Source organism: Streptomyces palmae (assembly GCF_004684805.1).
Lineage (GTDB): Bacteria > Actinomycetota > Actinomycetes > Streptomycetales > Streptomycetaceae > Streptomyces > Streptomyces palmae.
The window spans coordinates 1-45,692 of sequence record NZ_SRID01000010.1 but is presented as its reverse complement, the minus strand read 5'-3'; the positions used below and the strand labels follow the sequence as shown (position 1 = coordinate 45,692).

At 72.1% G+C, this 45,692-nt stretch carries 34 protein-coding genes, 1 tRNA gene and 2 pseudogenes; 26 read left to right on the top strand and 11 right to left on the bottom strand.

The annotated features are described in order from the left end of the window. Positions 1-167: 167 nt before the first annotated feature. Complete coding sequence (locus E4099_RS02495; RefSeq protein ID WP_135337228.1) at positions 168-842, bottom strand: Crp/Fnr family transcriptional regulator; 675 nt, start codon at positions 840-842, stop codon at positions 168-170. A gap of 223 nt (positions 843-1,065) precedes the next feature. Between E4099_RS02495 and nth the strand changes: the two genes are divergently transcribed. Genes nth through E4099_RS02480 form a run of 3 tightly spaced genes read left to right on the top strand, consistent with a single transcriptional unit; the run spans position 1,066 to position 3,928 of the window. Beyond that, complete coding sequence (gene nth, locus E4099_RS02490) at positions 1,066-1,989, top strand: endonuclease III (protein ID WP_135337227.1); 924 nt, start codon at positions 1,066-1,068, stop codon at positions 1,987-1,989. 56 nt (positions 1,990-2,045) lie between these two features. After that, on the top strand, positions 2,046-2,669 hold the full coding sequence (locus E4099_RS02485; RefSeq protein ID WP_135337231.1) for an NUDIX hydrolase: 624 nt from the start codon (positions 2,046-2,048) through the stop codon (positions 2,667-2,669). 53 nt (positions 2,670-2,722) lie between these two features. Next, positions 2,723-3,928 (top strand): MarP family serine protease, encoded by a 1,206-nt coding sequence (locus E4099_RS02480; RefSeq protein ID WP_135337226.1) that lies wholly within the window; start codon positions 2,723-2,725, stop codon positions 3,926-3,928. Positions 3,929-4,013: 85 nt separating this feature from the next. On the opposite strand, the gene E4099_RS02475 is transcribed toward E4099_RS02480, so the two are convergent. The 6 genes and pseudogenes from E4099_RS02475 to E4099_RS02450 form a co-directional block, all read right to left on the bottom strand. Beyond that, positions 4,014-4,214: a hypothetical protein gene (locus tag E4099_RS02475; RefSeq protein ID WP_135337225.1), complete on the bottom strand. Its 201-nt coding sequence runs from the start codon at positions 4,212-4,214 to the stop codon at positions 4,014-4,016. A gap of 132 nt (positions 4,215-4,346) precedes the next feature. Beyond that, positions 4,347-5,273, bottom strand: a complete 927-nt coding sequence (locus E4099_RS02470; RefSeq protein ID WP_135337224.1) for an alpha/beta fold hydrolase — start codon at positions 5,271-5,273, stop codon at positions 4,347-4,349. Beyond that, positions 5,270-5,731 (bottom strand): phage holin family protein, encoded by a 462-nt coding sequence (locus E4099_RS02465; RefSeq protein WP_135337223.1) that lies wholly within the window; start codon positions 5,729-5,731, stop codon positions 5,270-5,272. Before E4099_RS02465 ends, E4099_RS02470 begins: the two co-directional genes overlap by 4 nt. A 43-nt stretch (positions 5,732-5,774) precedes the next feature. Continuing rightward, the gene (gene nhaA / locus E4099_RS02460; protein WP_135337222.1) at positions 5,775-7,166 is read right to left on the bottom strand and encodes a Na+/H+ antiporter NhaA; all 1,392 of its coding nucleotides are present in this window, start codon (positions 7,164-7,166) and stop codon (positions 5,775-5,777) included. A gap of 238 nt (positions 7,167-7,404) precedes the next feature. Then, positions 7,405-9,381: an acetate--CoA ligase gene (gene acs, locus E4099_RS02455; protein ID WP_135337221.1), complete on the bottom strand. Its 1,977-nt coding sequence runs from the start codon at positions 9,379-9,381 to the stop codon at positions 7,405-7,407. Between the two features lie 171 nt (positions 9,382-9,552). Beyond that, a pseudogene (locus tag E4099_RS02450) lies at positions 9,553-10,689 on the bottom strand (carbonic anhydrase); the annotation flags it as partial. 370 nt (positions 10,690-11,059) lie between these two features. Here E4099_RS02450 and E4099_RS02445 point away from each other — a divergent pair. Beyond that, positions 11,060-12,409 carry a polysaccharide deacetylase family protein gene (locus E4099_RS02445; RefSeq protein ID WP_386390314.1) on the top strand — a complete coding sequence of 450 codons (1,350 nt, stop codon included), beginning with the start codon at positions 11,060-11,062 and terminating at the stop codon, positions 12,407-12,409. Here the strand turns inward: E4099_RS02445 and E4099_RS02440 are convergent. Further along, a complete protein-coding gene (locus E4099_RS02440; protein ID WP_135337219.1) occupies positions 12,390-13,379 on the bottom strand; it encodes an ATP-binding protein in 990 nt (329 codons plus the stop codon). The two genes, E4099_RS02445 and E4099_RS02440, sit on opposite strands and share 20 nt — an antisense overlap. A 101-nt stretch (positions 13,380-13,480) precedes the next feature. Between E4099_RS02440 and E4099_RS02435 the strand changes: the two genes are divergently transcribed. Beyond that, positions 13,481-14,305, top strand: a complete 825-nt coding sequence (locus tag E4099_RS02435) for a Fic family protein (RefSeq protein ID WP_135337218.1) — start codon at positions 13,481-13,483, stop codon at positions 14,303-14,305. Between the two features lie 299 nt (positions 14,306-14,604). Here the strand turns inward: E4099_RS02435 and E4099_RS02430 are convergent, their stop codons facing one another. Further along, entirely contained in the window at positions 14,605-15,453 is an 849-nt protein-coding gene (locus E4099_RS02430) for an HAD family hydrolase (RefSeq protein ID WP_135337217.1), read from the bottom strand. Between the two features lie 453 nt (positions 15,454-15,906). Between E4099_RS02430 and ssd the strand changes: the two genes are divergently transcribed. The 7 genes and pseudogenes from ssd to E4099_RS33910 all read left to right on the top strand — a co-directional run. Further along, complete coding sequence (gene ssd / locus E4099_RS02425) at positions 15,907-17,016, top strand: septum site-determining protein Ssd (RefSeq protein ID WP_135337216.1); 1,110 nt, start codon at positions 15,907-15,909, stop codon at positions 17,014-17,016. Next, positions 17,013-18,188 (top strand): TadA family conjugal transfer-associated ATPase, encoded by a 1,176-nt coding sequence (locus E4099_RS02420; RefSeq protein WP_245244521.1) that lies wholly within the window; start codon positions 17,013-17,015, stop codon positions 18,186-18,188. Before ssd ends, E4099_RS02420 begins: the two co-directional genes overlap by 4 nt. Beyond that, positions 18,185-19,153 carry a type II secretion system F family protein gene (locus E4099_RS02415; RefSeq protein WP_245244520.1) on the top strand — a complete coding sequence of 323 codons (969 nt, stop codon included), beginning with the start codon at positions 18,185-18,187 and terminating at the stop codon, positions 19,151-19,153. The genes E4099_RS02420 and E4099_RS02415 overlap by 4 nt, the downstream gene beginning before the upstream one ends. Beyond that, positions 19,120-19,926: a type II secretion system F family protein gene (locus E4099_RS35115; protein WP_135337215.1), complete on the top strand. Its 807-nt coding sequence runs from the start codon at positions 19,120-19,122 to the stop codon at positions 19,924-19,926. Before E4099_RS02415 ends, E4099_RS35115 begins: the two co-directional genes overlap by 34 nt. Positions 19,927-20,266: 340 nt before the next feature. Further along, complete coding sequence (locus tag E4099_RS02405; RefSeq protein WP_135337214.1) at positions 20,267-20,497, top strand: DUF4244 domain-containing protein; 231 nt, start codon at positions 20,267-20,269, stop codon at positions 20,495-20,497. Beyond that, complete coding sequence (locus E4099_RS02400; protein ID WP_135337213.1) at positions 20,484-20,957, top strand: TadE family type IV pilus minor pilin; 474 nt, start codon at positions 20,484-20,486, stop codon at positions 20,955-20,957. The genes E4099_RS02405 and E4099_RS02400 overlap by 14 nt, the downstream gene beginning before the upstream one ends. Continuing rightward, a pseudogene (locus E4099_RS33910) lies at positions 20,906-21,220 on the top strand (Rv3654c family TadE-like protein); the annotation flags it as partial. The gene E4099_RS02400 and the pseudogene E4099_RS33910, both read left to right, overlap by 52 nt. 333 nt (positions 21,221-21,553) lie before the next feature. On the opposite strand, the gene E4099_RS02390 reads toward E4099_RS33910, so the two are convergent. Beyond that, a complete protein-coding gene (locus E4099_RS02390) occupies positions 21,554-24,070 on the bottom strand; it encodes a DEAD/DEAH box helicase (RefSeq protein ID WP_135337212.1) in 2,517 nt (838 codons plus the stop codon). A gap of 54 nt (positions 24,071-24,124) precedes the next feature. On the opposite strand from E4099_RS02390, the gene bldG reads away from it, so the two are divergent. From bldG to E4099_RS02355, 6 genes are all read left to right on the top strand, one after another. Further along, positions 24,125-24,466, top strand: a complete 342-nt coding sequence (gene bldG, locus E4099_RS02385; RefSeq protein ID WP_055472740.1) for an anti-sigma factor antagonist BldG — start codon at positions 24,125-24,127, stop codon at positions 24,464-24,466. An 88-nt stretch (positions 24,467-24,554) separates the two neighbouring features. Then, positions 24,555-24,983: an ATP-binding protein gene (locus E4099_RS02380; RefSeq protein ID WP_135337211.1), complete on the top strand. Its 429-nt coding sequence runs from the start codon at positions 24,555-24,557 to the stop codon at positions 24,981-24,983. A gap of 1,086 nt (positions 24,984-26,069) precedes the next feature. Beyond that, positions 26,070-28,505: a sodium-translocating pyrophosphatase gene (locus E4099_RS02370; protein ID WP_135337209.1), complete on the top strand. Its 2,436-nt coding sequence runs from the start codon at positions 26,070-26,072 to the stop codon at positions 28,503-28,505. A gap of 203 nt (positions 28,506-28,708) precedes the next feature. Beyond that, a complete protein-coding gene (locus E4099_RS02365) occupies positions 28,709-29,284 on the top strand; it encodes a small secreted protein (protein ID WP_245244519.1) in 576 nt (191 codons plus the stop codon). Positions 29,285-29,416: 132 nt separating this feature from the next. Next, entirely contained in the window at positions 29,417-30,964 is a 1,548-nt protein-coding gene (locus E4099_RS02360) for a DUF7059 domain-containing protein (RefSeq protein ID WP_245244518.1), read from the top strand. Positions 30,965-31,043: 79 nt separating this feature from the next. Then, the gene (locus E4099_RS02355) at positions 31,044-31,493 is read left to right on the top strand and encodes a GNAT family N-acetyltransferase (RefSeq protein WP_135337206.1); all 450 of its coding nucleotides are present in this window, start codon (positions 31,044-31,046) and stop codon (positions 31,491-31,493) included. Here E4099_RS02355 and E4099_RS32795 read toward each other — a convergent pair. After that, a complete protein-coding gene (locus E4099_RS32795) occupies positions 31,490-31,945 on the bottom strand; it encodes a hypothetical protein (protein WP_167828274.1) in 456 nt (151 codons plus the stop codon). The two genes, E4099_RS02355 and E4099_RS32795, sit on opposite strands and share 4 nt — an antisense overlap. 724 nt (positions 31,946-32,669) lie before the next feature. Between E4099_RS32795 and topA the strand changes: the two genes are divergently transcribed. The 8 genes from topA (at position 32,670) to E4099_RS02310 (ending at position 45,466) form a co-directional block, all read left to right on the top strand. Then, positions 32,670-35,531: a type I DNA topoisomerase gene (topA, locus tag E4099_RS02345; RefSeq protein ID WP_135337204.1), complete on the top strand. Its 2,862-nt coding sequence runs from the start codon at positions 32,670-32,672 to the stop codon at positions 35,529-35,531. Between the two features lie 183 nt (positions 35,532-35,714). Then, a complete protein-coding gene (tmk, locus tag E4099_RS02340; RefSeq protein WP_135337203.1) occupies positions 35,715-39,176 on the top strand; it encodes a dTMP kinase in 3,462 nt (1,153 codons plus the stop codon). 198 nt (positions 39,177-39,374) lie between these two features. After that, the gene (locus E4099_RS02335; RefSeq protein ID WP_135337202.1) at positions 39,375-40,628 is read left to right on the top strand and encodes a DNA polymerase III subunit delta'; all 1,254 of its coding nucleotides are present in this window, start codon (positions 39,375-39,377) and stop codon (positions 40,626-40,628) included. 321 nt (positions 40,629-40,949) lie between these two features. Further along, positions 40,950-42,497, top strand: coding sequence for an alpha/beta hydrolase (locus E4099_RS02330; RefSeq protein WP_135337201.1), 1,548 nt, complete (start codon positions 40,950-40,952; stop codon positions 42,495-42,497). Between the two features lie 96 nt (positions 42,498-42,593). Beyond that, a tRNA-Thr gene (locus tag E4099_RS02325) sits at positions 42,594-42,667 on the top strand. A gap of 350 nt (positions 42,668-43,017) precedes the next feature. After that, positions 43,018-43,701 carry a hypothetical protein gene (locus E4099_RS02320; protein ID WP_135337200.1) on the top strand — a complete coding sequence of 228 codons (684 nt, stop codon included), beginning with the start codon at positions 43,018-43,020 and terminating at the stop codon, positions 43,699-43,701. Positions 43,702-43,837: 136 nt separating this feature from the next. After that, on the top strand, positions 43,838-44,641 hold the full coding sequence (locus E4099_RS02315) for a VOC family protein (protein ID WP_135337199.1): 804 nt from the start codon (positions 43,838-43,840) through the stop codon (positions 44,639-44,641). Between the two features lie 303 nt (positions 44,642-44,944). Continuing rightward, entirely contained in the window at positions 44,945-45,466 is a 522-nt protein-coding gene (locus tag E4099_RS02310) for a methylated-DNA--[protein]-cysteine S-methyltransferase (RefSeq protein WP_135337198.1), read from the top strand. Positions 45,467-45,692: the final 226 nt, after the last annotated feature.

Here is a 45,692-nt window from a genome sequence, read left to right as displayed (position 1 = left end):
GCCGTACCCGCCCGAGGCGCGCGGCGGGGGGGCGGGGCGGGATCCCCGGGTGTCGCGTCCGTACGGCCCGCTCGGGCGGGTACGGCGGTCCGGTCGCCGAGGGCGGCCGACCGGCAGTCGTCCGGCCCCGGGCGTGCGAACAACGCCGCGGGGCCGGTCACTCTCGGTCAGCGGGAGCGCTTGGCCAGCCGCTCGACGTCCAGCAGGATCACGGCCCGCGCCTCCAGGCGCAGCCAGCCGCGGCCGGCGAAGTCGGCCAGCGCCTTGTTGACGGTCTCGCGGGAGGCGCCGACCAGCTGGGCCAGCTCCTCCTGGGTGAGGTCGTGCACCACGTGGATGCCCTCCTCCGACTGCACGCCGAAGCGGCGCGACAGGTCCAGCAGGGCGCGGGCCACCCGGCCGGGGACGTCGGAGAAGACCAGGTCGGACATCTGGTCGTTGGTCTTGCGGAGCCGGCGGGCGACCGCGCGCAGCAGGGCGGTGGCCACCTCGGGGCGGGCGTTGAGCCAGGGCTGGAGGTCGCCGTGGCCGAGGCCCAGCAGCTTGACCTCGGTCAGCGCGGTCGCGGTCGCGGTGCGCGGGCCGGGGTCGAAGAGGGACAGCTCGCCGATCAGCTCGCCGGCACCGAGTACCGCGAGCATGTTCTCCCGGCCGTCGGGAGAGGTGCGGTGCAGCTTCACCTTGCCCTCGGTGACCACGTAGAGGCGGTCACCAGGGTCCCCCTCGTGGAAGAGGGCGTCGCCACGTGCGAGGGTGACCTCTCCCATGGAGGCGCGCAGCTCAGCGGCCTGCTCGTCATCGAGCGCCGCGAAAAGCGGGGCGCGCCGCAGAACGTCGTCCACGAGACTCTCCTTGTCGACATGCACAGGGGACCGAGGTCCATCATGCCCGACGGTAAAACAGTGCGATCAATCACAAGTTTGACGTATCAGTGCTGGGGACCGTGCGGCAGGGGTCCGATCGGGCGGCCGATTTCGTGCGTCCGGGGCGGATGTCGGTGGCTGGGCTTAGGCTGGCCGGGTGTCCAATACGCCGGTGAGAGCACAGGGCAAGGGGGCCGGACGGGTGAGCGCGTCGGGGAATTCCGCTGTGGGCGAACGGGCGTCGAGCCCCGCGGAGAAGCCGGTGAAAGCGGACAATTCGGTCAATGGTGCGAGTGCCGCGAAGGATGTCGTGAAAGCTACGGCGAAGAACGCGGGGAAGTCGGCGGGGGCCGGTAAGCCCGAGTCCCGCCTGGCGCTGGTCCGCAGGGCTCGCCGGATCAACCGCGAGCTGGCCGAGGTCTACCCGTACGCCCACCCCGAGCTGGACTTCGAGAACCCGTTCCAGCTGCTGGTGGCCACCGTCCTCTCGGCGCAGACCACCGACCTGCGGGTCAACCAGACCACCCCGGCACTCTTCGCGGCCTACCCCACTCCGGAGGACATGGCCGCCGCCGACCCCGAGGAGTTGGAGCGGCTGATCCGGCCCACCGGCTTCTTCCGCGCCAAGGCGAAGTCGCTGCTGGGCCTCTCCGCGGCGATCCGGGACCGTTTCGGCGGCGAGGTGCCGGGCCGGCTGGCGGACCTGGTGACCCTGCCCGGAGTGGGCCGCAAGACGGCCAACGTGGTGTTGGGCAACGCCTTCGGAGTCCCAGGCCTGACTGTGGACACCCACTTCGGGCGGCTGGTGCGGCGCTGGAAGTGGACCGCGCAGGAGGACCCGGAGAAGGTCGAGGCGGAGATCGCCGCACTCTTCCCGAAGAGCGAGTGGACGATGCTCTCGCACCGGATCATCTTCCACGGCCGGCGCGTCTGCCATGCGCGCAGGCCCGCCTGCGGTGCCTGCCCGATCGCCCCGCTCTGCCCCTCGTACGGCGAGGGCGAGACCGATCCGGAGAAGGCCAGGAAGCTGCTGAAGTACGAGATGGGCGGCCGGCCGGGGCAGCGGCTGCGGCCCCCGTCCGACTATCCGGGCGAGCCCGCCGCACCGCTGGGGGCGGGCGAGTGACCAGCACCTGCGGGGATGGCATCGAGATCAGTGCGCGGGGGCTGCCGGAGTGGCTGATGCCGGTGGCGCGGGCCGCGGAGACCCTTGAGCCCCGGCAGCTGAGCAGTTTTCTGCCGCCGTCCGCCGGCGGCCGCCTCTCGGCCGTCCTGGTGCTGTTCGGCGAGGGGGAGCGCGGACCGGAGCTGCTGCTCATGGAGCGGTCCGGCAGCCTGCGCTCGCACGCCGGCCAGCCCTCGTTCCCCGGCGGCTCCCTGGACCCGCAGGACGGTGATCCGGAGAGCGTGGGGCCGGTGCGTGCCGCGCTGCGCGAGGCGGAGGAGGAGACCGGGCTGGACCCCGCCGGGGTGCAGGTCTTCGGGGTGCTGCCCCGGCTCTACATCCCGGTCAGCGACTTCGTGGTGACCCCGGTGCTGGGCTGGTGGCACAAGCCCAGCCCGGTGGCCGCGGTCGACCTGGGGGAGACGGCCCGGGTCTTCACCGTCCCGGTGGCCGAACTCACGGATCCGGCCAATCGCGGGACCGCCGTTCACCCCAGTGGGTACCGGGGCCCGGCCTTCCTGGTGGCAGACGCGGTGGTCTGGGGTTTCACCGCTGGAGTGATCGACCGCATCCTGTACCACGCCGGGTGGGAGCGGCCCTGGAACCGGCAGACGCAGGTGCCGCTCGACTGGCGCTCGTGAGAGGTTGACCCCGTGCTGTGTTCCGCCCGGCGACCTTTGCGAGGCAAGTTTCGGTGAACGTGCTGGACATCCTGCTGGTCCTGGCGGCCGTGTGGTTCGCCATCGTGGGATACCGCCAGGGCTTCGTGGTCGGTGTCCTCTCGGTGATCGGATTCCTCGGCGGCTGCCTCATCGCCGTCTACACCCTGCCGGTGATCTGGGACGCCGTGGCCGGTGGGCGTTCACCGGGGACGTTCGGCGCGATAGCGGCGGTGGTCCTGGTGATCCTGGCCGCCTCGGTGGGCCAGGCGGCCACCACCCACCTGGGCAGCAAGCTGCGCACCCACATCACCTGGTCCCCGGCCCGGGTGCTGGACGCCACCGGCGGCGCCCTGGTCAACGTACTGGCCATGCTGCTGGTCGCCTGGCTGATCGGGCTGGGCGTCGCCAACGCCAACACCTCCCTGCCGGCGCTGGGCAAGGAGGTGGACGGCTCCCGGGTGCTGAACGGCGTGTCCGACGTGCTCCCGGACGAGGCCGACCACTGGTTCAACGACTTCTCCTCCACCCTGGCGAGGAACGGCCTGCCGCAGGTCTTCCTGCCCTTCGCCGACGAGCACATCACCCATGTGCCGGCCCCCGACCCGCGGCTGGCGCGCAGCCCGGTGGCGACCGCCGCCCAGAAGAGCATCGTCAAGGTGGTCGGCACCGCTCCCAGCTGCGGAAAGAGCCTGGAGGGCACCGGCTTCGTGTTCGCCCCGCACCGGGTGATGACCAACGCCCATGTGGTCGGCGGGGTGGACGAGCCCACCGTGCAGATCGGCGGGAAGGGGAAGAGCCACGACGCGAAGGTGGTGCTGTACGACTGGAAGCGCGATATCGCCGTCCTGGACGTGCCCACCCTGCGCGCCCCCGTGCTGAAGTTCGCCGAGGGCGACGCGCGCACCGGCGATGACGCCATCGTCGCGGGCTTCCCGGAGAACGGCGGCTTCGACGTGCGCTCGGCCCGGGTCCGCGACCGGATCGACGCCAACGGCCCGGACATCTACCACCGGGGCACGGTCGACCGCGATGTCTACTCCCTGTACGCGAAGGTGCGCGCGGGCAACTCCGGCGGCCCGCTGCTGACCCCCCACGGACAGGTCTACGGCGTGGTCTTCGCCAAGTCACTGGACAACGCGCACACCGGGTACGCGCTCACCGCCGACGAGGTGCGCGTGGACATCGAGCGGGGCAGGACCACCAAGGAGCGGGTGGACACCCAGGGATGCGCCCTGTGAACCGCCGAACCCCCGGATCCGGGCCGCGGCCGGGGGCGTACCGCGTCACCAGCGGTGCCGGCGACCGGCGGCCGTACGCGCCGGGTCAGCCGCGTGGATGGCGCAGCCGCGCCGACACATAGCGGGCGCGGCGCCGCAGGATTCTTGGAATGCCGATGCACGGATCCTGTGCACCGGTCTGCCGGTATGCGGGACTGCGCCGCTCGGACACCCTCAGCGTGGTGGTGGCATCGGTGTCGGAGCCGCGGTCGCGTGGTGCGTCACCGTAGTCGTGCGTCCAGCCCATACCCCGGACTCTGCCCTCGCCCCAAGGTCGGTAATCGCCTACCGGTAGATCGGTTGGCCTATGCGCCGGGCACTTACCCGGTGGTAGGACGAACGCGGGGGACGCTGGGCCGTCCGGGGGACGGGAGAGTCGTCAGCGGTCCGGTTCCGGGTCCCGCAGCCAGTTGATCAGCTCGGTCGAGAAGGCCACCGGATCCTCCTCGTGCGGGAAGTGCCCGAGCCCGTCGAAGAGCCGCCAGCGGTACGGGGCCTCCACGTACTGCCCGGAGCCCGCCGCGGAGCGGACCCGGGCGACCGGGTCGAGCGAACCGTGCAGATGCAGCGTCGGCACCCGCACCGGGAGCTTCATGCGGCGGTTGAACTGGAAACCGTCCGGGCGGGCCAGGGACCGCACCATCCAGCGGTAGGGCTCGATCGAGCAGTGGGCGGTGGACGGGATCGACATCGCCCGGCGGTAGGCGTCCAGCACCTCGGCGTCCGGTGCCACCGGGCCCCACCAGTCCCGGATGAGCCGTCCCACCAGCGCCGCGTCATCGGCGACCAGCTGCCGCTCGGGGATCCAGGGCCGCTGGAAGCCCCACACATGACTGCTCGCGGTGGACTGGCGGACATCCCTGAGCATCGCCGCGCGCCAGCGCCGGGGGTGCGGCGAGGAGGCCACCACCAGTCGGCGGACCAGCTTCGGCCGCATCACCGCCGCCGTCCAGGCCAGATAGCCGCCGAGGTCATGGCCGACCAGAGCGGCATCGGGCTCGCCCAGCGAACGGATCACCCCGGTGATGTCCAGCGCCAGATTGGCCGGGTCGTAGCCGCGCGGCGTACGGTCGCTGCCGCCCACCCCGCGCAGATCCATCGCCACCGCCCGGAACCCGGCCTCGGCCAGCACGGGCAACTGGTGCCGCCAGGTCCACCAGAACTGCGGAAAGCCGTGCAGCAGCAGGACCAGCGGACCTTCGCCCAGTTCGGCGATGTGGAAGCGGGCTCCGTTGGCCGCGACATCCCGGTGCGTCCAGGGACCGTCGAGCCGTACGGCCGCGCCGGCGCTGTCGGGGACCGTCATACAGACGAGCGTGTCACATCGGCGGACACCAGGTCCCCGTCGACGGCGGCACGCGGGTGCGGCCGTACGTTCGACAGCACGGCGGCGGACTGCTTGGCCGAGCTGATGCTCCGCTTCGGCGGCTTGACCTTCTTGAACTTGGCGTAGGCCAGGCCGATCAGGAGCACCGCGAGGAGCCAGTAGAGGCCGCCCACGATCAGGAAGCACCAGACCAGGCCCAGATCCGTCCAGGCACGGAAGCCGTAGGCGAGCGCGAAGCTGAGGACCGGCAGGGAGAACAGCACCAGCACTCCGGCGATGATGGCCGCCGCGCTGCCGAACACGCCCCGCTTGACGTCCTGCCGGATCTCCGCCTTCGCCAGCGCGATCTCGTCGTGCACCAGCGCGGACAGCTCGGTGGTCGCCGAGGCCACCAGCTGGCCGAGGCTGCGGTCCCCGCCGTCTTCCGCTGCGCTCATCGCCGTCTCCCTCTGTTTGGCTGTGGACGTAAAGCCTCTCAGATCATGCCGGATCATCGTCACCGGAGTCCTTCGCGGCGGCCACTTCGGCGAGGCGTCGGTGCTCCGCGGCCTTCGCCTCCAAGATGGCGGCCATCCGCAGGTGGTAGGCGGGGTCGTCCTGTTCGTAGACGTCGGGGATGCCGTCCAGATCCTCGTCCCGGTCCTCCTCGGCGCAGAGCTTCTGGTACCTGTTGTTCCGCAGCTTCAGCAGCACGCCGGCGACCAGCGCGGCCAGTACGGAACCGGTCAGCACCGCGGCCTTCACCTCGTCGGTCAGCGCCGGGTCGTTCGGGAAGGCCAGCTCGCCGATGAGCAGCGAGACGGTGAAGCCGATGCCCGCCAGTGCGGCCACGGCCAGCACGTCCGCCCACTGCAGGTCCTTGTTCAGCTCCGCCTTGGTGAACCGGACGGCCAGCCAGGAGCCGCCGAAGATGCCCAGCGTCTTGCCGACCACCAACCCCAGCACCACGCCCAGCGTCTCCGGCTTGGTGAAGACGTCGTGTATCGCCGGACCGGAAACCGAGACCCCCGCCGCGAAGAGGGCGAACAGCGGCACCGCGAGCCCCGCGGACAGGGGGCGCACCCGGTGCTCGATGGTCTCGGCCGGGGAGTGCTCCTCACCCTCGCGCACGGTGCAGCGCAGCATCAGGCCCATGGCCACCCCGGCCACCGTGGCGTGCACCCCGCTGGCGTGCATCAGGGCCCAGATCACCACTCCCAGGGGCACAAAGACGTACCAGCCGCGCACGCCCTTGTGGTGCAGCAGCCAGAAGACGGCCAGGCCCGCCACCGACAGGCCCAGGGCCAGGAAGTCGATCTCCTGGGTGAAGAAGATCGCGATGATCAGGATCGCCAGCAGGTCGTCCACCACGGCGAGCGTCAGCAGAAAGGCGCGCAGCGCGGAGGGCAGCGCGGTGCCGATGACCGCCAGTACGGCCAGCGCGAAGGCGATGTCGGTGGCGGTGGGCACCGCCCAGCCGGACAGACTGCCGCCGCTGCTGGCGTTGACGACCACATCGACCAGGGCGGGAGCGGCCATGCCGCAGACCGCGGCCACCACCGGCAGGGCGGCTGCCCGGGGATCGCGCAGCTCGCCGGAGACCAGCTCCCGTTTGAGCTCGATGCCGGCCACGAAGAAGAAGATCGTCAACAGCCCGTCCTGGGCCCAGGCCGCCACCGACAGGTGCAGGTGCAGCGACTCCGGGCCGAAGGACGCGTCCTTGATGTCGTGGTAGAAGCCGCTGAGCGGGGTGTTGGCGAGGATCAGTGCCGCGATGGCGGCGACCAGCAGCAGCACTCCGCCGACCGTCTCGGTGCGGAGGGCGTCGGCGACGAAATTGCGCTCCGGCAGCGACAGACGGTTGAGGAACGTGCGGCGTATGGGCGCGGCCACGGGCTGACCTCCTGGAGGTGGACGGATACACGTGTGCTGTGTGCCGACCAGACTTCCCGGCGCGCCCTGGCTTCTTGTCGCGATTTTTACGCGACAGATAATCACTTTAACCGGAATGGCGGAAGGGCGCCCCTGAAGCGTGGGGCGCCCTTCCCGGTTCTACCGCTCTGAGCTGGGGATTTCGCCGATCTCGGGAGTCTCGGGGATCTGAGGAATCCGGGGGATCGGCTGCGAAGGCTCAGTCCTCGCTGGGAGCGCTGGGCAGCTTGCTCTGGATGAGGTCCATCACCGAGGAGTCGGTCAGCGTGGTGACATCGCCCAGAGCCCGGTTCTCCGCGATGTCGCGCAGTAGCCGGCGCATGATCTTGCCCGAACGGGTCTTGGGCAGCTCCGCCACCGGCAGGATCCGCTTGGGCTTGGCGATCGGGCCGAGCTGCTTGGCCACATGCGCCCGCAGCTCCTCGACCAGCCCGTCGTCCTCCGCCGCACCGCCGCGCAGGATGACGAACGCGCAGATCGCCTGGGTGGTCTGCGGGTCGGCCGCGCCGACCACCGCGGCCTCGGCCACCTTGGGGTGCGAGACCAGCGCGGACTCGACCTCGGTGGTCGAGATGTTGTGGCCGGAGACCAGCATCACGTCATCCACCCGGCCGAGCAGCCAGATGTCGCCGTCCTCGTCCTTCTTGGCGCCGTCGCCCGCGAAGTAGCGGCCTTCGAAGCGCGACCAGTAGGTGTCCAGGTACCGCTGGTCGTCTCCCCAGATGGTGCGCAGCATCGACGGCCAGGGCTCGGTGAGGACCAGATAGCCGCCGGAACCGTTGGGCACCTCGTTGGCCTCGTCGTCCACCACGGTGGCGGCGATGCCGGGGAGCGGGACCTGGGCCGAGCCGGGCTTGGTCTCGGTGACCCCCGGCAGCGGGCTGACCATGATGGCGCCGGTCTCGGTCTGCCACCAGGTGTCGACCACCGGAGTGGTGTTGCCACCGATGTGCTCGCGGTACCAGACCCAGGCCTCCGGGTTGATCGGCTCGCCGACCGAACCCAGCACCCGCAGGCTGCTCAGGTCGAACTTGGCCGGGATGTCGTCGCCCCACTTCATGCAGGCGCGGATGGCCGTGGGGGCGGTGTAGAGGACGGTGACGCCGTACTTCTGCACGATCTCCCACCAGCGGCCCTGGTGCGGGGTGTCCGGCGTGCCCTCGTAGAGCACCTCGGTGGCGCCATTGCTCAGCGGGCCGTAGACGATGTACGAGTGGCCGGTGACCCAGCCGACGTCGGCGGTGCACCAGTAGACGTCCGACTCCGGCTTGAGGTCGAAGACGGCGTGGTGGGTGTACGAGGCCTGGGTGAGGTAGCCGCCGGTGGTGTGCAGGATGCCCTTGGGCTTCCCGGTGGTGCCGGAGGTGTAGAGGATGAACAGCGGGTGCTCGGCGTCGAACGCCTCGGGGGTGTGCTGGTCCGACTGGCGGTCGACCAGCTCGTGCCACCACACGTCACGGCCCTCGGTCCAGGTGCTGCCGGCCTCCTCGAGCGGCTGGCCGGTGCGGCGGACCACCAGCACACTGCGGACGTTCTCCGTGCCGGGGCGGGTCAGCGCCTCGTCCACGGCGGGCTTGAGCGCGGACGGCTTGCCCCGCCGGTAGCCGCCGTCCGCGGTGATCACGACCCGGGCGTCGGCGTCCTTGACGCGGGTGGCGAGGGCGTCGGCGGAGAAGCCGCCGAAGACCACCGAGTGCGGGGCGCCGAGCCGGGCGCAGGCCAGCATGGCGATGACCGTCTCCGGGATCATCGGCATGTAGATGGCCACCCGGTCACCGGTCTGGACGCCCAGCTCGATGAGGGCGTTGGCGGCACGGCAGACCTCGCTCTGGAGCTCCGCGTAGGTGAGGGAACGGGAGTCGCCGGGCTCACCTTCGAAGTGCAGGGCGACCCGGTCGCCCAGGCCGTTCTCCACGTGGCGGTCGACGCAGTTGTACGCCACGTTGAGCTTGCCGTCGGCGAACCACTTGGCGAACGGGGGATTGGACCAGTCCAGGGTCTCGCTCGGCTCGACGGCCCAGGTCAACCGCCGGGCCTGCTCGGCCCAGAAGCCCAGCCGATCAGCCTTCGCCCGCTCGTACGCCTCCGCGGTGACGTTGGCCTCGGCTGCCAGTGCGGCAGGCGGGGCGAAGCGGCGCTCCTCCTTCAGGAGGTTGGCCAGGCTCTCGTTGCTCACGACATCTCCCATTCCCAGGGTGCCCGTTTGTCCCGCTCCTAGCTCATCAGGCCATGGTGCGCTCTGACAAGGGCTCTTGGGAAAAATTGGTTTAGACCTTTAGCGGCCTGTTGTCGTCGCGATGCTCGTCGGTTCAGCGGCCGGACCGGGGCCCGGCGGGGGCTGCCGGTCCTAGGGGTGCACCGCGTCCAGGGCGCCCACCGGTCCTGGCCGTACCGCGCTGAAGGTGTTGGAGGTCCGGTCCAGCACGTATGCCTGGGCCTCTCCCACGTGAAAGTACATCCCCTGCAGGGTGAGCGATCCATCGGCCACCCGGCGCGCCACACAGGGGTGTGCCGCCAGGTGGTCGAGTTGCTGCATCACGTTGACCAGCGCCAGCCGCTCCGCGTCGTCGGCGACCGGGCGCTCCGCCAGGGCGACCTCCCCCCGTCCCAGCCGGCTGATGCGCTGCATCCTGGCCAGGCTGGGGCGGCCGTGCCGCAGCCAGCGGGCCAGCGGTGTCTGCGCGCCCGGCTCCTGGGGCGCGCCGAGCAGGGCCTGCATCGCGCCGCAGTCGGAATGCCCGCACACGGTGAGGCTGCTGACGCCCAGCACGTCCACCGCGTACTCGATGGCCGCGGCCACGGAGTCGCAGGAGGTCTCACTCCCCGGCGGCGGCATGAGATTGCCGATGTTGCGCACGGTGAACAGGTCCCCCGGGCCGCTTGAAGTGATCATGCTGGTGACCAGGCGGGAGTCCGCGCAGGTCAAGAAGAGCTGGGTCGGGCGCTGCCCTTCCTGGGCAAGCCGGGCCAGCTCGTCTCGGACCAGTGGGGCCGTGTTCCGCTGGAAGGCGCTCAGCCCGTCCAGCAGCTGTCCGCCGCCGGTGGTGGTGGCGGCCTCGGCGGGGCTGGTGTGCTGGTGGTTGCGCCACGGTGTCCAGTGGTGGCAGGTGTGTGGACTGGGCGGTTCGGCGATCAGTTGGCCGGCGCGGTTGCTGATGGTGACCCGCCCACCGCGCTCCTGGTGACCCTTCGACCAGGACTGCAAGGCGTCGTAGGCGGAGTGGTCCATGAAGTGTCCGCCCAGCTCGACCACCGCGGGGATGCCGTCCGGTACTCGGGCCAGCGTTGTGGTCATGCGTGCCACCGCGAGGAAGGTCAACTGCCCGTCGAACCGCACGAGATACCCGTGTGCGTCCTGGGTGACCGCGACGCGGATGTGTGTGAGCCGGTGAAGCGTGATCAGTGTCGCGACGGCGATACCCGTGGCCGCGGCGACCAGCCCTGTGTGGACGGAGACTCCGGCGGTGAGGGCGACCCCGAGGGAGAGGGGGACGGAGAGCAGGAAGAGGACGATCGTGGTGGGAAGGGCTCGGCGCCAGGAGGGCGTTTCGATCCGGTTCAAGAGTTGCAGCATGCCGTCTCCTCCGGGGCTGCACGGTCACGTACCAGGGTCGCGGGGGACAGGTTCACCGGGCGAATGTCACGGTGGGTGATGGATTCGTAACTCTCAAGAGTCGGTAAATGGATCGTAATGCCGAGTAAAGAGCCGGTGGAAGGGCTTTCGGTCGACAGGGCGGCAGGTTCCATCTGGGGGGTGAATCTTCATACAAGATGGCTCACTCGGTCGCGTCCATTTCTCCCCGGATTGGCATGGTTTATCTGAGTGCTCGGGGTAGTGAGGGGTGAGGTGGCCGATGGAGGTCGGAAGAAGATTCACGATGGCGTTCGCCGCGATAGCCGCGCTGGGCGCGGCGGCTGGTTGCTCCGCCGGCCAGGGTGCCGGCGCGGACCACGCGCAGGGGCGCAAGGGGCTGGCGGCGCCCAGGGTGCCGAATCGTCCGGTCCGGCTGATAGGCGACGGCTCGACGGCGAACACCGGCCCGCAGCCCGCTCAGCCGGTCGCCCGGCGGCTGAAGCCGGGCCAGGCGCCTCCGCAGTTCGTCGTCTTCTCCTGGGACGGCGCCGGTGAGGACAGCCAGAAACTCTTCTCCCGCTTCCGCCGGGTCGGGCGCAAGTACCACGCGACCATGACGTACTTCCTGAGCGGTGTGTACCTTTTGCCCGAGTCCAAGCGGAACCTCTACGACCCGCCGCGGCGCACCCGGGGTGCCTCGGACATCGGCTTCAACGACATACGGGGCGTCCAGGCCACCGTACGAGAACTCCGCGGCGCCTGGCTGGACGGCAACGAGATAGGCACCCACTTCAACGGCCACTTCTGCGGTGCCAACGGTGTCGGCACCTGGACCACGGAGGAGTGGCGGAGCGAGATCAGGCAGGCCGTGGCGTTCGTCAAGAACTGGAAGACCAACACCGGCCTGCGGCAGGAGGAACCGCTGCCGTTCGACTACGGCACCGAGTTGGTCGGTGGTCGCGCTCCCTGCCTGGAGGGCCAGCGGAATCTGATACCGGCGGCCAAGAGCATGGGCTTCCGCTACGACGCCAGTTCCCCGGGCGGCCGGCAGGTGTGGCCGCGGAAGACCGACGGCGTCTGGGACTTCCCGCTGCAGGAGATCCCCATGCCGGGACGGGCCTTCGAGGCGCTGTCGATGGACTACAACTTCCTCGCCAACCAGTCCGGGACCACCCAGGGCGATCCGGCACGGCACAAGGCCTGGGGCGGGCAGATGCGAAGTGGCGTGCTGAGCGCCTTCCGGCGTGCCTACCACGGCAACCGCGCACCGCTGTTCATCGGCAACCACTTCGAGTCGTGGAACGGCGGCGCGTACATGGACGCCGTGGAGGGCGCCATAGCGGACATCTGCCCGCGCAAGGAGGTGCGCTGCGTCTCCTTCAAGCAGCTCGCGGACTGGCTTGACGCCCAGGATCCGGAAGTGCTCGAGCGGCTGGGGAGGTTGGAGGTCGGTGAACGGCCCGAGCGGGGCTGGGCGGACTACCTCGCCCCCGCACCGCCGTCCCCGGCGGCGACCCGGCCCACGGTGCGGCCCGCCGAGCCGCCGCTGCCCGAGCCCTTGGCCCGGTCCGGCCCGTCGGGGAGTTCTCCGTCGGACCGGACCACGGAGTTCAGGCGGGAAGTGGAGTAGCCATCAGACGCTCGTCGAGGACGAAGGAGGGGTCGACCTGGGCGGCCAGGTCGACCCCGGTCCGCTCGTTGCCCCAACTCGCGGCGTTCTTGAGGTGGAAGTGGACCATCTGGCGGGTGTAGCGCTGCCAGTCCCGCTGCTCGTAGGAGGCGTCCACCGCGTCCTGAAGCGTCTGCAGTGCCTGCCGGTTGGGCTCTTCCAACTCCGCGAAGGGACGGGCCCGCCCCTTCTCCAGTGAGCGCACCCAGTCCGAGTGGCCGACCGTGACCAGCAGGTCGTCCCCCACCTCCGCGCGGAGGAACTCCAGGTCGTCCGGCTCCTGCACCTTGTTGCCCACGACTCGCAGGGCGACTCCGAAGTCCCGGGCGTACTCCTGGTACTGGCGGTAGACCGAGACCCCCTTGCGGGTGGGCTCGGCGACCAGGAACGTCATGTCGAAGCGAGTGAACATGCCCGAAGCGAAGGAGTCGCTGCCGGCCGTCATGTCGACGACCATGAACTCCCCGCGGCCGTCCACGAGATGGTTCAGGCACAACTCGACCGCACTCACTTTGGAGTGGTAGCAGGCGACGCCGAGATCCGACTCGGTGAAGGGGCCGGTCGCCATCAGCCGGATCTCGCCGCTGTCGAGGCGGACGGTCCGGGCGCAGGACTCGTAGACCGGGTTGCTCTCGTCGATGCGGAGCAGCCGGGAACCCTCACCCGGAGGGGTGGTCTTGATCATGGTGTCAGCGGAGGCGATGCGGGGGTTGGAGCCCCGCAGGTACTCCTTGATCAACGGCAGTCGGCCGCCCATCGCGGGGAGAGCGGCGGACTCCGCCTCGTCGAGGCCGAGGGCGGCCCCGAGGTGCTGGTTGATGTCGGCGTCGACAGCGATGACCGGGGCCCGGGTGGCCGCGAGATGGCGGATGAACAGGGAGGAGAGCGTGGTCTTGCCGCTGCCGCCCTTGCCAACGAAAGCGATCTTCATGTTCAACAAGCCTAGTGCGAAGATCGCGGCCCGCGCGGCTCAAGCGTGAAGAAGACCACTCCAACGGGGGGCCGGGGGCCGGAGTGCGTAGTGTCGTACCCATGAGTAGTACGACAGCTGATCCGCTGGCCGCTCTCGGCTCCCTGCCTGGTGTCGCAGACTCCGTGAACGCCATGCGTACGGCGGTGGACCGCGTCTACGGCCACCGGGTGATGCGCCGCCGCAGCAACGAGATCACTTCCGAGGCGGCGCTGCGTGGCGCGCGCGCTTCGGCGGCGCTCTCGGGTGCCGATTGGGCGCTGGAGGAGATCCGCCGGCGGACCGACTTCGGTTCCGAGGGCGAGCCCCGCACGGTGGGTGCCGCGCTCCGGCTGACGGCCGAGGCGGGGCAGCTGCTGAGCGTCTGGCGGCAGTCCCCGCTGCGGGTACTGGCCCGACTGCACCTGGTGGCGGCGGGCGGTGTGCGACCGGACGAGACGGTGGGCCGGCCGCGGCTCGCCGGTGAGGCGGTCGACGAGCCGCTGATCGGGCTGCCGCTGCCCGGCGCCGACGAGGTCGCGGGGCGGTTGGACGGCCTGTCCCGGCTGCTGCTCGCGGGAAGCTCGGCACCCGCCCTGGTCCAGGCCGCGGTGGTGCACGGCGAACTGCTCGCGCTGCGCCCGTTCGGCTCGTGCAACGGGCTGGTGGCGCGTACGGCGGAGCGCATCGTGCTGGTGGACAGCGGGCTGGACCCCAAGTCCGTCTGCCCGGCCGAGGTGGGCCATGCCGAGCTGGGCGCCGAGGCGTACCGGGCGGCGATGGAGGGCTATGTCTCCGGTACTCCGGAGGGCGTGGCGGCCTGGATCGCGCACTGCGGGCGGGCCGTGGAACTCGGTGCCCGGGAGAGCGTCGCGGTGTGCGAGGCCCTGCAGCGCGGGGCGGCCTGAAGCGGCCCCCGCGGGGTTGCGGCGGTGCCGGAGAGCCGGCACCGCCGCTGGCACGGCCACCGGGTTACCAGGCGTGCTCGAAAGTCGCCCATCAGGTCGGGGTCTTTGCCCGTACCTGGTGCGGCTGGCCCGTAATCGACGGGTCGGCGTCGCGTGGGTGCCCGGTGTTCATGCGTCGGTCCGTGGGGCCTGTCTGCGGAGGATCCTCCCGGATGCCCCTGGTCTCGCGGGCCTTGGTTCCTTTCTACCCCGCAACGGGGTGAACCGGAAGCGGAAGGATGGGAACCCGGCCGCGTTCTCTACTTTCCGTGACGCACGGCCGCATACGGTGCCCGCTTGCGGTTGACGTACCAGACCAGGCCCGCGGTGGCGGCCGCGGCTCCGGCCGCGGCGGCCAGGGCCAGTACCGGCTTGGAGGGCATCGACAGTGCGGGGAGCCGCTGCTTGAGCCGGACGGGCCGGTCGAAGGAGAGTATGGGCCACTCCCTGGCGACTGCCTCTCGGCGCAGCGCGCGATCCGGGTTCACCGCGTGGGGATGGCCCACCGACTCCAGCATGGGCAGGTCGGTCGCCGAGTCGCTGTAGGCGTAGCAGCGCGCCAGGTCGTATCCCTCGGAGTCCGCCAGCTCGGCGATCGCCTCCGCTTTCGTGGGCCCATAGGCGTAGTACTCCACTTCTCCGGTGAAGGCGCCGTCCTCGACGACCATGCGGGTCGCGACCACGCGGTCCGCGCCCAGCAGCTCCCCGATCGGCTCCACGACCTCGGCGCCCGAGGTGCTCACGATCACCACATCGCGGCCGGCCGCGTGATGCTCTTCGATGAGCGACGCCGCCTCGTCGTAGATGATGGGATCGATGAGGTCGTGCAGCGTCTCGGCGACGATTTCGCGCACCTGCTGAACGTTCCACCCGCGACAGAGGGATGAGAGGTATTCCCGCATCCGCTCCATCTGGTCGTGATCGGCACCGCCGACCAGGAAGACGAACTGTGTGTACGCGGTGCGCAGCGCGGCTCGACGGTTGATCAGTCCCCCTTGGTAGAAGGACTTGCTGAAGGTGAGGGTGCTCGACTTCGCAATGACCGTCTTGTCCAGGTCAAAGAAGGCCGCTGTGCGAGGCAAGGAGTGGTTTTCCACGACGCTGAGCATAGGGCCCACCATTCGGCGTAAGCTGTGGCGCGTGGGTTTGCCTGAGAAGGCCTTCGGGTACACCATGGAAGTCACGGATCGTTCGCGACCGTGCTAACCCGGTCCGGCTCCTCCCCCCCCGAGTCGGCCGTGGGGACGACCCCCGCTCTCCCCCCCGGCGGGGGTCGTCGCATGTCCGGACGCATTTCCGTCCCTCTCTTCCGATCTTGGACGCTTCCTGCGGCTGCTGTGCCGCGGCCTCCTCATGATCCTGCAACGTGACGGTGGGTAATCGCCAGAGTGCGCTCTGGAAGTCACCGGTATAGGTGATTGGGATATTCACAACTGATGAGTTGTCCACAGTTTTCGACCAAGATCCACAAGATTTCCCAGGCCTCGGCACGGTGATTCTCGGCAATGACGGCGCGCGATGTTCGCGTACGTGAAAGCGCGTAACGAGATGGGGAGGTCACCATGGCGGGAGCCATCACCCCCGAGCACCTGGGGGCGGTCGACGGGTGCCAGGTCAGACCGCTGATTGTCACCGAGGACGAGCGGCTTCTCGACGACCTGCTGCGCCTGTGCGCGGCGGCCGGAGCGAAGCCGGAGGTGGCCCATGGCGCGCCCATCCGGCGCGGCAGCTGGGAAGGGGCGCCGCTCGTCCTCCTCGGTGACGACTGCGCCGGGCGGCTGGCCGGCCGGGCGCGCCGGGCCGGGGTGCTGCTCATCGGACAGGACCTGGACGATCACGGGATCTGGCGGCGAGCCGTGGACGTGGGGGCGGACCATGTGCTCTTCCTGCCCGACGCGGAGACCTGGCTGGTCGACCGGATCGCCGATGTGGCGGAGGGCGTCGGCCGCCAGGCCCTGACCGTCGGCGTCATCGGCGGCAGCGGCGGTGCCGGAGCCAGCACCCTGGCCTGCGCCCTGGCGGTGACCGCGGCCCGCGGCGGCCGGCGCACCATGCTGATCGACGGAGACCCGCTCGGTGGCGGACTGGACGTCCTGCTGGGCGGCGAATCCGCCCAGGGACTGCGCTGGCCCGCGTTCGCCGAATCCCGCGGCCGGGTGGGCGCCGGGGCCCTGGAGGAGTCCCTTCCCCAGCTGCACGCGCTGCGGGTGCTCAGCTGGGACCGCGGTGACTCGGTGGCCATTCCGCCGTCCGCCATGCGGTCCGTGCTGGCGGCAGCCCGCCGGCGCGGTGGGGTCGTGGTGGTGGATCTGCCCCGGCGTATCGACGACGCGGCCGTGGAGGCGCTCGGGCAGCTGGACCTCGGCCTCCTCGTGGTGCCCGCCGAGCTGCGCGCGGTGGCCGCGGCCCACCGGGTGGCGGCATCGGTGGGGATGGTGCTGCGCGACCTGCGCGCCGTGGTGCGCGGACCGTTCGGGTCAGGCCTGGACGATGAGCAGATCGCCCGGCTGCTGGGGCTCCCCCTGGCCGGAGAGCTGCCACGTGAGCCGGGACTGTCGGCCGCCCTGGACAGCGGCAGCCCACCGGGCGGCAGCGCACGCGGGCCGCTGGCCCGGTTCTGCGCCGACTTCTGGGATCGGGCCATGCCCGGCGGGGGAGGCGGGGCGTCGTGAACAGCACCCGCCACCAGGCGCCCGAGCTGCTGGAAGCGGTCAGGCTGCGGCTGGCCGCCAGTGGTGTCGAGCCCACCCCCGCCCATGTCGCCGCGGCCCTGCGGGAGGAGGGCCGGCTGCTCGGGGACACCGAGGTGCTCGGCGTCGTCACGGCGTTGCGCTCCGAACTGGTCGGCACCGGCCCGCTGGAGCCCCTGCTGGCCGCCCCCGATGTCACCGACGTGCTGGTCACCGCGCCCGATCGGATCTGGGTGGACCGCGGTGCCGGCCTGGAGCGCACCGACCTCCGCTTCCCCGACGCGGCGGCGGTCCGCCGGCTCGCGCAGCGGCTGGCCGCGGTGGCCGGGCGCCGGCTGGACGACGCACGGCCCTGGGTGGACGCCAGACTGCCGGACGGCACCCGGCTGCACGCGGTCCTTCCCCCGGTCGCCGTCGGCTCCACCTGCCTGTCGCTGCGGGTGGTACGGCCTCGCGCGTTCGGTCTGGCGGAGCTGGTCGCGGCGGGCACGGTGCCGCCCGGCGGTGAGCTGCTGCTGCGGGCCATGCTGGAGGCGCGGCTGTCGTATGTCATCAGCGGCGGCACCGGCACCGGCAAGACCACGCTGCTGAGCACACTGCTCGGCCTGGTGGGCCCACACGAGCGCATCGTGCTGGCCGAGGACTCCGCCGAACTTCGGCCGGACCACCCCCATGTGGTGCGCCTGGAGACCCGCCCGGCCAACCAGGAGGGCAAGGGCCTGGTGACACTGCGGGACCTGGTGCGTCAGGCGCTGCGGATGCGCCCGGACCGGCTGGTGGTCGGCGAGGTGCGCGGCCCCGAGGTCACCGACCTGCTCGCCGCGCTCAACACCGGCCACGAAGGCGGTTGCGGGACCGTACACGCCAACGCGGCGGCCGATGTCCCGGCCCGCCTGGAGGCACTGGGTTCCACGGCCGGGCTGGACCGGGCCGCGCTGCACAGCCAGTTGGCGGCGGCGCTGTCGGTGGTGATCCACCTGGTACGGGACAGGGACGGCCGGCGCAGGATCGCGGAGCTCCATGTGCTGGAGCGGGACCGAGCCGGGCTGGTGACGACGCTGCCCGCCGCCGTGTGGAGCCCCGGCGGCTTCGCCCACGCCCCCGGCTGGCAGCGGCTCCGAGAGCTCTGCCTGCGGGGCGGCGATGCGCGGTGACGGGCGGCTGGGCCGGGTCCGTGCTGCTCGGCGCGGTGCTGCCGGCCGGAGCGGCGGTGTGGCTGCTGACCGGGCGCGACCGCCGGCTCCGCCGGGCGCGGCTGCTGTTCGCGGACGGCGGGTTGGTGGGGGCCGGCGCCCTCAAGGGGCGGTGCCGGCTGCCGGATGCCGTGCTCGCGGTTCGGGATCGGTGGTGGGCGCGCTGCGGCGGACGGTGGGGACGCGGGCTGTGGGGGCTGCCGGCCGGTGCGGCGCTGGCGGCACTCACCTCATCGGTGGTCCCGCTCCTGGCCGGGGCGGCGGCGGTGCCCGTGGCGGCCCGATGGCTGCGCGGCCGGGAGCGCCGCCGGCACCGCGACCGGCGGACCGCGGGGGTGATCGAGCTGTGCGGAGCCGTCGCGGGGGAGCTGCGGGCCGGGCGGCAGCCGAACGAGGCGCTGTTGGCCGCATCCCCGGAAGGGCTCGGGGAGCACTGGCCGCTGGTCCGTGCCGCGGCGCGGTTCGGCGGAGATGTGCCCGGGGCGCTGCGTGGCGCGGCCCGCCTTCCCGGATCGGAGGGGCTGACCGGGGTCGCGGCCTGCTGGCAGGTGGCGGTGGACGGCGGGGCGGGCCTGGCCTCGGGACTGGACCGTGTCGGCGCGGCGCTTGGGGCGGAGCGGGACCAACGCGCCCAGCTGCATGCCCAGCTCGCCGGGGCGCGGGCGACCGGGGTGGTGCTTGCCGTGCTGCCCGTCTTCGTCCTGTTGATCGGCACCGCGATGGGCGCGGATCCGCTGCGGGTCCTGCTCCACACACCGGTGGGCATGGTCTGCCTGCTGCTGGGCGGGCTCCTGGAGTGGGCCGGTCTCGCGTGGACCGCGCGTCTGGTGCGGACCGCCGCGGGACCGGAGGAGTCCGGAGAAACGGAGGAACCCGAGGAAACGGAGGAGAGATGGCCGGAGAGTTTGTCCACAGCCTGGGGATGACGGTGGGCGGTCCGACCGTCCTGCTGTGCGCCGCCGCGATGACCATGCAAGCACGGCACCAACGGAAGGTGCGCCGACGGGCGGCCTTGATGGTGCGCCTCGCGGGCGAGCGCCGCTTCGATCCCCGTGGACGGTGGCGCGGGTGGCGCAACCGGGCTCGGTCGGAGGTGTCGCGCGGTTGGCTGCCGCCGGCCGCTGCCCTACTGACCGGGATCGGCCTCGTCGGCGGAGCCAGGGGCTGTCTGCTGGGGCTGGCCGCGGCCTTCGGACTGGGCTGGTGGCAGCGCCGTCGGCGGTCCCGCCATGGGCCGGAACCAGCGGCGGAGCCCGCCGTCACCCCTCAACTCCCGTTGGCGGCAGACCTGCTTGCCGCCTGTCTCGCGGCCGGAGCCGGTCCGCGAGAAGCCGCGGAGGCCGTGGGCGCTTCCCTCAGGGGCAGGCTCGGGCGGCGCCTCAGCAGAGCCAGTGCCGAACTGCGGCTCGGCGGTGAACCGGCCGAGGCGTGGGGACGGGTGGGCGCCCTGCCGGGCGCGGCCCGACTGGCGAAGTGCATGGAGCGGGCCGGCACGACGGGTGCGCCCGCGGTGGAAGCGGTCTCGCGGGTGGCGGCTGACTGCCGGGCCGAGCAGCGACGGGCGGCCGGCGCACGGGCCGGGCGGGCGCAGGTGCTGAGCACTGCTCCGCTCGGGCTGTGCTTCCTCCCCGCCTTTCTGCTGATGAGCGTGGTGCCGATGGTCGTCGGCCTCAGCGGCGGCATGGCGAACGCCCACTGACGGCGGGTCACCAGGGCTCGGGCGGTTCGGTGCGGCCGGTCCGTACGGGTGACCGAGTGGCGGGCTGAGCCGACCTTGCCGGTGGACGACCGGAGAGCCTAGCCGACCTCGCCGGTGGGCGACGGGCGGGCAGAGCCGCCCGAGCCGGTGGTCGGCCGGGCCCCGAACGCCGCGCGGTCCGCCGGCGCTGACGCGCTTTGGCGGACCGGGTCGGGCGACACCGAGCAGAGCCGGCCGGGCCGGGCGGTCGAAGAGTCGAACGAGACGTCAGGCGAGATGCCTGGCAGTCGAACAGAGGCAACGGAACACCAAACGTCGAACGGAACACAAGGGGGATGACATGGCCAAGCGTTGGTGTGCCCAGGGGAGCCGGGCACTGAGGGCCTGGGGAGCGGCGGTACGGGCCGCGGCGCGCAGCAGGGCCGAAGCGGGGATGACGACCGCGGAGTACGCCATGGGGACGGTAGCGGCCTGTGCGTTCGCCGCCGTGCTCTACAAGGTGGTGACGAGCGGTGCGGTGAGCGATGCCCTCCAATCGGTGATCGAAAGGGCGCTCCATGCGCAGTTCTGAGCCCGGGGCTCGGCGCCGGGCAGCGGATGGTGGCTTCGTCACCGCGGAGGCGGCTCTGGCCGCCCCGGTGCTGGTGCTCTTCGCACTGGCCTTGATCTGGGCGCTGATGGCGGCCTCCGCGCAGTTGCGGTGTGTGGACGGAGCACGGGCCGGGGCACGCGCCGCGGCCCGCTCGGAGTCACCCGCCGCGGCGGTCGCCGCCGCCCGGTCGGCGGCCCCGAAGGGCGCCAGGGTCGAGCTGCGGCGCGAGGGGGACCTGGTGCGAGTGCGGGTCGAGGTACGGGCCGCGGGCCCTGGGCCGCTTGCGGTCCGGCTGCATGGGGAGGCGGTGGCGCTTGCCGAGGACACCTCGGCACCCGGGGCCGCGGGTGCTGCCGATGCCTCCGGAGCTCCCGGTGCCACCGGCGGGTGGGGCGGCTCGGCGGTCTTGGGCCCCACGGTGAGGAGGACGGCGTGGTGAGGCGGACCGGGGACCGCGGCTCGGCGACGGTGTGGGCGGCGGTGGCGGCAACGGCGCTGTGCGCGATCTTCGCGGGGCTGTTCACCATGGGCCGGGTGACCGTGGCCCGGCACCGGGCGGGTGGCGCCGCCGACCTGGCCGCGCTCGCCGCGGCCGACCACGCCCTGGAGGGAGCGGGCCCTGCCTGCCGCCTGGCCAGACGGGTCGCGGCGGCTCAGGGCGCCAGGGTGGTGCGGTGTGCGGTGCAGGGCGAGATCGCCGATCTGACCGCCGAGGTACGTGTCGGGCCGTTCGCGCCCCGGGTGCGTTCCCGAGCCGGGCCGGCGGATCCTGCCGCACCGCTGCCCACCGGGAGCGCGGCACCTGGGTCTGCGGAAGGTGGCGTGCGGCTGTCCGTGGGGAGTGCCGTACTTGCGTGTGCGGAAGGTGTCGTGCGGTTGCCCGTGGGGAGTGCCGTACCGGCGGGCGGGGACGTCCTTCGGGGCCGGCTGCCGAGGCAGTCGGGCTGCCGCGGCCACGCCGGCTTGGTGACCGGCGAGGCGGCGTACGGGCCCCGCGGCGACGGGCTTGGCGCATGGCAGGGCGGCGCCGGCGGCTCAGTCGGCGCTGGGCGTGGTGGGCGTGGTGGGCGCTCCGGCCAGGAGAGTGGTCAGCAGGCGGATCGCGGCCTTCTTGTCCAGCGGGTCGTTGCCGTTGCCGCATTTGGGGGACTGGATGCAGGACGGGCAGCCGGACTCGCACTCGCAGGCGGCGATCGCCTCCCGGGTGGCCGTCAGCCACTGGGCGGCCGTGTGGAAGGCCCGCTCGGCGAAGCCCGCGCCACCGGGGTGGCCGTCGTAGACGAAGACGGTGGGCAGCAGGGTGTCCGGGTGCAGGGGGACGGAGACACCGCCGATGTCCCAGCGGTCGCAGGTGGCGAAGAGCGGCAGCATGCCGATGGAGGCGTGCTCGGCGGCGTGCAGCGCCCCGCCCAGGGCCTCGGGGATCACCCGCGCCTCATCCAACTGGTCCTCGGTCACCGTCCACCACACGGCACGGGTGCGGAGCGTACGGGGTGGGAGGTCGAGTTTGGACTCGCCCAGCACCTCGCCGGTGATCAGCTTGCGCCGGAGGAAGGAGACCACCTGGTTGGTGACCTCGACGGAGCCGAAGCACAGCCTGGCGGCACCCCACGGCACCTCGGTGGTGGTCTCCAGGATGGAGATGGCGGTGGTGTCGCGGGCGGTCGTCGAATAGGACGGGCTGGCCTCGGTGACCAGTGCGACGGAGTCCTCCAGGTCGAGCCGGTCGACCAGGTAGCTGCGGCCTTGGTGCAGGTGGACGGCGCCGTCGTGGACGGTGGTGTGCGCGGCCGAGGCGTCCACCGTCCCCAGCAGCCGTCCGGTGGCCGCCTCCACCACCTGTACGGGACTGCCACCGGTGCCGCGGATGTCGGTGAGGTCGGCCGCCCGCTCCCGGCGGGTCCAGTGCCAGCCGGTGGCTCGGCGGCGCAGCAACCTGCGCTCCTCGAGCTGGGGCATCAGCTCCGACGCGGAGGGGCCGAAGAGTTCCAGGTCCGCCTCGGTCAGGGGCAGCTCGGCGGCGGCGGCACACAGATGAGGGGCGAGCACATACGGGTTGTCCGGGTCGAGCACGGTCGACTCCACCGGCTGCCGGAAGAGGGCCTCCGGATGGTGGACGAGATAGGTGTCCAGCGGGTCGTCCCGGGCCACCAGGATCGCCAGCGCCCCCTGGCCCGCCCGTCCGGCGCGGCCCGCCTGCTGCCACAGCGAGGCTCGCGTGCCCGGATAGCCGGTGATGACCACCGCGTCCAGGCCGGCGATGTCCATGCCGAGTTCCAGGGCGGTGGTGGCGGCGAGTCCGAGCAGCTCACCGGAGTGGAGGGCGCGCTCCAGGGCCCGGCGCTCCTCGGGCAGGTAGCCGCCGCGGTAGGCCGCGATGCGGGAGGGGAGGGAGCGGTCCACGGCGGCCAGGTGCTCCTGGGCGATCAGCGCGATCAGCTCGGCGCCCCGGCGGGAACGCACGAAGGTGAGGGTGCGGACGCCCTGGACGGCCAGGTCGGTGAGGAGGTCGGCCGACTCGGCGGTGGCCGTGCGGCGGATCGGGGCGCCCCGCTCGCCGTGCAGCTCGGTGAGCGGGGGCTCCCAGAGCGCGAAGACCACCTCGCCGCGTGGTGAGGCGTCTTCGGTGATCTCCACGACCGGCACCCCGGTCAACCGGGTGGCGGCGCGTGCGGGATCGGCGGCCGTCGCGGAGGCGAGCAGGAAGACCGGATCGGACCCGTAGCGGGCACAGACACGGCGCAGCCTGCGCAGGACTTGGGCGACGTGCGAGCCGAAGACGCCTCGATAGGTATGGCACTCGTCGATCACCACATAGCGCAGTGAGCGCAGGAAGGAGGCCCACCGGGCGTGTCCCGGCAGGATGCCGCGGTGCAGCATGTCCGGGTTGGTCAGCACATAGTTGGCATAGCCACGGACCCAGTCGCGCTCCTCGACGGGGGTGTCCCCGTCGTACACCGCGGCGCGCACCGCACTGCCCAGCGGGGCGGCCAACTCGGCCACGGTGCGGCGCTGGTCGGCGGCGAGCGCCTTGGTGGGGGCCAGGTAGAGCGCCGTGGCACCGCGCCGGCCGGCCGCCGGACCGCCCCCGGCCGCGCCCGCCATGGGCCGCTGCCGGCCGCCGGGCGCCGGCGCCGAGCCGTCCAGCAGGGCGCTGAGCACGGGGGCCAGATAGGCCAGCGACTTGCCGGAGGCGGTGCCGGTGGCGACCACCACCGACTCGCCGTTGATCGCCCGTTCGGCGGTACGCGCCTGATGTTCCCACGGATGCTCGACCCCGGCCGTCCGGATGGCGGCCACCACTTCGGGACGGATCCGCTCCGGCCATTCGGCATGGCTTCCGATCCGCGGGGGCAAGTGCTCCGTATGAGTGATGCGCGCAGCCCTGTCTCCCCCGCGGGCGATCCGTGCGAGTACGGTCCGGGGTGAAGGGTGTATGCCCGCCGGTGGCGGAAGTTGGTTATCGGCCATCGACACCGAGTGTGTCACCGGAGTGACGGACAATGGGCTCAAGGCGTCGTGCGCGCCTGCAGGTAAGTGATTGAATGCCATCGCGGCTGCCGATCCATGGGGGGCGACCGCTCGATGCAAGGTGCTGGAGGATCCGTGGACCTGTCCCTGTCGACTCGGACCGTTGGCGACCGCACGGTCGTCGAGGTCGGTGGCGAGATTGATGTTTACACCGCGCCCAAGCTGCGCGAGCAGTTGGTCGAGCTTGTCAACGACGGCAGCTACCACCTTGTCGTCGACATGGAGGGCGTCGACTTCCTCGACTCCACCGGGCTCGGCGTGCTGGTTGGCGGCCTGAAGCGGGTGCGTGCCCACGAGGGCTCGCTGCGCCTGGTCTGCAACCAGGAGCGCATTCTCAAAATCTTCCGTATCACTGGTCTGACCAAGGTGTTCCCGATTCACACCTCGGTTGACGACGCCGTCGCGGCGACTGACTGATCAGTTTCCGCGGGAAGACCGAAGGGGAGTACCGGGCGGCCCCGCCCGGCCCCCTGAGACGCACGCCCGTAGCTCCGAGGGGGATGGGATGGCCACCGTCGAACTCCGCTTCAGCGCCTTGCCCGAGCACGTACGGACCGCCCGCCTGGTCGCGGCGGCCGTGGCGCGCCGGGCCGGGGTGGACGAGGCCGTGCTCGACGAGGTGCGTCTCGCCGTGGGCGAGGCGTGCTCCCGGGCGGTCAGCCTCCACCAGAGCAGCGGGGTGTCCGCCCCGGTGCGGGTGGCGCTGACCGAGGAGGAGAAGCGGTTCTCCATCGAGGTCGGCGATGAGGCCCCGCATGCCGTCATGACGAGCGCGGATGACGTTGGGGCCGGTGACGAGGCCGCCGACAGCGATGACCAGATGGGGCTCGCGGTGATCAGCGGCTTGGTGGACGACGTCCAGGTGTCGGCGGACGAATCCGGCGGTGTCATCCGGATGAGCTGGCCGGCCGCATCCGCCCCAGCCCTTTCCTAGCGGTTCGCGCTTGTAGCGCTGTGTGTCCGGCTCTCCGCCGCGGCTCTTGCGCGGAAGGGGAGCGCCAGGCCGTCTGAAGCGGTGTTAACACGTCCGCTCACGGTCGTCTGTGGGCCCGGCACGGCGTGGTGCGCGGGCTCTTCCGTGCTGCCCAGCGCCGTCACTGTGTGAGTGATGCCGCCGCCCAGCGCCGTCACTGTGTGGGTGATGCCGCCGCCCAGCGCTGTCGCTGTGTGGGTGATGCCGCCGCTTGGCGCCGCAGTCACGCCCTCGCATGTCGTGCCCGGCCTCGTGGACCGGGCTCAATGTCACCTCCCGCCCGTGTGCGCCGCGCCCAGCTGCGTGTCTCGGCCCCGTGCGCCGCGCCCAGCTACGCGCCTGTGCCCCATGTGGCGCAGGCAACGCTCGCGGTCTGGCATGCCGCACTCGGCGCCGCCGGCCTCGTACGCCGGGGCGGGCCGCGTCGTGTGTGCGCATGGCGCGGCGGGGGTCGTGGCGTGGAGCCCCGCCCCACCCGCACTGACCCTGTGGCGGCACGGCACCCCGTTTCCACCTCACGGCCGCCCGCAGCGTGGCATGGCCGTCCCCGGGTGCCCGGTGGTCCGTGGGATTCGGCCTGACTGCCGGCCTGCTTCGCCGCACCGTGCCGGGCTGAATCGCGCCAGCCGGTGACGGCCCCGTCGGCCGGTCGTCGCCGCGCCCCGGTGCCGTGCCCGGCCGCCCACGGCCTCCCTCGCAAGGGTGCCGGCCCCGCGCGGATCACCCGTACCGGTGATGCGTACCGGTCGGCGCGGCCTCGCTGAACAGGGGCGTTCATAAGACTCCGAGATCATTTAATGATCCCTTTAAGGATCACTTCGTGATCGTCAGTGAATTTCTGCCTTTACTTCATCCGGGGGAATTTCGGCACCTCAAACCTATTGATCTTCCCTGGTGTAGGCGAATTCCCTTTCCGACACTCTGTTTTGATCCCGTTCGGCTCCCTACAATCCGTCCACATCTTGAGCTCAGGACGCCTGAGCGTGGCGGCTGTTCCGCGGTCGCAGAACAGCTACGCGCCCATGTGCCAAACGTCAAGGAGGACGAATGGCGGGGCCTCTCACCCCTCATCGGATTGACCTTCCCCCAACCCTCGCCGCTGCGGAACTGACCGACGACAATCGTGTGATCGTGCTGGTGATCGCGGCGGTCGCGGTGGCGGCGCTCGCCGTCGGCATGGTGCTGCTGCGGCAGGTCCTCGCGGCGGGCGAGGGCACGGGCAACATGAAGAAGATCGCCGCGGCGGTCCAGGAAGGCGCGAATGCCTATCTGGCCCGGCAGTTGCGTACGCTCGGCGGTTTCGCCTCCGTGGTGGTCTTCTTGCTCCTGCTGCTGCCGGCCGACAACTGGTCGCAGCGGATCGGCCGTTCCGTGTTCTTTGTGATCGGTGCGGGATTCTCGGCGGCCACCGGCTATATCGGCATGTGGCTCGCCGTGCGCAGCAATGTGCGCGTGGCCGCGGCCGCGCGTGAGGCGACCCCGGTCGTGCCGTCACCCGCGGACCGCGGAAGTACCGAGGTGCCGGCGGGTGAGCCGGGCCAGGAACTGACGGCCGTTTCACACCGGGCCATGAAGATCGCCTTCCGTACCGGTGGTGTGGTCGGCATGTTCACCGTGGGGCTGGGCCTGCTCGGCGCGTCCTGTGTGGTGCTGGTCTACGCGGCGGACGCCCCCAAGGTGCTAGAGGGCTTCGGCCTCGGCGCCGCGTTGATCGCCATGTTCATGCGAGTGGGCGGCGGCATCTTCACCAAGGCCGCCGATGTCGGCGCCGACCTGGTCGGCAAGGTCGAACAGGGCATCCCGGAGGACGACCCGCGCAATGCCGCCACCATCGCGGACAACGTGGGCGACAACGTCGGCGACTGCGCGGGCATGGCCGCCGACCTCTTCGAGTCCTACGCGGTGACCCTGGTCGCGGCGCTGATCCTGGGCAAGACGGCGTTCGGCGACTCCGGTCTGGCCTTCCCCCTGCTGGTCCCGGCGATCGGCGTGGTGACCGCGATGATCGGTGTGTTCGCGGTGGCCCCGCGCCGCGCCGACCGCAGCGGGATGACCGCGATCAACCGGGGTTTCTTCATCTCCGCGGTGATCTCCCTGGTGCTGGTGGCCGTTGCCGTCTTCGCCTACCTGCCGTCCTCCTACGCCGATCTGGACGGGGTGACGGACATGGAGATCCTGGGCCACGAGGGGAACCCCCGTGTGCTGGCGCTGGTCGCGGTGGCGATCGGCATCGTGCTGGCCGCGCTGATCCAGCAGCTGACGGGCTACTTCACGGAGACCACCCGGCGGCCGGTTCGGGACATCGGCAAGACCTCGCTGACCGGCCCGGCCACCGTGGTGCTCTCCGGCATCTCGATCGGCCTGGAGTCCGCGGTCTACTCGGCGGTGCTGATCGGGCTGGGTGTCTACGGCGCGTTCCTGCTCGGCGGCACCAGCATCACGCTGGCGCTGTTCGCCGTCGCGCTCGCGGGCACCGGTCTGCTGACCACCGTGGGCGTGATCGTCGCGATGGACACCTTCGGTCCGGTCTCCGACAACGCGCAGGGCATCGCCGAGATGTCCGGGGACGTCGAGGGCGCGGGCGCGCAGGTGCTCACCGACCTGGACGCCGTCGGCAACACCACCAAGGCGATCACCAAGGGCATCGCCATCGCCACCGCGGTGCTGGCCGCGGCCGCGCTGTTCGGCTCGTACCGGGACGCCGTCTCCGAGGCGATCGACAAGGTGAACAGGGACGTCACCGGCGAGATGAACCTCAGCCTGGACATCTCCCAGCCCAACAACCTGGTCGGTCTGATCCTCGGCGCCGCCGTGGTCTTCCTCTTCTCCGGGCTGGCGATCAGCGCGGTGTCCCGGTCGGCGGGCGCGGTGGTCCTGGAGGTGCGGCGGCAGTTCCGGGAGAAGCCCGGGATCATGGACTACACCGAGAAGCCGGAGTACGGCCGGGTGGTCGACATCTGCACCAAGGACGCACTGCGCGAGCTGGCCACTCCGGGACTGCTGGCGGTGATGGCGCCCATCGCCGTCGGCTTCTCGCTGGGCATCGGCGCGCTCGGCTCCTTCCTCGCCGGCGCGATCGGCGCCGGCACCCTGATGGCCGTCTTCCTGGCGAACTCCGGGGGTGCCTGGGACAACGCGAAGAAGCTGGTGGAGGACGGTCACCACGGCGGCAAGGGCAGCGAGGCGCATGCCGCCACCGTCATCGGCGACACCGTCGGCGACCCGTTCAAGGACACCGCGGGCCCGGCGATCAACCCGCTGCTGAAGGTGATGAACCTGGTGGCGCTGCTGATCGCCCCGGCGGTGGTGAAGTTCAGCTACGGCGACGACTCCAGTCCCGGGCTGCGGGCCGGCATCGCGATCCTGGCGATCGTGATCATCGTCGGCGCGGTCTACGTGTCCAAGCGGCGCGGGATCGCCGTGGGTGACGAAGGCAACGCCGAGCGGGTCGCCCAGCAGCCGGACCCGGCGGTGGTGTCCTAACCGGGGCCGCCGCGAACAGCCGCAACCGGCGGGCGGGCAGCAGGCGTTGGCCTGCCGCCCGCCCGTCCGCATGACGAGTTCAAAACCACACCCGGCTTGGTTTAAAACGCATCAATAGATCTCGTACAGGACTCTCGACTCGTCGGCATTGCCCTTTCGGCGTGTATGTTCCGGGGCCGAGAGCCATGGAAGGGACCAATCCGGTGAACAAGAAGCTCGTGACGGCACTGTCCGGCGGTGCGGCGCTCGTACTGGCACTGTCCGGCTGCGGCGGCGGCGGCGAGGACGACAAGAAGGTCGACGCCTGGGCCAAGACGGTCTGCGATGACATACAGCCGCAGCTGAAGAAGATCCAGTCGGCGAACGCGGCCATCCAGCGCGCCGAGGACGAGCAGGACTCCAAGAAGCTCCAGCAGACCGACGCCCAGGCCTTCCAGGAGATCGCCGAGGCGTACCGGGCGCTGGGAAGCTCGGTGCAGAAGGCCGGGGCGCCGCCGGTCGACGACGGCGCGCAGACCCAGAAGGCGGCGGTCAAGGAGCTCAACGGCACCGCCAAGGCCTACGAGGACCTGAAGACCACCGTGGAGAAGCTGAACACCTCCGACAAGTCGGAGTTCGCGGCCGGCCTCAAGGGCATCGTGGAAGAGCTGAAGAAGCTCAGCACCTCGGGCGGCAAGGCCCTGGCGCAGCTCCAGGCCGGCAAGGTCGGCACCTCGATGAGCCAGCAGAAGGGCTGCCAGCGGCCGACCGGCGCCGCGGTGCCGGAGCCCACGGCGTAGCGGCGGCCGGGCGCTTCGGCGTCCGGTACCGACGTTCCCGGTATGTACCCGGAGCACCGCCTTCCGCCGTGCGCGGCGTCAGCGGACGCCCTGGGTGGGCGGCTTGTCGGTGGCAGCCGTGACAATGGGGTGGTGAGTACGTACCAGCCGAGCCCGCTGCCGACCGCCGACCCCAGCCGTACCGCTCGCCTCCGGGACGCGCTGCTCGCCGCCGGCTTCACCGCCGACGGCCTGCTCGACCTGCTCGGGGCGCCCGCGTACACCGCGCTCGCCAGGGGCGAGACGGTGCCCGCCGAGCGCGCCACCCGGGGCGAGGGCGCGTTGCGGACCCTGGTGCGGCTGTTCCTGCTGCAGCGGTCGGTGCCCCTGGCGGGCGCCCGGGCGGTGCTGCCGGTCGACGACTGCCTGGCGGACGGCTGGCTGGTGCCTGACGGCGCATCGGAGGCCGGTGCCGCGGACGGGGTACGCGCCGTGGTCGACGTCCGGCCGTACGGCGGGCCGGAGGGCCAGGACTGGTGGATCGTCTCCGACCTGGGCTGCGCCGTGGGCGGGGCGAGTGGTGCGGCCGCCGCCGGCGAGGTGGACCGTTCGCAGCTGGTCCTGGGTGTCGGCGGGGCGTCGACCACGCTGGCCGGGCTGACCGTGAGCACCCCGGTGGGCAGGGTGCTGGACCTGGGCACCGGCTCCGGCATCCAGGCGCTGCACGCCGGCCGGCACGCCACCCACGTCACCGCCACCGATCTCAATCCACGGGCGCTGGCCTGCACCCGGCTGACGCTGGCGCTCTCCGGCGCCCCGGAGGCCGATCTGCGCCAGGGCTCGCTCTTCGAGCCGGTCGGCGACGAGCGGTACGACCTGATCGTCTCGAATCCCCCGTTCGTGATCTCCCCTGGCGCCCGGCTGGTCTACCGGGACGGCGGGCTGAGCGGCGACGCGCTGTGCCGCACCCTGGTGCAGCGGTCCGCCGACCACCTCACCGACGGCGGCTGGTGCCAGCTGCTCGCCAACTGGGAGCACGTGGAGGGCGAGGACTGGCGCGACCGGCTGCGTTCCTGGGTGCCCAGCGGCTGCGACGCCTGGATCGTGCAGCGTGAGGTGCAGGACATCACCCAGTACGCCGAGCTGTGGCTGCGCGACGCCGGCGACCACCTGGGCGACCCGGCCCGGTACGCGGCCCGCTACGACGCCTGGCTGGAGGAGTTCGAGTCCCGCGGGACCCGGGCGGTGGGCTTCGGCTGGATCACCCTGCGCAAGTCCGGTGCGGACCGGCCCTCGGTGGTGGTGGAGGAGTGGCCGCACCCGGTGGAGCAGCCGCTGGGCGGGGTGATCGCCGACCACTTCGACCGGCAGGACTACCTGCGCACCCGCGATGACGCGGCCCTGCTCGCCGACCGCTTCCGGCTGGCCGACGAGGTGGTGCAGGAGCAGGTCGGGCTGCCGGGCGCGGAGGACCCGGAGCACGTGGTGCTCCGGCAGAACCGGGGCATGCGGCGCGCCACCAAGGTGGACACGGTGGGGGCCGGATTCGCCGGGGTGTGCGACGGCACACTCAGCGCCGGGCGCATCCTGGACGCGATCGCCCAGCTGCTGGGCGAGGACCCGGTGCTGCTGCGGGACCGCACCCCGGAGTCCATCCGGCTGCTGGTCGAGCAGGGCTTCCTGGTGCCGGTGGTGGAGTAGCCGAAGCGGGGGCCTTCGGCGGCGGGGGCGGGCCGTAGGGGTTTACCTCCCGGCAACACCCACTCGGCACAATCCCGCCATGAGGATCGAGCAGGTGCCCTGGGAGCACCCCGACGCGGTAGCGCTGCGCGCCCGGCAGCGGGCCGAGATCGCCGAGATCTACGGGACCCCGGACAGTGAGCCCGGGGTGGCGCCCTCGGCGGCGGACATCGCGGTGTTCTTCGTGGCGTCCGCGGACGACGGCGGCGCGATGGGCTGCGGCGGACTCCGCGACCTCGGCGGAGGGATCGGCGAGGTCAAGCGGATGTACGTGGACCCCGCCCGGCGCGGCTCCGGGGTCGCCGAAGGCGTTCTCTCCGCTCTGGAGAAGTGGGCGCGCGGCCAGGGCTGGACCCGCCTGCGGCTGGAGACGGGAGACGGTCAACCCGCCGCCGTGCGCTTCTACACCCGCTGCGGATACCGCCCGATCCCCAACTTCGGCGCCTACGCGGGGGTGGCGGGTTCCCGGTGCTTCGAGCGGCTGCTCTAAGGCCGGGGCCGGCGCTGAATCCCGGCCAGTGGTTCCTTTTTCAGGCTGATCGGGCCGAATGGATTTCCGGGGCCCGCGACGTCGTTTCCCGCGCGGTCCCGCTTCGGGGTGACCATCGATTGGTAATTCTTGGCCTGCCCTGCGACGAATCCCCGTCCGTCGCCCTTTTCGATGAGTTTGACCGGGTACCACTCGTCTTTGTCGCCACTCGTCACGTTTACTTCCACCCCGAAGGAGCAGTCCTTGTCTCCGGTGTAGAAGAACAGGTCGAAGCTGCGGGTATCTGCTTGTTCGCCACCGTCAAGGTAAATCCCCTGGACGAAGGCGCTCCCGCCGAGCGTCCATGTCTCGGGCTCCGTCGGACCCTTCGGGTCGGTCGGCGTGCGGCGCAGGTCGGACCGGGGCATGTTCTGGCTCGCCACCGTCCCGTCGTGAAGCGGGGAGATCGTCACGCGTACGCGCTGACGCCGACTTCCGCTCCTCCCATCCTGGCGAACCGATCCGCGCATTCCTGGCTGCACAAATTGACATCCGCGACGGCGCCGGGACCGGTCGTCCGGTCGGGAAAGGCCCAGCGGCTCGAGTAGCGGCCGGCGGCTCCCGGCGCGCTCCTGATCGGAGGTCCTTCGGCTCGCTTTCCGGTCTCTTCCCCGTCCCGCCCGGCCCTGCATTCTCCTGCCTGATCTCCTTTGCCCGCCTTTTCGGAAGCCTTGACTCCGCGCTCCTGCCGCGCATACGTGATGAACAGGGAGACGGCCGAGGCGATCCCGCGGATTCCGCCGGCCGTCTCGGGCGCGGTCCCTCTCCTGTCGACCTCGTCTTCGCCGCTGGAAGAGTTGACCAGCCCACGGCCTGGCTCCGCAGGAGTGGGCATGCTGCGGCGTCGCAGAGGGTACGCAGGGGTGATCGGCTCGGTGGCGGCTCTTGCGACCGGTGCCGCTTCGGCGAGTAGCGGAATCCGGTGTCTCGGTTACCCCTGGGAAGGGCCTCGCCGGGGCGGTGTGTCGGTCCGGGCGGCGCACAGGACGCTTGTCGGGTTACCGTTCGAGTGGCGTTGTGGGCTTTTTCCGTTTGACACGGGGGCGGGATGTACCGTCACACTCCGCAGCGTCACCGCAAGGACAGGGAACCGTACAGGTCCCGTTCATCGAGCGCCGACCGGAGAGAAGAGCGAAGTTGTCCCCGACCAGCGAGACCGCACAGGGCGGCCGCCGACTCGTCATCGTCGAGTCGCCTGCCAAGGCGAAGACGATCAAGGGCTATCTGGGCCCGGGCTATGTCGTCGAGGCGAGCGTCGGGCACATCCGCGACCTGCCGAACGGCGCCGCAGAGGTGCCCGAGAAGTACACCGGCGAGGTCCGTCGGCTCGGCGTGGACGTCGAGCACGACTTCCAGCCGATCTATGTGGTGAACGCCGACAAGAAGAGCCAGGTCAAGAAGCTCAAGGAGCTGCTGGCCGAGTCGGACGAGCTCTTCCTCGCCACCGATGAGGACCGCGAGGGCGAGGCCATCGCCTGGCACCTCCAGGAGGTGCTCAAGCCCAAGGTGCCGGTCCGCCGGATGGTCTTCCACGAGATCACCAAGGACGCCATCCGGGAGGCCGTCGCCAACCCGCGCGAGCTGAACAAGCGCCTGGTCGACGCCCAGGAGACGCGCCGCATCCTGGACCGCCTCTACGGCTACGAGGTCTCCCCCGTGCTGTGGAAGAAGGTCATGCCGCGGCTGTCGGCGGGCCGCGTCCAGTCGGTGGCCACCCGCCTGGTGGTCGAGCGCGAGCGGGAGCGCATCGCCTTCCGTTCCGCCGAGTACTGGGACCTGACCGGCACCTTCTCGCCCGGGACCGCCGGCCGGACCGGTGACGGCGGCGAGCCGAGCGGCTTCACCGCCCGGCTGACCACGGTGGACGGCCGGCGTGTCGCCCAGGGTCGCGACTTCGGCTCCAACGGCCGGCTCAAGACGGACGTCCTCCACCTGGACGAGGCGAGTGCCCGCGCGCTGGCCGCCGCCCTCGCCGACTCCGCCTTCGCGGTGCGCTCGGTGGAGTCCAAGCCGTACCGCCGCTCGCCGTACGCGCCGTTCCGCACCACCACGCTCCAGCAGGAGGCCAGCCGCAAGCTGGGCTTCGGAGCGAAGGCCACCATGCAGGTGGCGCAGAAGCTGTACGAGAACGGCTTCATCACCTATATGCGTACGGACTCCACGACCCTGTCGGAGACCGCGATCACCGCCGCCCGGGCGCAGGTCACCCAGCTGTACGGGGCCGACTACCTGCCCGAGAAGCCGCGCAGCTACGCGGGCAAGGTCAAGAACGCGCAGGAGGCGCACGAGGCGATCCGCCCCTCCGGCGACCGTTTCCGCACTCCGGCCGAGACCGGGCTGACCGGCGACCAGTTCCGGCTCTACGAGCTGATCTGGAAGCGCACCGTGGCCTCCCAGATGAAGGACGCGGTCGGCAACTCGGTCACCGTGAAGATCGCGGGTACCGCGAGCGACGGCCGGGACACCGAGTTCTCCGCCTCCGGCAAGACGATCACCTTCCACGGCTTCATGAAGGCCTACGTGGAGGGCGCCGACGACCCGAACGCCGAGCTCGACGACCGCGAGCGGCGGCTGCCGCAGGTCGCGGAGGGCGACCGGCTGGGCGCCCAGGACATCACCGCGGACGGCCACGCCACCAAGCCGCCGGCCCGTTACACCGAAGCCTCGCTGGTCAAGGAGCTGGAAGAGCGCGAGATCGGCCGCCCGTCGACCTACGCCTCGATCATCGGCACCATCCTCGACCGCGGCTACGTCTTCAAGAAGGGCACCGCGCTGGTCCCCTCCTTCCTGAGCTTCGCCGTGGTCAACCTGCTGGAGAAGCACTTCGGCCGGCTGGTGGACTACGACTTCACCGCCAAGATGGAGGACGACCTCGACCGCATCGCGCGCGGCGAGGCCCAGGCGGTCCCGTGGCTCAAGCGCTTCTACTTCGGCGAGGGCGGCCCGGCCGCCGAGGCCACGGCCGCCGCCGCTGCCGGAAACGGCGACGGCGACCACCTGGGCGGCCTGAAGGAGCTGGTCACCGACCTGGGCGCGATCGACGCCCGGGAGGTCTCCTCGTTCCCGGTGGGCAGCGGCATCGTGCTGCGCGTCGGCCGCTACGGTCCGTACATCGAGCGCCCCAGCGCGGTCGAGGGCGAGCCCGGGCAGCGCGCGGACGTCCCGGACGACCTGCCGCCGGACGAGCTGAGCCTGGAGTACGCCGAGGAACTGCTCGCCAAGCCGAGCGGCGACTTCGAGCTGGGCACCGACCCGGTCACCGGCCGCAAGATCGTCGCCAAGGACGGCCGCTACGGTCCGTACGTCACCGAGGTGCTGCCCGAGGGCACCCCGAAGACCGGCAAGAACGCGGTCAAGCCGCGTACCGCCTCGCTCTTCAAGTCCATGTCCCTGGACACCGTGACCCTCCAGGACGCGCTGCGGCTGATGTCGCTGCCGCGCGTGGTGGGCACCGACGCCGAGGGCGTGGAGATCACCGCGCAGAACGGCCGCTACGGCCCGTACCTCAAGAAGGGCACCGACTCGCGCTCGCTGGAGAGCGAGGAGCAGCTGTTCACGATCACCCTGGACGAGGCGCTGGCCATCTACGCGCAGCCCAAGCAGCGCGGCCGGGCAGCGGCCAAGCCGCCGCTCAAGGAGCTGGGCACCGACCCGGTCAGCGAGCGCCCGGTGGTGGTCAAGGACGGTCGCTTCGGCCCGTATGTGACGGACGGCGAGACCAACGCCACCCTGCGCACCGGGGACAGCGTGGAGACCATCACGCCCGAGCGCGGCTACGAACTGCTGGCGGAGAAGCGCGCCAAGGGACCGGCCAAGAAGACGGCGAAGAAGACCGCCAAGAAGGCCACCACGAAGAAGGCTCCGGCGAAGAAGGCCACCACCGCGAAGAAGACCGCGGCCAAGAAGACCGCCGCGAAGAAGACGGCGGCCACCAAGACCGCGGCCAAGAAGACGGCGGCCAAGAAGACCGCCGCGAGCAACAACTCCAGCGCCGAGTAGCCGCCCGCGCGGCCGCTTCAGCAGCCGCGCGACCAGCGGCGACACCAGCAGCGGCACCGATCGCGCCCGGCCGCGACCCCCAGGGGGCGCGGCCGGGCGCGATCGGTGGCGGACACCCGTACGGCCGCCCGCTTGTTCGGGCGGGCGGCTCATCTGTTCACCCGAGCCGGATAGGCTTGCGGGATGACGCGAGCCGAGCAGCCAACGGACGTGCCCCCCACCTCCGGAGCCCTTGCCGCGGACTCCCGCGAGCGCGCCGTACGAGCCTTGCTGCGCCACCCCGCCTTGCGGCGACTGTGGGGTGCCCAGCTGGTCAGCGGTGTCGGAGACGCCCTGGCGGTGCTCGTGCTGGTGCTGCTCTCGCTGCAGGCGGCGGTCGCCCAGGGCTCCTTCGGCGGCGGTTACCGGGGCGCCGCCTTCGCGGTGGCCGCGGTGCTCGGGGCCCGGCTGCTGGCGACCGTGCTGTTCGGCGCGGTGCTGCTGGGCCCGGTGTCGGCGCTGGTCGGCCCGTCGGGACCGCTGGACCGCCGCTGGACCATGATCGGCGCGGACGGGCTGCGGGCCGTGCTGCTGATCATCGCGCCGCTGTGGATCAACTGGACGCCCGCCGACGCCCTCGCCTGGCTGCTGATCACCGCCTTCGTGGTCGGTGTCGCGGAACGCTGCTGGACGGTGGCCAAGGACGACGCGGCTCCCGCGCTGCTGCCCGCGCCGCCCATCGAGGGCGCCGCGGTCCGGCCGCTCCCCGACCACCTGGACGCGCTGCGCCGGCTGGGGCAGCGCACCACCTTCGTCTCGCTGCCGCTGGCCGCCATCGCGCTGCTGGGCGCCACCCTGGTCGGCAATCTGCTGGGGTCCGGCATCGACTGGTTCCACCAGCACCAGGCGGCACTCGGGTCGTATCTCGCGGCCGGGCTCTTCACCGCCGCGCTCAATGTGCTGGCCTTCGTGGAACTGCCCGCCGCGCAGACCCCGCGGGCCCGCTCCCCGCTGGAGGGGCTGCGCCGTCCGCGTACCGCCACCGGCCCCGACAAGGGCCGTACCGGCGCGCTGCCGCACCTGGTGCTGGCCTCCGCGGCGGTCGCCGGGGCCATCGCCGCGGCCGTCGGCGTCGCCCCGCTGCACGCCGCCGACCTGGGCGGCGGCCCGGTCGCCTTCGCCCTGCTGGTGCTCGCGCTCAGCGGCGGCCCGGTGCTGGGCATCCGCTTCGCGCCCAAGCTGCTGCCGGGCCTGTCCCGACGCCGGCTGCTGGCCATGGCCATCGCGCTGACCGGCCTCGCCCTGCTGGTGGCGGGCCTGGTGCACGACGCCAGCACGGTGCTGATGATCATCGTGCTGGCCGGTCTGTCCGCCGGCGTCGCCGCTCGGCTCGGCCACTCGCTGCTCGACCAGGAGACCGAGGAGTCGCGGCTCGGCCGGACGACCGAGCACCTGCACGCCGTGGTGCGCGTCTTCGTCGGGGTCGGCGCGGTGGCCGCCCCGCTGCTGGCCGCCGCCATCGGCCCGCACCGGCTGGTCAGGGGCGACTTCGTGTTCGCGCACGGCGGCGCCGCCTTCACCCTGATGCTGGTCGGCGCGCTGCTGCTGCCGGTGGCCGCGCTGATCCTGGGCAAGACCGACGACCGCCAGGGCGTGCCGCTCCGCCGCGATCTGCGCGAGGCGCTGCGCGGCGCGGACGCGCAGGAGGCGATGGCCCCCAACGGCTTCTTCCTCGTCCTGGAGGGCGGCGACGGGGCCGGCAAGTCCACCCAGGTCGAAGCGCTGGCGGAGTGGATCCGCGGCAAGGGCCACGAGGTGGTCGTCACCCGGGAGCCGGGTGCCACGGCGATCGGCAAGCGGCTGCGGTCGATCCTGCTGGACGTCGCCTCGGCGGGGATCTCGCACCGCGCGGAGGCGCTGCTGTACGCCGCCGACCGCGCCGAGCACGTGGACTCCGTGGTGCGTCCCGCCCTGGAGCGCGGCGCGGTGGTGATCTCCGACCGCTACATCGACTCCTCGGTGGCCTACCAGGGCGCCGGCCGCGATCTGGCGCCCACCGAGATCGCCCGGATCAACCGCTGGGCCACCGACGGACTGATCCCGAACCTGACGGTGCTGCTCGACGTCTCCCCGGAGACCGCCCGCGAGCGCTTCACCGAGGCCCCCGACCGGCTGGAGTCCGAACCCGCCGAGTTCCACCAGCGGGTACGGGCCGGATTCCTCACCCTCGCCGCCGCCGACCCCGGCCGCTACCTGGTGGTGGACGCCGGCCAGCTGCCGGAGGCCGTGACCACGGCCGTACGGCACCGGCTGGACCGGATGCTGCCGCTCTCCGAGGCCGAGCTGAAGGCGCAGGAGGAGGCCCGCAAGGCCGCCGAGGAGGAGGCCCGCCGGCGAGCCGAGGAGGAGGCCGCGCGCAAGGCCGAGGAGGAGCGGCTGGAGCGCGAGCGCCAGGAGGCGCTGGCCAAGGCCGCCGCGGAGGAGGAGGAGCGCCGCCGCCGCGAGGAGGAAGAGGCCCGGCAGCGCGAGGCCGAGCGCCAGGCCGAGGAGGCCCGCAAGCGGGCCGAGGACGCCCAGCGCCGAGCCGAGGAGGAGCGCCGGCGGATCGAGGCCGAGGACCGTGCCCGCGCGCTGGAGGAGGAGCGCCGCCGCCGCGAGGAGGAGGAGCTCGCCCGGCAGCGCGCCGAGGAGGAGGCGCGTCGCCAGGCGATGCAGCGGGAGGCGGAAGAGGCCCTGCTGCGGGCCGAGCGCGCCCGGCAGGAGGCGGCCCGCGCCGCGGAGCAGGCCGCCGCCGAACGGGCCGAGGCCGAGCGCACCACGGGGCTGGGCTCCGAGGGCGTCGACCGGGGACGGGGATCCGACGGAGCCGGGTCGGACGGCGAGCCCGAGGACCCCTCCGCCGGCGGGCGGGCCGGCTCCGGCCCGGACGCCGCCGCGGCCGGTGAGGCGCCGACCATGGAGACGCCGGCGGTGTGGCGGCCCGAGGCCGGCACCGCGGACGACGCCCCGACCATCGAGACGCCCGCCGTCCCGAGCCCGTCCGGCCCCGAGCAGGACGGCGCCACCGGTGGCTCCGCGTCCGCGGGGGGCGCCGGGGGCGTCGCGGAGGCCAGGGTCGCCCCGCGGGTGGACCCGCGCACCGCGCTCAGCGTCGACCACGACACCAAGGCGGGCGACACGGGTTCGGATGCTCAGGAGACCGCCGTACTCCCCAAGCCGCCGGTGCCCCCGGCCGTGGGCGCGGCGGACGAGACCGCGGTACTGCCGCCGGTCCCCGGGGCGGCGGACGAGACCGCGGTGCTGCCGCCGGTCGCGGGCGCGGCCGATGAGACCGCCGTGCTGCCGGCCGTCTCCGCGGACCGGCCGGAGAACCCGGCGGACCGGGTGCCGCCGTGGCTGTTCCGGCCGGAGGAGGGTCCCTCCGCGTCGGGCGACCCCGACAACGACCGCACCCGCGAGCTCCCGCAGTTCGCCCCGGAGCAGCAGGCCGGGCAGCACCCGGAGAGCGCACTGCCGTACGACCCGTCCGCCGACGAGGGCTCGCGCCGCGGTCGGGACCGGCGCCGTCCGGAATGGGCCGAGGAGACCCCGCTGGACGACCTGCCCACGCTGGCCGACGAACTCCTCGGCCCGTACGACGACCAGGGCGACCGACGCCGCGACTGAGGACCGGCGCACCGCACGCCCCTCAGCTGCCGATCACCGCTGCCCCCGCCACGAGGCGGGGGCAGCGGCGTGTCCGGCCCGGCCGGGCGATGGGCGGGGCCGGCCGGTGCCTGGACGGGGCCCGGCCGCGGGCCGCACCGCGTTGTCCGTGCCGTGCCCCACAATGGGTAGTCGCGAGAAGGCCGGCGGGAGGCGACGATGGCGGTTTGGGACGACCTGGTCGGGCAGGACCGTGTGGCGGTCCAGCTCGCCGCTGCCGCACGCGATGCCGACGCGCTGGTCACCGCGGCCGCAGCGGGGGACCGAGCCGGCGTCGGCGGTGGCTCCACCGCGTCCGCCGAGCCCCAGGTGCCCGGTGGCTCCAAGATGACGCACGCCTGGCTGTTCACCGGCCCGCCCGGTTCGGGGCGTGCCGCGGCCGCCCGGGCCTTCGCCGCCGCGCTGCAGTGCGTCAGCCCGGACCGAGCCCTGGGCGGGGCGCCCGGCTGCGGGTTCTGCGACGGATGCCACACCACCCTGGTCGGCACCCACGCCGATGTGGAGATCGTCCGTACCGATCTGCTCAGCATCGGTGTGAAGGAGACCCGTGAGCTGGTGCGTCGCGCACAGCTCTCCCCGGCCGGCGGCCGGTGGCAGGTCATCGTCCTGGAGGACGCCGACCGGCTGACCGAAGGCGCCGCGAACGTGCTGCTCAAGGCGGTGGAGGAGCCCGCGCCGCGCACCGTCTGGCTGCTCTGCGCGCCCTCCCTGGAAGATGTGCTGCCCACCATCCGCTCCCGCTGCCGCCACCTGACGCTGCGCACCCCTCCGGTCGACGCGGTGGCCGACGTGCTGGTGCGTCGGGACGGCATCGAACCCGGCCTGGCCGCTTCGGTGGCCCAGGCCACCCAGGGGCACATAGGGCGGGCCCGCCGACTGGCCACCGACGAGCGGGCGCGCGCCCGCCGCGCCGCGGTGCTGAAGCTCCCGCTGCGGGTGGACGACGTCGGCGGCTGTCTCAAGGCCGCCCAGGAGCTGATCGACGCGGCCACCGATGACGCCAAGCAGCTGGCCGAAGAGGTGGACGCCAAGGAGACCGAGGAGCTGCGCGCCGCACTGGGCGCCGCCGCCGGCACCGGTGGGCGGCTGCCGCGCGGCACCGCGGGGGCGATGAAGGACCTCCAGGACCGGCAGAAGCGACGGGCGACCCGTACCCAGCGCGACAGCCTGGACCTCGCGCTGACCGACCTGGCCGGCTTCTACCGCGATGTGCTCGCCCTGCAACTCGGCTCCGAGACGGCGATAGCCAACGCCGACGTGCGTGACGCGCTGGAGCGGGTCGCCGCGGGCTCCCGGCCGGAGCGGACCCTGCGCCGTATCGAGGCGGTGTCGGCCTGCCGCCAGGCACTGGACAGCAACGTGTCGCCGCTGCTCGCGGTGGAGGCGATGACCATGGCCCTCCGCGCCGGCTGACCCGAGCCCCGCGGGGCCCCACCGCCAGCTCGCGAACCCGGGCTGACCGGGCCAGGGTCCCGGGCGCAGCGGGCCGCCACCGCTCTCAGCCGCCGACGGGCGTTCGCCATCTCCCCGGTCCGGGTTCGCGAACCCGGGCTGACCGGGCCAGGGGCCCGGGCGGCAGCGGGCCGCCACCGCTCTCACCCGTACGAGTCCGCGCGCGGGCGCATGGATCGTAGCCGCGTGGATACGCTCCGACACATCCGGTGTCGCGGCGCACTCGCACGGGCCTGCTCGCCCGCGTCGCGGCACGTACTCCGTAGCGAAGGGCGCCGACCGATGAGGCTCAGCCGCACACTCCGCAGCACCGGCGGCATGCTCGCCGCGGCCGCCCTGCTGGTCACCGGCTGCTCCTCCGACGACGGGGACGAGGAGCGGCAGCCCTCCCACCCGCCGTCCGCCACGGCTCCGCCGGCAGCCGCGCTCAAGCGCTACTACGAGCAGAAACTCTCCTGGCACGCCTGCGGCCCGGCCGACTTCGAGTGCGCCACCCTCAAGGCCCCCCTCGACTACCGGCACCCGGATCCGGACGAGGACCTGTCCCTCGCGGTCTCCCGCAAGAAGGCCACCGGGCCGGGCCGGCGGGTCGGCTCGCTGCTGGTCAACCCCGGGGGCCCCGGTGGATCCGCCATCGGCTACCTGCACGACTACGCGGGGATCGGCTACCCGGCGGCCGTGCGCGCCCGGTACGACGTCGTCGCCCTGGACCCGCGCGGAGTGGCGGGCAGCGAACCCGTGAAATGCCTCACCGACCGCCAGATGGACGCCTACACCCAGATCGACCAGACACCCGACGACGCGGCCGAGATCCGAGGCCTGGTCGATGCCTACCGGAAGTTCGCGGCCGGCTGCGCCCGGCACAGCGGCCGGATCCTCGGCCATGTCTCCACCGTCGAGTCCGCCCGCGACATGGACGTCCTGCGGGCCGCGCTCGGCGAGCCGAACCTGCACTACGTGGGCGCCTCCTACGGCACCTTCCTGGGCGCCACCTACGCCGACCTCTACCCGGAACGGGTGGGCAGGCTCGTCCTGGACGGCGCGCTCGACCCCTCGCTCTCCACGGAAAGGGTGAACCGGGACCAGACCGCCGGCTTCCAGACCGCCTTCACCGCCTTCGCCAAGGACTGCGCCAAGCACCGGGACTGCCCGCTGGGCACCGGCGGTCCGGATGCCGCCGCCGACCGGCTGAGCCGCTTCTTCACCCACCTCGACCAGCACCCGGTACCCACCGACGACCCGCACCGAGCCCTGGGCGAGTCGCTGGCCACCACCGGGGTGATCGCCGCCATGTACGACGAGAGCGCCTGGGCGCAGCTCCGCCTGGCACTGCACTCCGCGATGGACGGTGACGGAGCCCCGTTGCTGCAGCTCGCGGACCTCTACTACGAGCGCGAGAACGGCCGGTACGCCAACCTCATGTTCGCCAACCCGGCCATCAACTGCCTGGACATGCCGCCCGCCTTCCACACCACCAGCGATGTGCGGAAGGCCCTGCCCGCCTTCCGCAAGGCGTCCCCGGCCTTCGGGGAGGGCATGGCCTGGGCCTCGCTGAACTGCGCCTACTGGCCGGTGCCCGCCACCGGATCCGCGCACCAGCTGCACGCCAAGGGCGCTGCCCCGATCCTGGTCGTCGGCACCACCCGGGACCCGGCCACCCCCTACCCCTGGGCCAAGGCCCTGGCCGCCCAACTGGACTCGGGCACCCTGCTCACCTACGAGGGCGACGGCCACACCGCCTATGGCCGCGGCAGCGACTGCATCGACACCGCGATCAACACCTACCTCCTGGAAGGCACCCCGCCCTCCGCCGCCAAACACTGCTCCTGACCTGCGCATACACCCCGAACACCGAGCCGTGCGGAGCACCCCGGGAAACTGTGTAGACTTGGCGACGCTGCTTCTGCCACTCTGGCTGCGCAGCATGCCGCCTTAGCTCAGTCGGCCAGAGCGACGCACTCGTAATGCGTAGGTCAAGGGTTCGATTCCCTTAGGCGGCTCACTTGAAGGGCCAGGTAGGAACATTCCTACCTGGCCCTTTGTCGTGGCATGGCCCGGTGCTGAGGGTGGGCCGGGCGGATGCCTGGGGGTTCGGTTCGAGTCTCGGTTTCCGGTCTGGAGTGCTTGGCGCTCGGGCGCCGGCTGCCCTGCCGGAACCGGGCGCGCGGCGGAGTACCCGTGGCGGGGCGGTGGGTGAGGGGGCGTCATGCGTCCGGTGCGCGTTACTTCCGCGGGAGTACGGCGGGACGCTTCCGCTGCCGGATGTCCTGGCGGGGCCGGTCCGGTGGACTGAGCCGCGCCGGACGCGGGCTTTCCCTCCGGCGGGTGCCAACGCCTGGAGGCGGTTGTCTTGTCGTCGTTCCCCCTGTCCCGCCGACCGTCCATGGGAGCGCTCAGCGGCGTCCTGTATGTGCTCTTCTTCGTGGCCGGCCTGGTCATCGCGGGCATCGTCGCGCCGTCGGGCCCGCTCGCCACCCCGTATTCGAGCGATGAGGTGCTGCGGGACTATCTGCTGGCCGACCCCTCCGCACTGCACCGCTCGCTGAGGCTGAGGGCCTTGTTCCAGACGCTCTCGGCGCTGGGGCTCCTGGCGTTCGTCCCGTGGCTGACGGACTACGTGGGGCGGCACGGCACGTCCGCGCAGGCGGGTGTGGTCCGGGCGGCCGGCACCGTGGCCGGGGCGCTGCTGATGCTGTCCGCGGGTGCGAGCTGGACCCTGTCGATGGTGGGCTCCTCGGCGGACCTGGTGGTGTCCCGTACCGTCATGGACCTCGCCTTCATCACCGGCGCCGCTCCCGCGGTCGGCGCGCTCGGCCTGGCCCTGTGGCAGGTGTCGAGCACCGCGCGGGCGAGTCGGACGCTGCCGGTCTGGATCGCCTGGTCCGGCCTGGTCCTGGCCGCGGTGAGCGTCCTGTCGCTGCTCTCTCTGGTCGCGGAGCCGGCCACCCTGCTGATCCCGGTCGGTCGGTTCGGCGGTTTCGCCTGGATCACCGCGGTGAGTGTGGTGCTGTGGCGTCGCGGCGGGGCGCGGTAGCAGGGGTGACGGTGGTCTGGCCGCACGGTTCGACGCCGGGCGGGCCTGCCGCCCCGGGGATGGTCGGCGGGCGGTCGCCGGTGGTGGGTGTCACGCTGAGTCGGTGAGGGGGATTCGAGGTGAGAAGGGAATCGCCGTGATCACCACTGACTTCGTGACCGGTTCCCCGTGCTGGCTCGATCTGGGCGCCCCCGACGTGGGTGCCGCGGAGAGCTTCTACGGCGCGGTCTTGGGATGGCGGTACGAGAGCTTCGGGCCGGAGGGCGGATACGGGGCGTTCAAGGCGGAAGGGAAACGGGTCGCCGGGCTCGGCAAGCTCACCGAGGAGGGGGCGCGCTCGGCCTGGATGCTCTACTTCATGGTGCCGGACGCGGATGCCACCGCGCGCACCGTGGAGAGCGCCGGCGGCTCGGTACGGGTGCCCCCGACGGACGCCGACGGGGAAGGCCGAATGGCCCAGTTCACCGACCCGCTCGGGGCCCAGTTCGCGGTCTGGCAGCCGGGCACTGACAAGGGCCTGGAGCTGGTGGACGCGGCGAACTCGCTGTGCTGGACGGAGCTGTACACCACGGACGCGGCGGCGGCCAAGGAGTTCTACGGCACGCTCTTCGGCTGGACCACCCAGGACATCCCGCTGCCCGGCGGCGGGGGTACGTACGCACTGATCACCCCCGCCGGGCTGGGGCAGGAGCGGATGCAGGGCGGGCTGATGGAGATGGCGGCGGGGCATCTGCGGGCGACGGGCGGCAAGCCGTACTGGCACCCGGTGTTCGCGGTCGCGGACTGCGACGCCACGGTCGCCCGGGTGACGCAGCACGGGGGCGCGCTGCAGATGGGCCCGGAGGACGCGGAGGGCGTGGGCCGGCTGGCGGTCTGCACGGACCCGTTCGGCGCCGACTTCGTCCTGCTCAGGCCCGCCGACCAGCCGACCGGGGGCTGAGGCCGACCTGGGGCTGACCTGGTGCTGATCTGCGGCTGAACGGGGGACGGCCGGATCGTGGGGCGTCACCGGGTGTGTTCGGCGTGTTCGGCGTGTTCGGTGTGTTCGGTGTGTTCGGCGTGTCTGGTACGTCTGGTCTCTGCGGTGCGGTCGGTGCGGTCGGTGCGGCCGGTGCGTGATGGCCGGCCGGCCGGTCGGACGCGGCTCGGGTGCGATGTCCGATTCCCGCCAGCAGTCCGCCGTCGGAAGGCGGAGAGTGGGAAGCGGAACCGGAAGGCCATGGGCCGCGAGAGGAAGAAGATCATGACGGTCTACACGACGATGGACAGCCCGCTGGGCGAGCTGCTGCTCGTCGGAGAGGAGTCGGCGACCGCGAGCGGTGGGACGGCCCTCGCCTCGCTGTCGGTGCCGGGGCAGAAGGGCGGTGCGGTGGTGCGGGCGGACTGGCGAGCCGACCCGGACGCCTTCGCCGAGATCGTCCGGCAGCTGGGCGACTACTTCGAGGGCACCCGCACCCGCTTCGACATCGAGTTCACCGCCGACCGGGGCACCGACTTCCAGCGGCGGGTCTGGGCCGCGCTGGAGGAGATCCCGTACGGCACCACCACCAGCTATGGAGGCTTGGCCGAGCGCATGGGGGTGTCCCGGGCCGCGGTGCGCGCCCTGGGCTCCGCGATCGGAGCCAATCCGCTGCTGCTGGTACGCCCCTGCCACCGGGTGATCGGCGCGAACGGCTCGCTCACCGGTTACGCGGGCGGGCTGGAGCGCAAGCAGCTGCTGCTCACCCATGAGGGCGTGACCACCCCTTCGGGGGCGATCGCGTGAGTGCGGGAGACGCCCCGGGGACGTACGGGGCCGCGGGACGGGCGAGCGGGTCCGGCGTGGACACGGTCGGTTGGGGTGAAGGCGACGCCTCGCTCCGGGCGGACGGGGCTCCGGCGGGCGCGGCTGGGGCTCCGTTCCGGGAGGGCGGCGGTATGACGGGCGCGGCTGGCGCTCGCCTGGGCGAGGGCGGCGGTGTGGCGGGCGCGGACGGGGCGCTGCCTCGGGC

Bases quoted from the DNA above. Each gene is read 5' to 3' on its own strand.
- E4099_RS02335 (WP_135337202.1), top strand. From the start codon at position 39,375: ATGGCGGTTTGGGACGACCTGGTCGGGCAGGACCGTGTGGCGGTCCAG.
- E4099_RS02380 (WP_135337211.1), top strand. From the start codon at position 24,555: ATGGCCACCGTCGAACTCCGCTTCAGCGCCTTGCCCGAGCACGTACGG.
- E4099_RS02390 (WP_135337212.1), bottom strand. From the start codon at position 24,070: ATGGCATTCAATCACTTACCTGCAGGCGCGCACGACGCCTTGAGCCCA.
- E4099_RS02355 (WP_135337206.1), top strand. From the start codon at position 31,044: ATGAGGATCGAGCAGGTGCCCTGGGAGCACCCCGACGCGGTAGCGCTG.
- E4099_RS02485 (WP_135337231.1), top strand. From the start codon at position 2,046: ATGCCGGTGGCGCGGGCCGCGGAGACCCTTGAGCCCCGGCAGCTGAGC.
- tmk (WP_135337203.1), top strand. From the start codon at position 35,715: ATGACGCGAGCCGAGCAGCCAACGGACGTGCCCCCCACCTCCGGAGCC.
- E4099_RS02330 (WP_135337201.1), top strand. From the start codon at position 40,950: ATGAGGCTCAGCCGCACACTCCGCAGCACCGGCGGCATGCTCGCCGCG.
- E4099_RS02465 (WP_135337223.1), bottom strand. From the start codon at position 5,731: ATGAGCGCAGCGGAAGACGGCGGGGACCGCAGCCTCGGCCAGCTGGTG.
- ssd (WP_135337216.1), top strand. From the start codon at position 15,907: ATGGCGGGAGCCATCACCCCCGAGCACCTGGGGGCGGTCGACGGGTGC.
- E4099_RS35115 (WP_135337215.1), top strand. From the start codon at position 19,120: ATGGCCGGAGAGTTTGTCCACAGCCTGGGGATGACGGTGGGCGGTCCG.
- E4099_RS02310 (WP_135337198.1), top strand. From the start codon at position 44,945: ATGACGGTCTACACGACGATGGACAGCCCGCTGGGCGAGCTGCTGCTC.
- E4099_RS02440 (WP_135337219.1), bottom strand. From the start codon at position 13,379: ATGAAGATCGCTTTCGTTGGCAAGGGCGGCAGCGGCAAGACCACGCTC.
- E4099_RS02470 (WP_135337224.1), bottom strand. From the start codon at position 5,273: ATGACGGTCCCCGACAGCGCCGGCGCGGCCGTACGGCTCGACGGTCCC.
- E4099_RS02435 (WP_135337218.1), top strand. From the start codon at position 13,481: ATGAGTAGTACGACAGCTGATCCGCTGGCCGCTCTCGGCTCCCTGCCT.
- E4099_RS02430 (WP_135337217.1), bottom strand. From the start codon at position 15,453: ATGCTCAGCGTCGTGGAAAACCACTCCTTGCCTCGCACAGCGGCCTTC.
- E4099_RS02475 (WP_135337225.1), bottom strand. From the start codon at position 4,214: ATGGGCTGGACGCACGACTACGGTGACGCACCACGCGACCGCGGCTCC.
- E4099_RS02405 (WP_135337214.1), top strand. From the start codon at position 20,267: ATGGCCAAGCGTTGGTGTGCCCAGGGGAGCCGGGCACTGAGGGCCTGG.
- E4099_RS02370 (WP_135337209.1), top strand. From the start codon at position 26,070: ATGGCGGGGCCTCTCACCCCTCATCGGATTGACCTTCCCCCAACCCTC.
- E4099_RS02400 (WP_135337213.1), top strand. From the start codon at position 20,484: ATGCGCAGTTCTGAGCCCGGGGCTCGGCGCCGGGCAGCGGATGGTGGC.
- E4099_RS02445 (WP_386390314.1), top strand. From the start codon at position 11,060: ATGGAGGTCGGAAGAAGATTCACGATGGCGTTCGCCGCGATAGCCGCG.